The organism is Streptomyces sp. NBC_01775 (assembly GCF_035917675.1).
Taxonomy (GTDB): Bacteria; Actinomycetota; Actinomycetes; order Streptomycetales; family Streptomycetaceae; genus Streptomyces.
Genome location: NZ_CP109104.1, coordinates 7230025 through 7287538 on the forward strand (window position 1 = coordinate 7230025; position 57514 = coordinate 7287538).

Sequence of the window (57514 nt, forward strand, 5' to 3'; positions counted from 1 at the left end):
GGCTGGCCCGGCTCGGCTACCTCACCCGCGACCCCGACCCCGCCGACCGCCGCAAATCCGTGATCCGCGCGACCTCCCGGGTACGCACCGACGCCGACACCCTCTACGGCCCCCTCGCCGCCGACGGTGCCGCGCTGCTGCGCCGCTACTCCCTGGCCGAGCTGGAACTCCTCCTGGACTTCGTCCGCCGCAGCAGTGAGATCCAGCAGCGCCACGCGGAGCGCCTGCACGACGCGGAGGGCATGGACGACGCGGCGGGCATGGACGGGCCCGGGTGAGGGAACGCGGCGGGGACGGCCCCCGTCACCGGCACCCAGCGGCCACGGCAACGAGCCACCATGGCCGCGAGCCGGCCGGGAGCAGCGCCCACCGGAACGAAAGCAGGTGCTCCCCATGCCCGAGGCGATCGCCTTCGCCGCGTACGGCGGCCCCGACGTCCTCAAGCCCACCAGTATCGACATCCCCGAGCCCGACCCCACCCAGGTGCGGGTGGCCGTGCGCGAAGCGGGGGTCAACCCGCTGGACTGGAAGCTGCGCAGCGGGGCGATGGCGGCCTTCATGCCCCTCGAACTCCCCTGGATCCCCGGGTTCGAAGTGGCCGGCACCGTCGAGGAGACCGGTGACGGGGTCTCGGGCCTTCAGGTGGGCGACGAGGTCTTCGGCCGCGCCCCGCACGCCTACGCCACCCATGTGATCGCCGACGCCGGGGCCCTGGTGCACCGGCCCGAGGACCTGGACGCGCGCCGTGCGGCAGCGCTCCCCGTGGCCGCCGAGGCCGCCTACCGCGCCCTGGAGGAGCTGAACGTGGGCCCGGGGGAGACCGTGCTCGTCCACGGTGCCGCGGGGGTCGTCGGGAACCTGGCGGTCCATTTCGCGCTGGAGCGCGGAGCGCGGGTCATCGGCACGGCGGGCGAAGCCGCGCACGACCGCCTCACCGCCCTGGGCGCGGAACCCGTCACCTACGGCGAGGGCTGGGCCGACCGCGTACGGGCCGTGGCGCCGCACGGGGTCGACGCCGTCCTGGACGCCTCGGGCGCCGATGTCCTGGGGGACTCGGTCGCGCTGGCGGAGGACGGCACGCGGGTGCTCACCCTCGCCGATCCCGCAGCCGCGCAGGAGCACGGCGCGCTCTTTTCCGGCGGCGGTCCCGACGCCGACCGGACGGGGCCCGCGCTCGAACTCGCCCTTGCGCTGTACCGGCGCGGGGCCCTCGATGTGCCGTTGCACGCCCCGTACCCCCTCGCGGAGGCGGCGGAGGCCCACCGCAGGGGCGAGGCGGGCGGGCTGGACGGGAAGTTGGTCCTGACCGTGGAGTGACGGCAAGGAGCTGTGCCCCTGCCCCACCCTTCCCTCCCCCAGCCTTCGGCCGGGAGGTGCCTTCGGAGGGGCTGAAATCCAGCCCCTCCGGCACCTGACCGGGCCCCCTACGGGGCCTTGTGCGCGATCACCAGCGTCACATCGTGGCCCAGCGAGCGGTGTTCCACACGGGCGAAGCCCGCGTCCCGCATCCAGGCGGTGCACTGTTCCAGGGTGTAGCCCTTTCCGTGCGGGGTCATCAGCTGAAGGTTGAGGCTGCGCAGCAGATTGCGCAGGTAGCTCTCCTCCTCCCGCACGATCACCGGGTCCCAGACGAGGAAGGCCCCACCGGGGCGCACCCCGGCGAAGGCGTTCTTGACGAGCCGACCGCGCTGTTCGTCGTTCCAGTCCACCAGCGCGTGCCCCAGCATCAGCACGTCCGCCTCCGGCAGCGGCCCGGCGAAGAAGTCACCGCCGTGGAAGCCGAGTTCGCCGGTCATGCCCAGGGACGCGATGTGCGCGTCGAAGTCCCCCTTCAGCTGCGGAAGGTCGAACACCTGGGCGTCCAGGTGCGGATGGGCGCGCACCAGACCGGCCAGCACATTGCCCCGGCAGCCGCCCAGCTCCAGCACGGACTGGTACGACCTCCAGTCGAAGACCTCGGTGAGCGCGGGGATCAGCGGGCGGCTGGCGTCCTCGGCCATGCCGACCAGCCCGTCCTTCTTCTCCTCGCTGTCGTACAGCTCGCCGAACATGTCCTCGCCGGTGTACGTGGCCGCCTGCGGAGCGCCCGTGCGCAGCCCCTCCGCCAGCTTGTCCCACGCCGGGTACATCACCCGGTCGGCCAGCCGCAGAAAGCCGCTGAGCGACGCCGGGTCCCCGGGTACCAGCAGCTGGGCGGAGATCCGCGAGTTGGCCCACGAGCCGTCCGGTGTGCGCTCCAGGAAGCCGAGTTCGGCCAGCGCCGCGAGGAAGTGGTCGCAGCCGCGCGGCTGGAGCCCCAGCCGCTCCCTCAGCCGTTCCTCGGGGAGCGGCCCCTCGGCCAGCGTGCCGAACAGGCCGACCTCGACCCCGGCCAGCACCAGCTTCGCCGGCTGGAAGGCCATCGCCTGGCCGAGCACCCGCCCGGCCTCGGCCGTCACGTTCTCACTCATCGCGCTCCTCTCACAGGCTCGGGGCTCAGGAGGCGGAGTCGCCGGCAGGGGTGATCGCCGCGGGGGAGATCGCCGAGGCGCGGGCCAGCACGCTCTCCAGCAGCGTGTCAGGGTCGGCCGCGCCGCCCTCCGAGCGCCAGGAGACGAACGCGTCGGGCCGCACCAGCACCGCGCCCTGCGGGCCGACCCCGTACACCTCGGCCCAGTCGCGCTCGGTCGGCCGCAGCTCCTCGTCCGGCCCGACGGCGTGGGTGACCAGCGGAACGCCCAGCTTCTCCGCCGCCTTGACAGCCGCCTTCGCCCAGCCGCCGCCCTCGGGGCCGTGCAGCAGCACGAAGTCGTCCCAGAACAGGTCGATCGCCGAGATCGTCTCCTCGGTGTCCCCCCTCTGCCGGGTCAGCCACACGTGCGGGGCGCGGGTGCCCGGCTCGCCGGTCAGCTCCAGGTCGGGGGTGAGGACCTTGCTCTGCGGCGCGCCCACGATGGACGAGGAGCGGTAGCGGTAGCCGAGCGTGATGATCACGTCGTCGACGAAGTCCTGACGGTCCTGCTCGGTGGCGTAGCCGTGGCGGATGCGGTTGCGCACCAGCGCCTGCTCGGACATCGCCGTGCCCAGCGGCCGGCGCTCGGCGTCGTAGGTGTCCAGCAGTTCGTCGGTGCCCCAGCCGTGCAGCACGGCGGCCAGCTTCCACGACAGGTTGTGCGCGTCGTGGATGCCGGTGTTGGCGCCGAACCCGCCGGCCGGGGGGTGCACATGCGCGGCGTCGCCCGCCAGGAAGACCCGGTTGACGCGGAAGGTCTCGGAGACCAGCTGGGCGCCCTGCCACGGCACCTTGTCCATGATCTCGACGTCGATGTCCTTGCCGGCCGCCTGGCGCACGATCTCCACGCATCGGTCGTCGGTGAAGTCCTCGGGCTTCTCGCCCTTCTCCGGGAAGTAGATGGGCGCCGCCAGCCACGGGTCGCAGCCGTGCAGCCGGGACAGGCCCATCAGGGAGCCCCCGGCCGAGGCGTAGCACAGGATGAACTTGCGGTCCTTGAGCAGCGTCTCCAGCTCGGGCGCCCGGAAGTAGATGCTCAGCGCGTTGAAGACGGTGCCGCGGCCCACGCGTTCGACCCCGAGGGCCTGGCGGATGCGGCTGCCCGCTCCGTCCGCGCCCACGAGGTAGTCGGCGCGGATGGTCAGGCGCTTGCCCGTCGAGGCCTCCTCGGCGATGGCGGTCACGCCCTCGTCGTCGGCCTCGAAGGAGAGCAGTCGGGTGTTGAACCGTACGTCGGCGCCGTACTCCCGTGCCTTGGCGACCAGCACCTTCTCGTAGCGGTCCTGGCCGCAGCCCATGACCCGCTCGGGGCTGACGGTCGGGCCGTCCAGCGAGGGCGCCTCCAGCAGCTCGGCGTTGTCGATGTCGGAGAAGGTGTCGACCTTGATGATCCCGCCTTCGAAGTAGGCGTGCGAGTTCCCCTTCTCCAGCGCGCGGATCTCCTTGCCCAGGCCGGCGGCGCGGAACAGTTCCATCGTGCGGGCCTGGAGGCCGGGGGCCCGGGGAAGCATGGAGGTGCTGTCCCGCTTCTCCAGCAGCATCGTGCGGACTCCCCGTCGGCCGCTGAAGAGCGCGGTGGACAGTCCGACGGGACCACCGCCCACGATCAGGACCGGGATCTTCACCTGCTGTTCAGACATTCCTTCCGGGATTTCAGCCTCGGAAGGAATGGCTCCTTCGGAGCGGAGTTGTGCTGAGGCGGAGTTGTCTTCGCTGTGTTTGGACGGCACGTTTATCTCCAATGGTGAGCTAGTGTGTTTTTGTGAAGATCGCCGTGCGGGTGAAGTTGCTGCCTGCGTCCGTGTATGAACCGGACGCGCTGGCGGCGACCCTGCGTTCCTGTAACCGGGCTGCCACCTGGGTTTCCGAGACGGCGCACGCCAAGGGTCTGTTCAGGCGCAACGCGTTGCAGCAGGCGGTGTATTACGAGGTCAAGGACACCTTCGATCTCGCCGCGCAGCCCGCTGTGCGCGTGATCAAGAAGGTGGTCGATGCCTACGCCACCTTGAAGGCGAATATCAAAGCCGGGAACCTCGGCTCGCAGGAGGTGAAGCGTCGGCAGAGGGCGGAGACCAAGCCAATCGTCTTCCGCGAGGATGCCGCGCAGCCGTATGACGACCGGATCCTGACGTGGAACCTGGATCAGCGAACGGTGTCGATCTGGACCGTCACCGGACGGTTGAAGGGCATCCCGTTCGTGGGCTCCGAGCGGGCGCTGGAGCTGCTTGCCTCGCGCAGCGGGGAGTCTGATCTGATGATGCGAGAAGGGATGTTCTTCCTGATCGCCACCATTGACGTCTCCGAGCCGCTCGCTTATGAGCCGGACGGCTTCCTTGGGGTTGACTTGGGAATCGTCAATATCGCCACCACGTCGGACGGCCGGATCATGTCCGGGCGTCGGGTCAGCCGCTACCGTCGCCACCATCGCGACGTGCGCAAGAAGTTGCGGACCAAGCGCACCAAGTCCGCCAAGCGGCGCCTGAAGCGTCTCCGGGGCCGCGAGGCCCGATACACCACCCAGCGCAACCACATCATCGCCAAGAAGCTCGTCCATACCGCTGAACGCACCTCCCGGGGCATCGGACTGGAAGACCTGTCCGGCATCCGGCAGAGGGTCACGGCCAGGAAAGTTCAGCGGTCCCGACTGCACTCGTGGGCCTTCGCCCAACTCGGCGCCTTCGTCGAGTACAAAGCCAGGCGGGTAGGAGTGCCCGTGGTCTTCGTCGACCCGCGCAACACCTCCCGCCAGTGCTCTGAGTGCCGGCACACCCACCGAACCAACCGGGTGTCCCAAGCACGGTTCGCCTGCCGCTCCTGCGGAGCAGTGCTGCACGCGGACCATGGGGGCACCTCCCTGCTCGAACGAAGTTGAGAGCTTGGGGGAGGCTCCCGCAACATCGCCCACCGGGCCGAGGCTGTGTGGAAGCGGGGCGCAGTCAACCGCCCCAGAACCACCGCAAGGTAGTTCCGGACGCAGGGGACCACGTCGCAGCCGGCGGCGCTCCACTTGCAATCAACGCCCTTCCGGCCGAGTCAACAATCTCGGTCCTGCAAGGGCCGGGAAGTCGACGTCATACATGCATGTCCCCTCTGAATGGGCTGGGCGGCTGGTTCCACGCCGCCGGTTTCGGCACCCCAGATGAATAGCCCCGGCCTCTTGAGGGCTGCTGGAGATGTGGCGGGGAACGCTCTCCGCAAGGGCTGAGGACCGGGCCAGGGCGCACTCCCCAGCACCGTTCGAGGGGCGCTCAACTCTCCGGTGTGACCCTCCCGCAAGCGGCACTGGCGCCTGGCCACGGCCGTTTCGGAAGGATGGAGTCCTGCGCATGACGCACACCAGCCTGGATGTCAGCACCCCGGCCGGAATCATCCGGCTGAGCAACGCGTTCTGCGACGCGAAGGCGCTGCTGACCGCAGTCGAACTGGGCCTGTTCACCACCTTGAACGAGAAGGGTCCCGCCACCCAGGAGGAGATCCGCAAGGAGCTGGGGCTGCACGGCCGAGGCCTGAGCGACTGGCTCAACCTGCTGGCCGCGCTCGGCCTGCTCACTCGGGAGGAGGGTGGCAGGTACGGCAACGCGGAGGGCCCCGGCACCTATCTGGTGCGGGGCGCCAAGACCTACGTCGGCGGCTTCCTGGAGCGCTCGAACCGCAACCTCTACCCGGCCTGGGGCAAGCTGTCCGAGGCGCTGCGCACCGGTCAGCAGCAGTCCGGCAGCGACTTCGAAGAGGTCACCAAGAACCCGCACATCCTGCGCCAGTTCGTCGGCATGATGGACGCGCTGACCCACGTGGTGGGCCCCGAGCTGGTGGAGAAGTTCGACTGGAGCGGCTACGAGTCCGTCCTCGACATCGGCGGCGCCCGCGGCAACCTGTGCTCCATCATCGTCAAGGCCCAGCCGCACCTGGCCGGACACGTCTTCGACCTGCCGCCCATGGAGCCGCTGTTCGAGGAGCAAATCGCCTCCTGCGGGCTGACCGGCAAGCTCACCTTCCACGGCGGCAGCTTCTTCACCGACCCGCTGCCCAGCGCCGACGTCGTCACGCTCGGACACGTGCTGCACGACTGGGACGAGCAGCAGCGCGGCGACCTGGTCGCCAAGGCCTTCCACTCCGTCAACCCCGGCGGCGCGCTGCTCATCTACGACCGGATGCTGGACGACGAGCCCGACCACGTCGAGAACCTCGTCATCAGCCTGGACATGCTGCTGGTCACCGACGGCGGCTCCGAATACCCCGTCTCCGAGGTCGTCGCGCACGCCGAGCGTGCCGGCTTCGCCTCCACCGAGACGCTGCCGCTGAGCGACTACGACACGATCGTGATCTGCCGCAAGGCCCCCTGAGCCGCCGCCGGTCCCACACAAGGAGTCCGTACCCCATGAGCAAGACCTCACAGGAGCCGCAGGTCCTCATCGTCGGCGGCGCGGTCACGGGGCTGTCCATGGCCGTGTTCCTCGGCTGGCACGGCATCCGCGCCCTCGTCGTGGAACGCCACCCCGACACCCTCAGCCACCCGCGCTCGCGCGGCGTCAACCCCCGGACGGTGGAGCTCTACCGCCAGGTCGGTCTGGAGGGGCCGATCTGGTCCGAGGCCAGCCTCGCCACCGACTTCAGCAAGCTGCTGATGATCCGCGCCGAAACCCTCGCGGGCCCCGAGATGTTCAGCGGACCCACCGACCAGCCCGACCCCAGCGGCGGGGTCAGCCCGTGCGAGTGGGCGCCGATCGACCAGGACCGGCTGGAGCACCTGCTGCGCGACCGCGCCGCCGAGCTCGGGGCCGAACTCGCCTTCTCCACCGAGCTGGTCTCCTTCGAGCAGTCCGACGAGGGGGAGGGGGCCGGGGTCACCGCCGTGCTCCGGGACATCACCACGGGCGAGGAGCGCACGGTGCGCGCCGAGTACCTGGTGGCCGCCGACGGCAGCCGCAGCCCGATCCGCGAGCGGCTCGGCATCGGGACCGACGGGCCCGGCGAGTTCGCCACCACCCTCTCGGTGCTCTTCGAGGCCGATCTGAGCCAGGCGGCCAGGGGCCGTGACGTCGGCGTCTGCTACTTCGACAAGCCGGCGCCCTCCACCATCTTGTTCGCGCACGACGGCCGGACGCGCTGGATCTTCGCCACCGCCATGCCGGAGGGGGAGACGCTGGAGACCGTCACCGAGGAGCAGGCGATCGGCCTCGTCCGGGCAGCCATCGGCCAGCCCGACCTGGACGTGCGGATCATTCCGCAGCTCCCGGCGGGCGGCGCCAAGTGGCTGAGCTTCATCATCGGCGCCCAGGTCGCCCGTGACTACCGCAGGGGCCGCGCCTTCCTGGTCGGCGACGCGGCCCATCTGGTGCCGCCCACCGGTGGGTTCGGCGCCAGCCTCGGCATCCAGGACGCGGGCAACCTGGCCTGGAAGCTGGCCGCCGTCATCGACGGCGAGTCCGGTCCCGAACTGCTGGACACCTACCAGACCGAGCGCCACCCCGTCGCCTGGATGACCCTCCAGCAGGCCCTCGGCATGATGCAGGAGCGCACCGGGCCCGACGGGGAAGGGGAGGGCGAGGGCCCCGACCCGGCCGAGGCGTACGGCACCACCGTCTTCGGCTACCGCTACGGCGAGGGCCCGCCGGTCCCGCCGCAGCACCTGAGCGGCGAGCCGGGCACGCGTGCCCCGCACATCGAGCTGGACCGGGCGGGGGAGCGGATCTCCTCGCTCGACCTGTACGGGCGGGCGCCGGTCGTGCTCACAGCGGAGGGCGGCCAGGCGTGGATCGACGCGGCCCGCGCGGTCTCGGCGGCCACGGGCGTCCGGGTGGACGCACACCGTGTCGGCGGCCCGGACGCGGAGCTGACGGCACCCGGCAACGGCGTCGCCAAGAAGCACGGCATCGCCGCCGACGGCGCCCTCCTCGTCCGCCCGGACGGCTTCGTCGCCTGGCGCGCGGAGGGGGCCGCCGACGCCCCGGAGGCGGCGCTGACGGAGGCGGTACGCGCGCTGTACACGAGGAGCTGAGCCGGCGCCGCCGGCTCGGACGGAGCAGGGCACAGCGCGAGGGGAGGGGCCGTACGGCGGCCCCTCCCCGCATGTCCGCGGCGGCGGACGCCGGGTCAGATCACGCGGAAGAGGTCGGCGGCGGCGTGGACGTCGCCGAGGTCCTCGATGGAGCGGAGGTTGTCGCACAGGGCGTCCAGGACCGAGCCGGCTTCGGCGGCGGGCGGGGCGCCGATGGCCACGCCGAAGACGCGGAAGCCCAGCAGGCGTTTGGCGCCGTTCCAGCCGCGCATCCATTCCTCGGTGACGCCGCATTCGTCGTCGGTGAGCATCACGATGTCGCCGCGCGCGCGGGCGGTGTCGTTGAACTCCTCCTCCAGCAGTTCGCCGGCCGCTGTCAGGGGCGTCTGGTAGCTGGTGCCGCCGCCGAGGAAGGTCTCCGCGAAGTCGAGCACCTGGGCGACGTCGGCGGGCCGGCCGGCCGGGAAGCGGAAGACCTGGAGCTTGTCGGCGGCGGAGAACAGGATGCCGACGAAGTCACGCCCCGCGTGGCGGGCCTGATCGAGCAGCGCGAGGGCGCACGCCTTGGCCCACGCCTCCCTGGTGACTCCGCCGGGCCCTGCCTCGTACATGGAGTGTGAGGTGTCCACGCACGCGATGACGGCGCCCCGGCCGGTGGTCTGCTCTCCCTGGCCGTCGTAGAGCATCAGCTCCCCGGCGGCGTAGCGCGCGGCGAACACCGCACGCAGCTCGGGCAGGCCGAGGTTGGCCAGCTCGGAGGGGATGACGCGGGAGAGGTCATTGCCGAGCGTGACGCCGATCAGCTCACCGGCGGCGTTCTCCACCCTGCGGGCGCGCTCACCGCCGGCCATCTGCCGGAAACGGCCGATCAGTTCGGCCCACTGTGCGAGACGGCTGGTGCGCAGCCGCTCGGCGAGCCGGGCGCGCTGGTCGAACGGCATCCGCTCCAGCTCGCCGGAATCGACTCCCCACGCCCGCATCAGCGCGGCCTCCTCCCGCGCGGCCCCGGCGGCCTTCGCCGCCGCGTTCCGCGCGGCGGCACCGATGCCGGGCGCCGCCGCCGCGAGGGCCTGCGCGGCGGCCTGGGCGGCCTGCTGCGCGGCGGCCTCGGCCGTCTGAGCGGTCTCGATCGCCTGTTGGACGGCGTCGGCGGCCGGGGCCGGCACGGTGCCGTCCCCATCGGAACCCTCCGCCCCGTCGGCGGCCTGCTGGAGCGCCTCACCCACGGCGGTCGCCGCGCCTTCGGCGGCCTGCTGAGCCTTCTTCGCCTGCTCGGCCTGTTCCTGGGCATCCCGGGAGCGCTCCAGCATCCGGCGCAGCGCGGCGGCCTGGGCGAGCACGGCCATGGCGGCGGCGTAGGGGTCCCCGGCGGTCTCCCGGCGCAGCTCGGCGAACTCCAGCGACTCCACCAGCGCGGTGATGACCTGGTGGTTGACCAGCCGCGAGGGGTCCATCTCCGCGCGCTCGCGCAACCGCGGGCCGGCCTTGTAGGCGGCCAGGAACGTGTCGGCCAGGAGGTCGGTGGTGCAGTCGTAGCGCTCGTTCAGCTCCTCGGCCAGCTCACGCAGTCCGGCCGACTGCCCGTAGGTGTCGCGCCATGCGATCTGTTCGAACCGGTCCGCGACCACGGCCGTGGTGTGCCGCTCTGGCGCCGCGTCGGCCAGGGCCAGCCACTTCCCGGCCCCGCTCGCCAGCTCGCCCAGCTTGCTCGGTGTCCTGCCCATGGTCCTGATCCCCCGGCGTTCAGAACTGGGCCTGCACCATGCTCGCGTCCACGCCGAGGGCCTCGGTGAGAACGCGGGCGCGGACGGCGCGATGGCGGCCGGTGACCCGGTCGATGGCGGCGGTGGAGCGGCCGGCGCCCGCGGCCTCCTCGCGCAGCTTCTCCAGCCGCTTCCCGGCCCTGGCGAGCTTGTTGTGGGCGTTCTTGATGACCCACTCGCTCAGCGCCTCGCGGGACTGCCCGGCCATGGCGTCGAGCTGGGCCTCCAGCTCCTCGACGGCGTCGGCCAGGTCCAGTGCCTCCTTGGCGTCGGGGTTGACCAGTTGCAGCACCTCGCGCTCGACGGTGGGGCGTTCGGCGGGGGAGTCCCACAGCACGTGAGTCAGCACCGACAAGTCGGTCTCGGCGACCGCCGGGCGGCCGTCGAGGTACGCGGATGCCTGGAGCAGGCCCACCGCCTGCCGCCAGCGGCGGTCGGAGGCGATGAGTTCCTTGTGGCGCAGGGCGGCCCGCAGCGTACACACCGCGTCCACGATCACGTCGGGGACGTCCACGGCCGGGACGGCTTCGGTCACGGCGTGCAGTAACGCGGCCAGCTCGATGGTGGTCCGTGCCGGTGCCGCCGGGCGGCCGGCGGCGGAGCGGACCAGCGCGGCGAAGTTCGAGGGGTCCGCCAGGTACCCGACCTCGATCCGCACCAGCAGCCGGTCGTAGATCGCGGCCGAATCCTCCCCGGCGGGCAGTTCGTTGCTCGCCGTGATGGCCCCGATCAGGGGGCAGCGGATCGGCTCGCCGCCGCTCTCGGGGTGGTAGATCCGCTCGTTGAGGTAGCCCAGCGTCTCGTTCAGTGCCGCCGTGGAGCACTTGAAAATCTCGTCGATGAACGCGACGTGCGCGGTCGTGGCGCGGCCGTCGTAGACCTGGCGGTACTCACCCCGGGTCAGCGCGGCGACGTCGATGGGGCCGAACATCCTCGTCGGCGTGGTGAACTTCGACAGGAGGATCTCCCAGTAGGCCGCCCCCTCGACCCTGCCCGTGAGCTCCCGGGCCATCGCGGACTTCGCCGTTCCGGGCGGGCCGAGCACCAACGAGTGCTGCCCGGCCAGCAGCGTCACCACCAGCGTCCGCACCACGTCGGCCCGCTCGTAGAAACGGTCCGACACCTCGTCGCTGATCGCCCGCAGCCTCTTGGCCGTGCCCTGCGCGTCCTGTGCTCCCATACTCAACTCCTTGCCTGCGACGCCCTGTTGGGCTGACGAGACGGCCCATCTCTCCGAAGCTACGACGGACTGACAAGTAGCTGAGGGTGATAACGGTGACGCTGGGCTGTTCTCAGAAAGCGGTCCTTTGTCCGAGCAAGATAGCCCGGCGACCGGGAAGGCCTCCGGGCCGCTGCCCGGCTGCCGGTGCCGTCCGGTGGGCCGGCCGCGCCAAGCGGATACCCCAAGCGAAACGAAACCGTTTCGCTTGGGGTATGGTCGTAAGCGGTACGAAACCGTTTCGTACCGCTGGAGGTGCGAGAATGTGGTGCGTGGCAACGACGCGGCGTAGCAGAATCACCCCGGAGCGCGAGGCGGAGCTCTACGAGACCGTGCTGCGGCTGCTGCGCGAGGTGGGCTACGACGCGCTGACGATGGACGCCGTCGCCGCCAGCACGCACTCCAGCAAGGCCACCCTCTACCGCCAGTGGGGCAGCAAGCCCGAGCTGGTCGCGCGGGCGCTCAAGCACGGCAAGCCCGGGCCCGAGCCCTCCGGTGTCGACACCGGATCCCTGCGCGGCGATCTCATGGGGATCATCATGAGCGGCTTCGACGACTGCCGGATCGAGCAGGACGCCGCCCTCATGCGGGGTGTCGGCCGGGCCGCGCACGACAACCCCGAACTGCTCAAGGCGCTGCGCGAGCTGCTGATCGAACCGGGTCTGGCCGATCTGCGGGTCCTGCTGGACCGGGCCGTGGACAGAGGCGAGATCCGGGCCGGCAACCCCGCGATGGACCTCGTACCGCACATGCTTCTCGGCGCGCTGATCACCGGCGATCTGATCGAGGAGAAGCCGGTGACCCAGGAATTCCTGGTCACCTACTTCGACGCTGTCGTGCTGCCCGCCCTCCGCGCCTGACACCGGCACCCCTCTCCACCTCTTCACCTTCCTCACTTCCCTCCCCTTCCGCGGGTCCCGTGCGCCCAGAGGTGTGTGCCGCGTCCCGTAGGAGGGCCTTCCACCACGACTGGAGTCCGACCTCGTGGCCACGTATCTGTACAAGCTGGGCCGGTTCGCCTTCCGGCGGCGCGGCCTCGTCGCCCTGCTGTGGGTGGTGCTGCTCGGCATAGCCGGGGCGGCGGCTGCCAGCGCGCCGACGGCGACCGCCACCGCGTTCTCGGTCCCCGGCACGGAGGCGCAGAAGGCGTTCGACCTGCTGGAAGACCGCTTCCCCGGCGCCAAGGCCGACGGCGCCACAGCGCGCGTCGTCTTCAAGGCCCCGGGCGGTGAGAAGATCACCGACCCCGGGAACAAGGCCGACATCCACCGCGTCGTCACCGACCTGAAGTCCGGCTCGGAGCAGGTGGCGAGCGTCGCCGACCCGTTCATGGCCAAGGCCATCAGCAAGGACGGCTCGACCGCCTACGTCTCGGTCTCCTACGACGTCAGCTCGATGGAGCTGACCGACGACAGCCGCACGGCGCTGGAGAAGACCGGCGAGAAGGCCCGTGACAGCGGGATGACGGTGGAGGTCGGCGGCGACGCCCTGACCGCCGTCCCGGAGACCGGCTCCGGCGAGATCATCGGCGTGGCCGTCGCCGCCGTCGTGCTGGTCATCACCTTCGGCTCGCTCGTCGCCGCGGGGCTGCCGCTGCTGACCGCGCTGATCGGCGTGGGCATCGGCGTCTCCAGCATCACCGCGCTGGCCACTGTGATGGACCTGGGCAGCACGACCTCCATCCTGGCGATGATGATCGGCCTGGCGGTCGGTATCGACTACGCCCTGTTCGTCCTCTCCCGCTACCGCGCCGAACTCGCCGAGGGACGCGAGCGGGCGGACGCCGCCGGGCGGGCCGTGGGCACGGCGGGCTCCGCCGTGGTCTTCGCCGGGCTGACCGTCGTCATCGCGCTGGTCGGGCTGGCCGTCGTCAACATCCCGATGCTCACCAAGATGGGGATCGCCGCGGCCGGGACCGTCGCGATCGCCGTGCTCGTCGCGCTCACCCTCGTCCCCGCGCTGATGGGCTTCGCGGGCAAGCGGGTGATGGGCCGCAAGGCCCGCAAGGCGGCCGACGCCGAGAAGGAGGGCGCCGAGAAGGGGGGCGGGGGCAAGGAGAACGCCGGGACCCGGTGGGCGCGGTTCGTGCAGCGGCGCCCGGTCGCGGTGCTGCTGATGGGCGTGCTCGGCCTCGGCGTCATCGCCGTTCCCGCGACCTCGCTCGAACTGGGCCTGCCCGACGACGGCTCCCAGCCCACGAGCACCACCCAGCGCAAGGCGTACGACCTGCTGTCGGACGGCTTCGGGCCGGGGTTCAACGGTCCGCTGATGCTCGCCGTCGACGCGCAGGGCAGCGATGACCCGCAGTCCGCCGTGAACCGCACCGTGCGGGAGATCTCCCGGCTGGACGGCATCGCCACCAGCACGCCGCCGAAGTTCAACAAGGCGGGCGACACCGCGATGGTGACCGTCGTCCCGGACTCCAAGCCCTCCTCGGCGCAGACCGAGGAGCTGGTGCACTCCATCCGGGACACCGGCGCCGACCTGCGTGCCGACACGGGAGCCAACGTCCTGGTCACCGGCGCGACGGCGATGAACATCGACGTGTCCCAGAAGCTCAACGACGCGCTGCTGCCCTACCTCGCACTGGTGGTGGGCCTGGCGTTCCTGCTGCTGATGGTCGTCTTCCGCTCGGTGCTGGTGCCGCTGAAGGCCGCGCTCGGCTTCCTGCTGTCCGTCGTGGCCGCACTGGGTGCCGTGGTCGCGGTCTTCCAGTGGGGCTGGCTCGGAGGCCTGTTCGGGGTCGAGCAGACCGGCCCTGTGATGTCGATGATGCCGATCTTCATGGTGGGGGTGGTCTTCGGCCTCGCCATGGACTACGAGGTCTTCCTCGTGACCCGGATGCGCGAGGCGTATGTGCACGGGGAGTCGCCGGGCGAGGCCATCGTCACCGGGTTCCGGCACGGGGCGCGCGTGGTCACCGCCGCCGCCGTCATCATGATCGCGGTCTTCGCCGGGTTCATCGGATCCAGCGAGGCCATGGTCAAGATGATCGGGTTCGGCCTGGCCGTCGCCGTCTTCTTCGACGCCTTCGTGGTGCGCATGGCGCTCGTGCCCGCCGTGCTCAGCCTGCTGGGCAAGCGCGCCTGGTGGCTGCCCGGGTGGCTGGCACGGGCGCTGCCCAACGTCGACATCGAGGGCGACAAGCTGAGCGAGGCGGCCCCGCGTGCCGCACTGCCCGCCCAGCCCGGCGCCGATGAGCGGGAAGGGGAGCACGTCTCCACCCGGAGCTGAACCGGCCCGCGGCCGGTCCTGTCGGGCGGTCTTTCGGTTGCCGTCCTTCCTGGTGCTGGGCACGCCCTGCGACTGGGGCCCCGAAAGCTTTCGGGGCCCCAGTCCTGTGCACGGAAAGCGTCCGCGCCGTGGCGGCGGGGAGAGGCCGTGTGTGCGTCCTCAGCTGTCCTCGACCAGGGCGCCCAACAGCTCGCAGAGCTGCTCGCGTTGAGCGCTCGCCAGTGGCGCGAGGGGGGATCGCTCGCTCATGCGGGCCAGTACCCGCTCCCGGCAGCGCAGGCCCTCGGGGGTCAGCGCGATCTGTTTGGCGCGGCGGTCCGTGGGGTGGGGCCGGCGCTCGATCAGGCCCTGACCCTCCAGCCTGTCGAGCACGAACGTCGCGTTGGAGGGTTCGCAGAGCATGCGGCCCGCGAGGGTCCGCGCGGTGATCGGCTCGGACAGCTCACGCAGCGCGACCACCTGGGATGCGGTGAGGCCGAACTCCTCGGCCACTCGGCGCACATGGGTGTCGAGCCGCTGGGTGAAGCGGTGGGCCAGCCGGCACACCTCGCGCTGGATCCGCTCCTCCTCCCGCTCCGCGTCCTCCGGCTCCCCGCCGGGCTCCCTCGTCATGACGGCCATCCTAGCGCGGCTGTTTCGAATCATGATAGTTATAGCTCGCATTATTCGAGCTATAACTATTCTGTATGCGAGGAGTCGCCATGGGGGCCAGGACAGGCAGCGCGCTTGAGGGCAGGGTCGCGCTGGTGACCGGCGGATCGCGGGGTATCGGCGCGGCCACCGCCCGCGCCCTGGCCGCTGAGGGCGCCGCGGTGGCGGTCAGCTACCTCTCCTCCCCGGACCGGGCCGAAGAGGTGGTGGCGGACATCAGGGCCACCGGCTCCCAGGCCGCCGCATACGAGGCCGACCAGGCCGATTCCCAGCAGGTCACCGGCCTGGTGGACACCGTCGTCGCCGACTTCGGGCGACTCGACATCCTCGTCAACAACGCGGCCCACTACACCACCGGCGTCCTGGTGGACCCGGACCGCGACCAGGCCGCCTTCGACCGGCAGTTGACCGCCAACGTGGCCGGGGTCGGCGCCGCCGTCCGCGCCGCGGCCCGCCACCTCGGTGACGGCGGGCGCGTCGTCACCGTCGGCTCCCACCTCTCCAGCCGCGCGGGCTTCCCCGGCGTCGCCGACTACGCCGCCACCAAGGCCGCGGTCATCGGCTACAGCAAGGGAGCGGCGCGCGACCTGGCACCCCGGGGCATCACCGTCAACGTCGTCCAGCCGGGCTCGGTGGCCACCGACATGAACCCCGACGACGGCCCCTTCGCGGACGTCCAGCGTGCCGCCAACGCGATGGGCCGCTTCGGAAGGCCGGAGGAGATCGCCGCGGGTGTCGTCTTCCTCGCCGGTCCGGCGGCCTCTTTCGTCACCGGCACCGTCCTCACCATCGACGGCGGCTATCTGGCCTGATCCCGGCGCACCGCACGGAAGGGCCCCCGACAGAGGTCGGGGGCCCTTCCGTGTGCGGCCGGTCCCTGGCGCGGGGAGGCGGACGGACCGGCCGTCGGTCAGTGTTCGGCCACGTGGATGGACTTGGTGGGGCAGCCGCGCGCGGCCCGCCGCACCTCCTCGTGCAGCTCGGCGTCGGGCGTCTCGTCCAGGACGACGACCAGCCCGTCGTCGTCCTGGTCGAACACCCCCGGCAGGCGGTACACGCACAGGCTGCTGACCGCGCAGGTGTCCGGGTTCGCCGTCACACGGAGCATGCTCACCACTCCACGGGTATCTCGGTGAAGCCCTCCATGAATCCGCCCAGCGCCCTGGGCAGTTCGTCGGCGGGCACGGCCAGTTTGATGTCGGGGAAGCGGCGCAGCAGCGATTCCGTCGCGACCTGGAGCTCCATGCGGGCCAGCGCGGCGCCCACGCAGTAGTGGATGCCGGCGCCGAACGTCATGTGGTGGTTGTCCTGCCGCTTGATGTCCAGCTCGAAGGGCTTGTCGAAGACCTCCGGGTCCATGTTGGCGCCCTCCTCCGACAGCAGCACGCTCGTACCCGTCTTGATGACGGTGCCGTCCGAGAGGGGGATGTCCTCCACCGCGTAGCGCATGGTGCCCACCGACGAGCCCATGATCTGGGTGCGCAGCAGCTCCTCGACGGTGGAGGGCACCAGCGACCAGTCGGCCTGGATCTCGCGCACCAGCTCCGGGTGGTACAGCAGCACGGCCGTGCCGGTGCCGATCTGGCTGGCCGTCGTCACATACCCGGCGATCAGCAGCCCCTGGCACCAGAAGTGCAGCTCGTGGTCGTTGAGCCGGTTGTCCTCCTCGTCGGTGACCCGGATCAGCTCGCTCACCAGGTCGTCGCCCGGCTTCTCGCGCTTGGCGTCGATCAGGTCGCCCAGGTACTTCCACAGGTTCTGCCGGCACTGGCCGACCTGCTCGGGCGGCATCTTGGTGACCGACAAGAAGCCGTCGACGTACTCGCGGAACTGGTCGCGGTCCTCGGGCGGTACGCCCAGCAGCTTGCAGATCACCATGATCGGCAGCGGGAACGCCAGCGCCTCGTTCAGCTCGACGGGCCGCGGACCGGCGGCCATCTCGTCCAGCAGCCCGTCGGCGACCTCCTGGACGTAGGGGCGCAGCGCCTCGATACGGCGGGCTGTGAACGCCTTGGTGACCAGCGAGCGCACCTGGGTGTGCTTGGGCGGGTCCGGGTCGATCTCCGGGTCCATGAACAGGTCGTTGTCCTTGGAGATCCGCGCGCAGTCCGGCCGCGCGATGTTGCGCGACAGCCGCTTGTCGGCGAACAGGGCGCGCACGTCCTTGTAACGGGTCACCAGCGTCGCCGTGTCCCCGCTCGGCAGCGTCACCTCCATCGCGGAGCTGCCGTGCACATGCTTGAGGGCCTCGGGCACCTGCATGGGCGGGGTCCAGGCGAACGGGTACCTGGGCGGGGTCTGAGTGCTCACGGTTGTCCCTTCCGGTCGGGGTGGTGCGGTCGCGATGTGTGCCGGGGCGTCGTGCGGGCGGTCGTACGAATCGCCGTGCGAGCCGTCATACGGGCCAGCCGGGGCGGGACCAGGCGGCCTCGGCGAAGGCCCACTCGTGGCGGATCCCGGACCCGAAGTGCCCCACCAGCCGGGCGCGTTCGGCCGGTGTGGCCGTCTCGCCGATCTCGTCGGCCAGGCCCATGAAGGCCCGCACCGCGTAGCCGTAGCCCTCGCCGGGGTGGTACGCCTCGATCCACTTCGCGTAGCGGGAGCCGGGGGTGTGCCGCTCCAGCAGGTCGTTCGAGACCTGGAAGTTGAACCACACCATCGGCAGCAGCGCCCCCACCCCGGCCGCGAAGGAGGCGGCGGAGGCGGCGTTGAAGAAGGCGCAGTGCGCGTGGGTGGCGGGCCCCGCCTCCGGCACCGGGTCCGCGGGCCCGGGCAGCCCCAGCCCTTCGGCCAGTTCGGCGTACTTGCCGCGCAGCCGGTCCCGCGCCTCCAGCGTGCCGGTGATCGAACGGCCCAGCAGCGCCGTGTGCGCGTCCTGTTCGGCCGCGGCGGCCGTACGGGCCAGCGCCCGCGCGTAGGCGGGCAGCAGGTGCCCGGTGTCCTGCTCGACGAAGTGGGCCAGCGCCTCACCCGGCAGCGAGCCGTCCCGCAGCCCCGCCCAGAACGGGTGGGCCTTCACCTTCTCCAGCACCGGCTCGGCCAGCGCCTTCAGTTCCTCCTGAAGCATCGCTCGTCCTTCCCTGACGTCTCACGTCTCACAGATCCAGCCGCACCCGGTAGTGCCGCAGCCAGGCGTCGAGCTGGAGGACCATCTCGACGTTGCGGCGCTCGCCCCACCCGTCCACGGCGACCGGCCGGTCCTCGCCCGCCAGCTCCGCGCACGCCGGCCCGTCCAGCAGCGGACGCACCGGAGACGCCGGGTCCGCGACGACCGCGTTGAAGCGCTCGCGCAGCACCTGCCCGTAGCGCGGGTCCTGGGTGATGGGGAAGGGCGACTTGCGGCGCTGGGTCACCGAGGCGGGCAGCAGGTCGGCCACGGCCGAGCGCAGCACGCTCTTCTCCCGGCCGTCCGCCGTCTTCATCGCCCACGGGATGTTGTGCACGTACTCCACCAGCCGGTGGTCGCAGTAGGGCACCCGCAGCTCCAGGCCCACCGCCATGCTCAGCCGGTCGTCGCGCGAGAGCAGCAGCGGCAGCCAGCGCGTCAGATGCGCGTACCCCACCCGCCGCATGACCCGCTCGGTCTCCGCCTCACCCGGCAGGTCCGGGACCTCGCCGACGGTCTCCGACCAGCGCTGCGCCGAGTATCCGGGTACGTCGATCTTCCGCAGCAGGCCCGGGTCCAGCAGACCCGTGCTCATCCCGTGCGGCGCGACCCGCAAACCCATCGTCACCCAGGGGAAGTTCGCGGTGTCCACCAGCGTCGGGTCGCGGAAGGACTGGTAGCCGCCGAAGAGTTCGTCGGCGACCTCGCCCATCAGCGCGACCGTCGAGCGCTGCCGCACGGCGCGCAGCAGCAGATACAGCGAGCGGTCCATGTCGGGGATCGGCCGGGGCAGATCCTGGGAGCGCAGGGCCGCCGCGTCCACCACCGGGTCGGCCAGGTCGGAGGTGCGCAGCACCACCGGTTCGTGGTCGGCGCCCACGTGCCGGGCGACCTCCACGGCGTAGGGCGCGTCCGGGTCCTCGTGCCAGAAGTCCTTGCGGAAGCGCTCGGTGTGCCCCTCGAAGTCCACGGCGAACGTGCGCGGCCGGCTCCCGTCGCCCAGCGAGCGCGCCGCGAACGCGGCGATCGCGCTGGAGTCCACCCCGCCCGACAGCAGCGTGCACAGCGGCACATCGGCCAGCAGATGCCCGGCCACCGACTCCTGGAGCAGTCCGCGCACGGTCGCGACGGTGGTCTCCAGGTCGTCGGGGTGCTCGTGCTGGGGCAGCGCCCAGTACCGCGACTCGCTCAGCGCGGCGCCGCCGGGCCCCGGGCGCAGCACGGCGACGTGCCCGGCGGGCAGCTCCCGCATGCCCCGGTAGACGGCGTGCCCCGGGGTGGCGATGTAGGCCAGCAGCTCGGCCAGGCCCTCGGCGTCCACCACGCACTCCAGCGAGGGGTGCGCCAGCAGCGCCTTGGGCTCGGAGCCGAAGAGCAGACCGTGCGGTGTCCGGGCGTAGTACAGCGGCTTGATGCCCAACCGGTCCCTGACGAGCAGCAGTTCGCGTCGGCGCGGGTCCCACACGGCGAACGCGAACATCCCGTCCAGGTGCTCGGCGCACCGCTCGCCCCACTCCAGATAGGCGCGCAGCACGACCTCGGTGTCCCCTGCCGTACGGAACCGGTGCCCCCGGGAGGTCAGTTCGGCCCGCAGCTCGCGGTAGTTGTAGATCTCGCCGTTGTGCGCCAGCACCGCCAGGGTGCGGCCGTCCTCGACGGCCGTCATCGGCTGGGTGCTGTCGGCGACGTCGATGACCGCCAGCCTGCGGTGGCCGAGCGCGATGTCGCCGTCGGTCCACACCGCCTCGTCGTCGGGGCCCCGGTTGGCGAGGGTGCCGACCATGGTGCGGACGGCCGCGGCGTCCTCGCTCAGGTCCCGGGCGTAGTCGACCCAGCCCGCTATGCCGCACATGCGACCACCCGCTCCTCCAGCTCTCCCACGACCGAGGCCGGAGCGGGCCGCTCCAGCATGCCGTCCCGCAGCGCGCGCGCCGCCTCGCGCGGGGCCGCGCCCTCCTTCGCGTCCAGCAGCCGGGCCGCCTCCTCGCGCAGCCGCGCCGCGCTCGCCTCGTCCCGTGTCAGCACCCCGCCGGCGCCGGTGGCCACCACGCGCGCCGAGTGGCCGGCGTGGTCGGGCAGTTGGGGCACCAGCAGCAGCGGAAGCCCAGCGCGCAGCGAGGTCAGCACCGTCCCGGCGCCGCCGTGCGCCACCACCAGGTCGGCGCCGTCCAGCAGCGAGTGCAGCGGCGCGTCCTCGACGACGCGCACCCCCTCGGGCAGCGTGCCCAGCAGGGGGCGCTGCGCGGAGGTGACCGCCAGCACCGTCTCGGTGCCCGGCAGCGTGGCCAGCGCCCGCGCGGCGTGCCCGGCCAGGAACAGCTCCGGGTCCAGCCGCGCCATCGTGTGCCCCCAGGTGACGACGATCCGCCGGCGCCCGCGGCCGGGCGGCGGCAGCGGCGGATCGGGCGGTCCGCCGGGCCCGTTGAACGGGACGTAGCGCATCGGCAGCACCGGATGCTCCGAGGGCACCTGGAAGCCGGGCGGACACGGGTCGATCGTCACCGCGCCGAACGGGTCGTAGCCCGCCGGGTCCACCCCCACCCGCTCGGCCAGCGGCGCCAGGGCCTCCGGCAGCAGGCCCCGGGCCCGCGCCATCAGGTCGGTGCCGTACAGCAGCCGTACGGCCGGCACTCCGGCCGCGGCAGCCGCGAGCGGGCCCGCCAGCGCCGTCGGCTCGTACACCACCAGATCGGCGCCCCAGCGGCGGGCCGTCCCGGTGACGCCGTCCACCATGGAGTCGGCGTGCGCCGTGAACATCCGCAGCGCGCGCGGGCCTTTGCCGCCGCGCGGCGCCCGCTTGTCGCCGGTCGGGTCGTCGGCGCTGGGCAGCACATAGCCGCGCACCATGCCCACGCCGTCCACGTCCTTGCCGACGGCGGCCCCCGGCAGCCCCGTCGACCCGATCTGCCCCAGCAGCTCCGGCTGGCTGACGACCAGCACCTCGTGGCCCGCGCTCCGGCAGGCCCAGGCGAGCGGAACGAGCGCGTACAGGTGAGAGGGCCAGGCCCAGGTGGTGAACAGTACGCGCATCGCGGCCCCAGCCCCTTCGTCAGCCCAGCCCCCGCCCGCAGTCCGGAGCGGGCGGGGTGTCCTTGCCGCCCAGACGGTGACCCAGCGGGCTAGGGGAAGAGTCGGAGCGCGGTGGAGCCGCCCTGGTCGGCGCCGGCCGCCGCGTACCGGAGGTCGCGTACGCCGGGCGAGGACTCGCGGTCGGCCCGCCACATGAGCCGCAGGCTGAGGTCCGGCAGCGGCAGGGCCGGCCGGGCCGGGGCGCCGGAGCGGAGATTGTCGGCGACCGCGAACCCGGGCAGCAGCGTGATGCCGAGCCCGTGCTCGGCCCAGGCACGCATCACCGGGACACCCCCGGCCCGCACCCGCTGCGGGCGGCCTGCTCAACGCCGTACGCCAGGTCGGGGCCACCCTCGGTGTGGCCCTCATGGGCGCGGCCTTCGCCGCCGGCGCCGGAGGGGCGCTGCCGCTGTCGGCGGCGGTCTGCGCCCTCGCCTGCGCGGTGTTCGCGCTCACCCACCGTGGGGGAGCGGCCGACCGACACCGGGCCGCCCCCGGGGAGTGAGCAGGAACGGCGGGTCGGGCAGGGCTTGGAACCCGTGCGTGGGGGAGGGCCCGGAGCGTGCCTCGATCGGATGTCGAGCGCGGGTGGTGACCGTGGAGCGGATTCCCACGCATTGGAGGCGGACACCATGGAAGCTCCCTCCCGGCCCCCCTTCCGCGTCATGTTGCGGATGGAGATCGATCCGGACAGGCGGCGGGAGTTCGAACGCACCTGGCGGGACGTCGGCACGGGCATCGCCCGCGAGCCCGCCAACAGAGGCCAGACGCTGGTGCGTTCGGTCGAGGACGAGAGCGTGTACTACGTCATCACCGACTGGGCCGACGAGCCGTCGTTCCGCTCCTTCGAGCTGAGCGAGGCGCACGTGGAGAACCGGCGCAGGCTCGCGCCATACCGCAGGGGCGGCGAGATGATCCTCACCCAGACGGTGTACGAACTGCCGCCCACGCCGAGTTCGTCCCCTTCCCCGACGCCGGGGCCGCAGCCCACGTCCGCCCAGTTGCTGGAGGGCGACGGCGACAGCGACGACGGCCACCTCGCCTTCATCGGCCTGGGCAACATGGGCGGCGGCATGGCACACCGCCTCCTGGACGCCGGGCGCACCCTCACCGTCCACAACCGCACCCCGTCCAGGGCCGAACCCCTCGCCGAGGCGGGCGCGACCGTGGCCGCGAGCGCGGCGGAGGCCGCCAAGGGCCGCTCCGTCGTCCTGCTGAGCCTCGCCGACGAGGCGGCCGTCGAGGACGTGCTGTTCGGACAGGTGGCCGAGGTCCTGGCGCCCGGGGCCGTCGTCATCGACACCTCCACCGTCTCGCCCGCCTACGCCCGCGAGTGCGCCGAGCGCCTCGCCCGCACCGGCCTGCGACGGGTCGAGGCATGCGTCGTCGGCAACCCCTTCCAGGCCCGCGAGGGCAAGCTCCGCGTCTACACCAGCGGCGAGGAGGACGACATCGCCGGTGTGGCCGACGTCCTCGACACCCTTGGCGCGCAGGTCGTCCACCTCGGCGCGCCGGGTACGGCGGCCACCCTCAAGCTCATCTTCAACCTGCTGCTGGGCGCCCAGGTCGCCTCCCTCGCCGAGGCCGTCGCCTACGGTGTCGCGGCCGGGCTCGACCGCGACAAGCTGCTGTCCTCCATCGCGGAGAGCGGGTTCAGCTCGATCGTGATGCGCTTCCGCGCCGAACTGATGCGCAAGGGTGCCTACGAGCCCGCGTTCTTCCGCTCCACGCTCATGGAGAAGGACCTGCGCCTCGCCCTGGGCGACGCGGTGGCGGCCGGCGTCCCACTGCCCGTCCTCGACTCCGTACGTGAGTGCTTCGCGCGCGTCAACGAGGCGGGCGACGGCGGCAAGGACGCGTCCGTGGTGATCGAGCACACCACGAAGCCGGTTACGGCGCCGGTCACGAAGGGCGCCTCGTCGTGACGGCCAGGGAAGCGATGCTCCTGCGCCTGCGCACGCTCGCCCGCTCCCGCGCCGCCGAGGCTCCGGAGGGCGACGGCAGCGACAGCGGTGACGGCAGCGACAACGGTGGCAGCAGCGGCAGCAGCGAGGGCGCCGACAACTGGGAGGGCGACGAGGGCCACGAGGGCACCGAGGGCAGCGACGGTGTCGAAGAGGGCAGGGACGGCACCGAAGCCCTGCTCGACCTGGTCTTCGAGTGGTTCCGCGCCTGCTTCAGCGCCGGGCGCGCGCGGGGCGGCGCGGGGGTCTTCCACTACGAGATCAACACCCCGCTGGGGGTGCGGCACCGCTACGTCAGCGTCGAGGCGGGCACCTGCACCACCTCGGCGTCGCTGGAGCGCACGCCGAACGCCACCATCGGCCTCGCCCTGCACGACCTGGTGGCGCTGGCGGTCGGCGAACTGAAGGGCACGGACGCCTTCGTCAGCGGCCGGCTGAAGATCTCCGGCGATGTGTTCTTCGCGATGAACTGGATCGAGTGGTTCGGCGCCCGCAGCGCCGCACCGCCCGGGACCGGTGACGACACCGCCTGACCGCACGGCCGGTACGCCGCTGCGGCGTACGCACGCCGGGTACGCCGCAGCGGCGTACGCACGAGGACCGCCCCGAGGAGAGCACCGTGAGCCCCACGAATCCTGAAACCCCGACAGCCCCCGAGAGCACAGAGCGTTCCGCGAGCAACGTGCGTATCGCGGTGACCGGTTCGATCGCCACGGACCACCTGATGACCTTCCCCGGCCGCTTCGCCGATCAACTCCTCGCCGACAGCCTGGACAAGGTGTCGCTCTCCTTCCTCGTGGAGGAGCTGGAGATACGGCGCGGCGGTGTCGCGGCCAACATCGCCTTCGGGCTGGGCGGGTTCGGCCTGTCCCCGGTGCTGGTCGGCGCCGCGGGCACCGACTGGGCCGACTACCAGCTCTGGCTCAAGGAGCACGGCGTCGACACCGACTCCGTGCACGTCAGCGCCGACCGCCACACCGCGCGCTTCGTGTGCACCACCGACGCCGACCACAACCAGATCGGCTCCTTCTACCCCGGAGCCATGAGCGAGGCCCGCGAGATCTCCCTGCGCGAGGTCGCCGCGCGTACCGGCGGGTTCGACCTCGTCGTCATCTCGCCCGACGACCCCGAGGCGATGCTCCGGCACACCCGCGAATGCGTCGGTCTCGGAATCCCGTTCGCCGCCGACATCTCCCAGCAGCTCGCCGTCCTGGACCGGGAGGGCGTCCGCGCGCTGCTGGCAGGGCCCGCGTACCTGTTCACCAACGCGTACGAATCCGTGCTCCTCCAGGAGCGCACCGGCTGGACGGAGCAGCAGATCCTCGGCCGGGTCGGCACCTGGGTCACCACGCGCGGCGCGGACGGCGTGCACATCGAACAGGCAGGCGTGCGCCCGCTCGACGTACCGGCCGTTCCGCCCTCCGGCACCCTCGAACCCACCGGAGCGGGCGACGCCTTCCGCGCCGGTTTCCTCGCCGGCCTCGCCTGGGACCTGGGCCACGAGCAGTCGGCGCGGCTGGGCGCGGCGCTGGCCACCACCGTCTTGGAGACCACCGGCACGCAGACCTACGACCTGCGCCGCGACACCTTCCTCGGCCGCCTGCGCGACGCCTATGGCGCCCCCGCCGCCGACGCGCTCGCCCCGCACCTGAAGGCCCTGCGGTGACCGCCCGGAAACTGTCCCGGGCTGATGCCTTGCGGGAGGCTTTTGCCTCGCGTGTGGTGGTGGCTGACGGGGCGATGGGGACGATGATTCAGGCGCAGGATCCGTCGTTGGATGATTTTCAGCAGCTTGAGGGCTGTAACGAGATTTTGAATGTGACGCGTCCGGACATTATTCGTGCGGTGCATCGGGAGTATTTCGCCGCGGGTGTGGACTGTGTGGAGACGAATACCTTTGGTGCGAATCATGCGGCGCTGGGGGAGTACGACATCGCTGGGCGGATCTTCGAGCTTTCGGAGACGGGGGTGGCGATCGCGCGGGAGGTGGCGGAGGAGTTCGAGTCCGGTGACGGGCGGGTGCGGTGGGTGCTGGGGTCGATGGGGCCGGGGACGAAGCTGCCGACGTTGGGGCATGCGCCGTACGGGGTGTTGCGGGACGCGTATCAGGAGAATGCGGAGGGGATGATCGCGGGGGGTGCGGATGCGCTGCTGGTGGAGACGACGCAGGATCTGTTGCAGACGAAGGCGTCGGTGATCGGTGCGCGGCGGGCGTTGGATGCGGTGGGGGTGGGTTTGCCGTTGCTGGTGTCGGTGACGGTGGAGACGACCGGGACGATGCTGCTGGGTTCGGAGATCGGTGCGGCGTTGACGGCGTTGGAGCCGTTGGGTATCGACATGATCGGGCTGAATTGCGCGACGGGTCCGGCGGAGATGAGTGAGCATCTGCGTTATCTGGCGCGGCATTCGCGTATTCCGGTGTCGTGCATGCCGAATGCGGGGCTGCCGGTGCTGGGGAAGGACGGTGCGCATTATCCGTTGACTCCGGGGGAGCTGGCGGATGCGCATGAGGGTTTTGTGCGGGATTACGGGCTCTCGCTGGTGGGCGGCTGCTGCGGCACCACGCCCGAGCACCTGCGGCAGCTGGTCGAGCGGGTGCGCGGGGCCCAGCCGACCGAGCGCACACCGCAGCCCGAGCCGGGTGCCGCCTCGCTCTACCAGGCGGTGCCGTTCCGGCAGGACAACTCGCACATGGCGATCGGTGAGCGGACGAACGCGAACGGGTCGAAGAAGTTCCGGGAAGCCATGCTGGAGGGCCGCTGGGACGACTGCGTGGAGATGGCCCGCAACCAGATCCGTGAAGGCGCCCACATGCTCGACCTGTGCGTCGACTACGTCGGCCGCGACGGTGTGGCCGACATGAAGGAGCTGGCCGGGCGCTTCGCCACCGCTGCGACCCTCCCCATCGTGCTGGACTCGACCGAGGTCGACGTGATCCAGGCGGGGCTGGAATGCCTCGGTGGCCGTGCCGTCATCAACTCCGTCAACTACGAGGACGGCGACGGCCCCGCCTCCCGGTTCGCCAAGGTCACCGAACTGGCCGGCGAACACGGTGCGGCACTGATCGCCCTGACGATCGACGAGGAGGGCCAGGCGCGCACGGTCGAGCACAAGGTCGCCGTCGCAGAGCGGCTGATCGCGGATTTGACCGGCGATTACGGTATCCGTGAGTGCGACATCCTCATCGACACGCTGACCTTCACGATCTGTACCGGTCAGGAGGAGTCGCGCAAGGACGGTCTCCACACCATCGAGGCGATCCGCGAGCTGAAGCGCCGTCACCCGGAGGTACAGACGACCCTGGGCCTGTCGAACATCTCCTTCGGGCTGAATCCGGCCGCGCGCCTCGTGTTGAATTCGGTGTTCCTGGACGAGTGTGTGAAGGCGGGCCTGGATTCGGCGATCGTGCACGCCAGCAAGATCCTCCCGATCGCCCGTCTGGAGGAGGAACAGGTCAGCACCGCGCTCGACCTCATCTACGACCGGCGAGCCGAGGGCTACGATCCGCTCCAGAAACTCATGGAGTTGTTCGAGGGCGCGACGGCGAAAACGATGAAGGAGGGCAAGGCCGAGGAACTGGCGGCCCTCCCGTTGGACGAGCGGTTGCAGCGGCGCGTGATCGACGGGGAGAAGAACGGCCTGGAGGCCGACCTGGATGAGGCGCTGGAGTCGCGGCCGGCGCTGGCGATCGTCAACGACACGCTGCTGGCCGGGATGAAGGTCGTGGGCGAGCTGTTCGGCTCCGGGCAGATGCAGCTTCCGTTCGTGCTCCAGTCCGCCGAGATCATGAAGACGGCGGTGGCCTATCTGGAGCCGCACATGGAGAAGACCGACGATGACGGCAAGGGCACGATCGTGCTGGCCACCGTGCGCGGTGACGTCCATGACATCGGTAAGAATCTCGTGGACATCATTTTGTCCAACAACGGCTACACCGTTGTCAATCTCGGTATCAAGCAGCCTGTTTCGGCGATTTTGGAGGCCGCTGAGGAGAACAAGGCGGATGTGATCGGGATGTCGGGGCTGTTGGTGAAGTCCACGGTGATCATGAAGGAGAACCTGGAGGAGCTGAACCAGCGCAAGATGGCGGCTGATTTCCCCGTCATTCTCGGTGGCGCTGCCCTGACCCGTGCCTATGTCGAGCAGGATCTGCACGAGGTCTACGAGGGCGAGGTCCGCTACGCCAAGGACGCCTTCGAAGGGCTGAGCCTCATGGACGCCCTCATGGGAGTGAAGCGCGGCGTCCCCGGAGCGGCGCTTCCCCAGCTGAAGCAGCGCCGCGTGGCCAAGCGCGACCTCCCTCTCCCGGAGCCGGAGCCCGGCGAGGGCTCGATCCGCTCGGACGTTGCCACCGACAACGCCGTCCCGGCGCCCCCGTTCTGGGGCACGCGGGTGGTCAAAGGGATCGGCCTCAAGGAGTACGCCTCGTGGGTCGATGAAGGTGCCCTGTTCAAGGGGCAGTGGGGGCTGAAGGAGTCCCGCAAGGGTGACGGGCCCTCCTACGAGGAACTGGTGGAGACGGAGGGACGGCCGCGCCTTCGCGGGTGGCTGGATCAGCTCCAGTCGCAAAACCTGCTGGAGTCGGCCGTGGTCTACGGCTACTTCCCCTGCCACTCCAAGGGCGATGACCTCATCCTGCTCAACGAGGACGGCTCCGAGCGCACCCGCTTCACCTTCCCCCGCCAGCGCCGGGGACGCCGCCTGTGCCTGGCCGACTTCTTCCGCTCCGAGGAATCCGGCGAAACCGACGTCGTCGGGCTTCAAGTGGTCACCGTCGGCTCGAAGATCGGCGGCAGGACGGCCGAGCTGTTCGCCGCCGACGCCTACCGGGACTATCTGGAGCTGCACGGCCTGTCCGTCCAGCTCGCGGAGGCCCTCGCGGAGTACTGGCACGCCAGAGTCCGCTCCGAGCTGGGTTACGCCGGTGAGGATCCCGACGCGATGGCGGACATGTTCGCCCTCCAGTACCGGGGTGCCCGCTTCTCGCTGGGCTACGGCGCCTGCCCGAACCTGGAGGACCGCGCCAAGATCGCCGACCTGCTCCAGCCCGGACGCATCGGGGTCGAACTGTCCGAGGAGTTCCAGCTCCACCCCGAACAGTCCACCGACGCGATCGTCATCCACCACCCCGAAGCGAAGTACTTCAACGCCCGCTGACGGCGATGCGCGCCGGCGCCGGGAACACCCGGCGCCGGTCGCGGAAGCCCCGGAAGGGCGGCGAGAAGCCAGAGGAGCCCGAGAAGCCAGAGAAGCCCGAGTAAGGCGAAGAAGGCGAGGAGCGCCGCGGAAACAGTCGCGGCAACAGACGCGACAACAGGCGAAGAAACAGGCGAAGAAACAGGAGCCTGCCCGTCACCGGCCGACGGGGCCGCCGCAAGGGGGAGCGACTCCCACGCACACCATCCCCGTTGCGGCGCTCACCCCCGGTCGGCTCGCCAGGTGGGGGCAGGCTCATGTTCTGCTCCGGACTATGCCGGGAGAAGCTCGGAGCGCGGTGGTGAGGTCATGGAGTGCCGTATGAATCCCTGTGGGTGAACCCCGGTGGGCCCCGGACCCGCGAGGGCTACGGTGCGAGCCGTGCCGGGAAGCCGCCCGTGGCGATCGGGCCCCAGCGGCGCGGGGCCACCCGGATCAGCGACTTGCCCTGTTTGACCATGGCCTGCCGGTACTCGTCCCAGTCGGGGTGCTCGCCCGAGATCGAGCGGAAGTACTCGACCAGCGGCTCCACGGACTCGGGCACGTCCAGCACCTCGGCCTCGCCGTCGATCTGCACCCATGGCCCGTTCCACTCGTCGGACAGCACGAGCACGCTCACCTGAGAGCTGCGGCGCGCGTTGTGCGTCTTGGCGCGTTCGGGATAGGTCGAGATGACGATGTTGCCCGCGCTGTCCACGCCGCAGGTGAGCGGCGAAGCCTGCGGGGCCCCGTCCTCGCGCTGGGTCAGCAGGATGGCGCGGTGCCGGGGCCGTACGAAATCGAGCAGCTCGGCGAGGCCGACGCGCGTGTTGGTGGCGATCGAAGGACTCATAGAGCGAACGTACGCCATCGTGCGCGGGAAGGAAGACGTTGAAGCGAGACGCGGGGGGAAACAGGGGACGTCAGGAGCGCATGCCCGGCCGTCGCACCCTTCCGCGCCGCTCCGGGGGTGTCATTCCGTACGGTCCCAGGGGCGTCCGGTCTCGGCCGTGTGCGCGGCGAGGACGCAGCTGATGCCGCTGTTCAGCGTCTCCCGCTCCCGCTGGCCCAGCTCCTGGCCCAGCGCTTCGAGCCGGGCGCACATGGCGGCGTGCGAGTCGTCGGCCAGCTCGGCGCCTGGCGCGGTCAGAGCGATCCGGAAGGCGCGGCGGTCGTTGTCGGCGCGGACCCGCTCGACCAGACCGCGCCGCTCCACCCGGTCCACCAGGCCGGTCAGGCTCGACTTCTCCACGTGCAGCAGACGGCTCAGCTCGGTCATGCCCACGGGGCCGTCGATCAGCATGCACAGCAGCTGTGCCTGCTGCTGAGTGAGGTCGAAGTCCCGGCAGACGTCGGCGAAGACGTGGTCCACGAGGTGGGAGAGCCGTACGAGCGAGGTGGCGATCTCCGGCGCGGGCACCGCCTTGCGCCGGGCCGCACGCGAGCCCCTTCCCGTTGCCCGCGCCGTCCCGGCCGTCTCCGCCGCCCCGGCCCTGTCCGCCGCCCTCGTTGTCTCCGTCATGCCGGGCTCCCTTCCCGTCCCTGCTCCGGAGTCTAGTTGACGGTTGTTTGGAGTGCGAACTACTCTCCTTCGTATAGCAAACAGTGCGTACTACGAACTAAATGGGAGCGACCCATGTCCCCGCACAACGGCTCTTCGCACAACGGCTCTTCGCACCCCGGCCCCTCCGCCCGTCCCACCGTGGCCGTCATCGGTGGCGGCTACGGCGGCACCGCCGTGGCCAAGGCGCTCGACGAGATCGCCGACGTGGTCCTGGTCGAGGCCAAGGACTCCTTTGTGCACAACGTCGCCGCGCTGCGCGGCCTGGTCGACCCCGACTGGGCCGACCGCCTCTTCCTCCCGTACGACCGGCTGCTCCCCCGGGGCACCGTCCGGCGCGGCCGGGCCGTGCACGTGGACGCCACCGCCGTCACCCTCGCCGACGGCGAGCGGATCACCGCCGACTACACCGTGCTGGCGACCGGTTCGGGATACCCGTTCCCCGCGAAGTTCGACACCGACGACAGCGCGGCGGCCAAGGCCCGCCTCCACACCGTCCGCGAGGCGCTCGCCGCCAGCGCGCATGTGCTGCTGCTCGGCGCGGGCCCGGTGGGGCTGGAGCTGGCCGGGGAGATCAGGGCGGCGTGGCCCGGCAAGCGCGTCACGGTGACCGACCCCGCCGCCGAGCTGCTGCCCGGCTTCCCCGACGCCTTCCGCGCACGGGTACGCGACGAGCTCGCCGGCCTCGGTATCGAGGTGCTGCTCGGCACCGCGCTGAGCGGACCGCCGCCCACCGAGCCGGGCACCTTTCAGCCCTTCACCGTGCGCACCGAGGGCGGTCACTCGCTCGGCGCCGACCTGTGGCTCCGCTGCCACGGAGTCGTCCCCGCCACCGGCTACCTCGACGAGGCACTCGCCGCCACCGCCCGCCGGGCCGACGGGCACCTCCTGGTCACCCCGGAGCTGCGCCTGGCCGGTCAGGAACGGCTGTTCGCCCTCGGCGACATCACCGCCGTCCCCGAGGCCAAGACCGCCAAGGCCGCGAACGAACACGCCGGGGTGGTGGCCGCCAACCTCCGCGCCCTGATCACGGGCGAGGGCGAACTGGCCACTCACACGCCCGGCGCCCCCGCGATGGCGCTTCCGCTCGGCCCCGAGCGCGGGGCCACCTACTCCCCGGAGATGGGCGTACTGGACGCCGCCGCCACCGCCGAGATGAAGGGCGCCGACCTGATGCTGTCCGTGTTCGCCGAGATCTTCGGCATCCCCGAGCGCGCCGTCACCGTGGATTCGTAGGCCGGACAGCGACAGCACCGAAGCGGCGACGGCTCGGGCGTCAGGAACCAGGCGTCAAAAGTCAGGAGTCAGGCACCCGGCATCAGGAATCAGGCGTCAGGTGTCGCACTCCAGCACCGTGCCGCACAGCCCGCAGCGCGCGCGGACCCGACCGCGCACCGGGACGCGGATGCGCTGCCGGCAGGTCGGACAGGAGAAGGAGACCCGCAGCGGGGAGCGGTGCTCGAAGGCGTAGATGTCGTTGCCCAGCGGCGGGGAGCCGGGGGAGAGGTGGACCTGGGCGTAGCGGCGGTCCTTGGCGTAGCGGCGGCGGCCCGCCCCGTGCGAACCGGCCAGCGGCGGGCGCTCCTCGTCACGGCCCGCCAGCTCGCTGCCCCGTACGTACGCCTCGTACGCCTGCGGACTGGTGAACCAGATCGCCGGGTCCTCACCGAAGACGCGGGCCCGCTTGGCCAGGACGTAGCCGAACTCCTCCGGGGTGAGGTAGCCCAGCTTCTGCGAGGACAGCGAGTCCTGCCGGAAGGCGTCCAGCAGCAGCCAGCCGGCGCCCAGATAGGCGGTGGCCGTGTCGGTGAGGATCTCGTTGTCCCGCGTGCCGGCGAAGGCCAGGCCGAGGCGGTGCAGATAGACGTGCATCACCTCGTGCGCGAGTGCGGCGCCGATGTCACGGCGGTGCGTCTTGAAGCGGGAGTTCAGCTCCACGAAGTACTCGGGCCCCGCCGCCAGCTCCACGTTGGCGGCGTGGGTCATCTCGCGGAAGGTGACGATCACCCGCGCCTCGGGCAGCCGCAGGTGCCGCACCATCACGCCGGCCACGCGCTGGACGCCCAGATGCAGGTCGTCGGCGTCGGCGAACGCCACATCGCCGGGAGCCACGCTGGTGTCGAAGGTGCGGATCGTCTCCGTCGACATCCGCCGGTACAGCGCCGTGATCGCCTCACGCACCGTCTCCAGATGCGGAAACCCCCGCTCCACGGGATCCGTCCCGGAGTCGCCCATGCACCCACCCCCACCCACGCGGTTACCGTCACGATAACTCCGCGCTCCTCGACCCTCACGCCGCCGCCCCCGACCGGAAGAACGGGGAGGTCCGCCTGGGAAAACCGGGGGAGCCCGTGCGGGCCGCGCTGTTATCGTCGCCGTGCCGGCCGCGGGACTCCGGCGCGACTTCCGGACCCTGCCTGTACAGCAATGATTCGCAGTTCGTGCCCCCACACCCCGGCCGGCACCCCCACCACGGGGGGCGATGGGGACAGCAGCGGGGGACAAGCACCGGGGGCGGAGTTGGAGACGTACGGCGACCTCATCGCCACCGACGACGTACTGCGGTTCGTCAACGCCGCGATCACCTCCACCGGCCAGCGCGAATTCCGTACCGAGGCACACGAGCAGCGCCTGTCCCTGGACTTCCTGCACGCCTACATGCTCGGCAACTACCGGGACCTGTACGCGGCCGTCCTCGCACTGGAGATCAACGATCACAACGCCGTCCTGATCATCCGCCATCTCCTCCAGAGCGCCGCCGAGGCCACCCCCGAGCAGCGCCGCACCGAGGGGCGGCTGATCGCCCGCCGCCTGGCGGCGCTCCCGCCCCAGCGCGCGTACGGGCTCTTCCGCGCCCTGCGCCGTGCCAAGGTCAACAACCGCCGCACCCGCGCCCTCGTCCGCGACTGGCTCGCCGCCCGCCCCGACCTGGCCCTCGACGCCGTCAAATACCGCGCAGGGCTCCAGTGCGCGCTGCGCCACGCGCGGCTGTCCCCCGCCGGCATCGGCGCCGGGCGCCCCCTCGGCGACGAGCTGGGCGACTTCCTCTTCGCCTGGCGCGAGCGCCCCCACTACGCGACGCCGCTTCTGGAGACCTGGCGCAGGGCGCACTACGAGCGATCGGCGCTGTACGAGCTGCCCTACACCGTGGCCGAGGGGTTCGCCGCCCGGCAGGAGATACCCCGTGCCGCGTTCCTGGAGCGGATCGCCCCGCGCATGACCCGGCTGGAGACCCTGCGCCTCCAGGAGTCCGCACGTGGCCACGGCGCCGAGGCCGTACGCGCCGACGCGGCCCGGCTGGCCCGGATGCCGCTCACCCGCCTCGCCTCCTACGTGCTCTCGCTGCCGGGGGAGGAGCGCACCGCCCGCCGCGCCGAACTGACGCAGATCCTGCGGAGCGCGGCCGACCGCGTCGCGGGCGCCGAGCGCGGACGCTGGGGCACGGTCGCCGCCGTCCTGGACGACAGCTTTTCCGCCGCCGGCTCCGGCCACAAGCCGCGCCGCCCCCTCGCGGTCGCGCTCGCCTGCCACCACCTGCTGGCGTCCCTGGCCACCTCCTACACCCCGCTGTGGACCTCCGGCCGAACGGACGCGCTGCTGGCGCGCCCCTACGGGCCGACCCCGCTGGGCACCCGGATCCTGGACGCGCTGGAGACCGCGCCCGCCCGCCTGGTGATCGTCTCCGACGGCTGGGACAACGCGCCGCCGGGGCTCGCCTCGGAGGTGCTGCGCGTATGGCGCACCCGCCTCGACCCGGCACGCGCCACCCGCGTCGTGCACCTCAACCCCGTCTACGACGCCGACGACTTCGACGTACGACGGCTGGCGCCCACCGTGCCCACGGCCGGGATCAGGGACGCCGAGGACCTGCCCGCGCTCGTGGAGCTGGCGCAGTTCGCGGAGGGCGGATCGGGCCTGGCCGAGCTCCGGGCCCACCTGCACACGCGCGCCGCCCGGCTGCTGGGGGAGGGGCAGCCGCCGACGGAGGGGCGGATGCTCATGGAGGGGCGGATGCTCATGGAGGGAGAGCGGACGTGAGGAGCGCACCCGATCTGACGGGCCTGGAGACCCGCCCCTCGCAGGTATGGGGCGGCGTGCGGCTCGTCCCGCTGGTACGGCGCGAGCCGATCGAGGACCTGCGCCTGCACGCTCGCGCGTACGGGCCCGGCGAAGGGGACGTGCCGGGCCCCGGGACCGTGGACCTGGGGCGCGGACACACCTACACCTCCTACATCCCGCACGGCTTCGTCGCCCACTGGACCCATGACGGCACCCCCGCCCCCGGCCGGCCGGACGCCCCGGCAGCCGCCTACGGCACCCAGCTCGCCGCCGGCCCCGAGACGCCTCCGCCCGCCGCCATGGGCGTACGCGTCCACCGGCGGCTTGCCCGGCGCGAGGCGAAGGACCGGCTGCGCTTCCTCCCGCTGCATCTCGCCCTGGAGGGCTATCTGGCCCTGCACTTCGGCGGCCCCTCGATCGTGTGGGAAGAGTGGTCGCAGCGTGCCGTGCGCCGGGGACTGTCGCCCCGCGAGGAGGAGGCGTACACGGGAGCGCAGGTGCGCGGACTGGCCGACGCGCTGCGGGTGTTCGAGATCCACCCCGGGCAGTGCGGCGTCATGGTCTACGTCGCCGACGCGCTCGCCGCCGCCTTCGTCGTCCCCCACCCGGGCGACTACCGCGCGCTGCACCCCACGCTGCTGCTCGACCTGTACGGCGAACTCATCCACCACTACGCGACGCTGAGCGCCCCCGTGCCGGAGTTCCGGGCCCGGATCGACGGCGCGGGCATCCGCACGCTCGCCCAGCTGCGCGCGGCGGCGGCCGGGCAGGAGTCCGCGTGGGCGCGGTTCCACGACGGCACGATGGCCGCCGGACTGCTGGAGGAAGCGGCCACCTGGCAGCGGGTACAGGGGCTGGGCCGCTTCACCCTCTCCCGCTTCCTGCCGTCCTTCCGCCCCAAGCGGGAGAACCACATCGGCGAGACCATCACCGACCGGGCCGGGCGCCTGGCCTACCTCAAGACGTTCCGGCTCTCCGAGAATCAGGTCAGACGCGGCCACCTCCTCGACCAACTGGCAGCCCATGACTGGCACTTGGCCCGCACCGCCGCCGCACTCGGCACCGGCGAGGCCCAGCTCGGCATGCGACTGGAGTCGGCGGGCTTCGGCTACCTGCTCCGCCAGGACGTCCTGGACGGCTACCGCAAGCGCACCCGCGCTCCCCGCGACTGACCGCCCGGCCCGGATCTCGTCCCGGCCCTCGTCCCGGTCAGAGGCGGTGACCCCGGCCAGGTGATCACCGTACGCTGCTCCCCTCGACGCTTCAGGGCCGAAGCCGGCTGAACCGAGGGGAGCACGCGCGGTGGGCGAGCAGAAGTACCGGACCTGGATGCGGTATTTCACTCCCGGCCCCGTCCACCACCGCCTCGGCCTGGTCTGCCTGGGTGTCGGGATGCAGCACGGCGCGCTTCCCGCCGTGGGCCCGCGCACCCTCGACCACCACGTCGCCGTCGTCATCAGCGGAGGACGCGGCTGGTACATCCACCCCGACGACCCCACCGGGCGGCGGCACGAGGTGGTGGCCCCCGCGCTGCTGTGGATCACCCCCGGCGTCCCGCACCACTTCGGCGCCGACCCCGACGAGGGCTGGGACGAGAGCTTCGTCGACTTCACCGGCTCCGCCGTGACCGCCTACACCGAACTGGGCTGCGTCGAGCCCGGCCGCCCCCTCGTCCCGCTCACCGACGCGGGCCCGGCCCGTGCCGCCGTCGCCCGCATCACCCGCGCGGCGCGGCCCGGCAACCCGCTGCTGGAGGTCGAGGCGGCAGCCGCCGTCCACGAACTCCTCGTCGCGCTGCGCCGTACGCGGGCCGACACGACGGCCGACGGCGCACCCGTCCTGGAGGCGCTGGCCCGCGACTCCTTCTTGCCGCTGTCGGTCGCCGAACACGCGGCCCGGCACGGGATGACCGCCGCCGAACTGCGCACCGCCGTACGCCGTAGCGCCGGATGCAGCCCCAAGGACTACCTGCTCGGGATACGCCTCGGCCGCGCCAAGGAACTGCTCGCCGCGACCGACCTGCCCGTCTCCACCGTCGCCCGACGCGTCGGCTACGACGACCCGGCCTACTTCTCCCGTCTGTTCACCCGCCGGGTGGGCACCCCGCCGATCCACTTCCGCGCCCAGCAGTCCCGCACCGTCCCCGGCGGCTACGCCCACCGCGTCCCCCACCCCGACCACCCGCCGACGATCAGCCGCCCACGATCAGCCGTCACTGACCGGGACTGACGTCCGCGCGCGGGCGAGCCCCGGCGGAAGACGGGCGAGGACGCGCGCGACATCGGCGCGCTCGGCGGCCGGCAGCGGGGCACCCACCGAGCGGCGCGCCCCGTCGGCCTCGGCCAGCAGCCGCGCCGCCTCCTGAAGGGCGCCCAGCGCCGAGTGCGCGGCGGCAAGGCCTTCCAGCGCCAGCGCGATCCCGCGCGGGTCGCCCACCCGGCGGGCCACCTCCAGCCCCTCGGTGTGGAGGGCCAGCGCCCGCCGGCCGTCGCCGCGCAGCTCGGCCACGAAGCCCAGCTCGGCCAGCAGCAGCGCCGTGCCCGGGTCGAAGTCGGCACGCCGGTGCCACTCCAGCATCCGCAGCAGATACGGCTCGGCCGTATCCAGGTCACCCGCCCGCCGCGCCGTCAGACCCAGCCCGATCTCCGCGTGCACCTGCCCGGTGGTGTGCCCCTGCCGTACGGCCAGTGTCCGGGCCCGCTCGTGGAGTTCGGCCGCCCGCGCGTGCTCGCCGGCCAGCATTTCCATCCGCCCCAGACCCGTCAGCCACTCCGTGACCTCGGGCCACAGCTGAAGCTCCTCGGCAGCCCGGAGCCCCTCCTGGATGAGCCCGCGCGCCCGCGCGTAGTCACCCTCGATCTCGGCGAGCGAGGACAGCGATTCGAGCGCCTGGAGCTCTCCCCACCGGTCTCCGAGCGAACGGAAGCGCTCCTGGCACCGTCGCCCCTCCCGCCCCGCGGTCGCCAAATCGCCCCGCAGCAGCGCCTGCCGGGCCCGCATGCCGAGGGCGACCCCCTCGCCCCACGGGCCCGGCGGGTCCGCCAGCACCAGCGCCGTCAGCTCCTCGCTCAGCGGCAGGTCCCCCGCGCACCACGCGGACACGGCCAGGAACAACAGCGCCTCCGCCCGCGCCCCTTCGTCGGCGAACGGTCCGGCGAGCGCCTCGCGTACGGCGTCGGAGGACCCCGAACCCTCCAGGACACCCGTCAGGAACTCGATACCCGTGCACAGCGCCCGCGCGGTGGCCCGCAGCCCCTCGGAGCCGGTCCCGGGGCCAGGGCCGGTCCCGGGGTCGGAGCCGGGGCCCTTCCCCGCGGCCGGCAGCGCCAGCGCCCCGCGCAGGGAGCACCGGGCCTCGCTCGTGCGCCCGCGCAGGAACCAGTACCACGTCAGTGCCGTCACCAGCCGCAGAGCCTGCTCCTTGGCGCCCGCCGCCGACGCCGTCTCCAGCGCGGCCCGCAGGTTCGCCGCCTCGGCGTCCAGCGTGCCCAGACAGCGCCGCTGACCGGCGCCGCGCAACCCCGCCGCCGCACGCTCGGCGAACACGGTGAAGTGCCGCAGCTGCCGCTCCCGTACGCGCTCTTCCTCCCCGGCCGCCGCCAGCCGCTCGCGCGCGTAGGCCCCGACGGATTCCAGCAGGCGGTAGCGCCGCCCGTACGCCGTCTCGACCGGGACCACGAGCGAGCGGTCGACCAGCCGGGCCAGCACGTCCAGCACTTCGCCCTCGCCCACCCCGCCGCCGTCGGCCCCCACTCCGCCCTCGTCGGCCCCCGTGTCGGCCCCGTCGGCGCACACGGCCTCCGCCGAGGCCAGCGTGCAGCCGTCGGCGTGCACGGCCAGGCGTCGCAGGACGGTGCGCTCGGCGCCGTCCAGCAGCTCCCAGCTCCAGTCGAGCGCCGCGCGCAGGGTGCGCTGGCGCGCCGGGATGCCGCGCCGGGCGCCGCCCAGTATCCGGAAGCGGTCATCGAGCCGGGCGGCCAACTCCGCCACGCCCAGGGCACGCACCCGTGTCGCCGCCAGCTCCAGCGCCAGCGGGAGCCCGTCCAGCCGCCGGCACACCGCCAGCGCCGCTTCCGCCACGCGGTCCTTGTCCGAGCCGTCCGAGTCCCACAGGCCACCCGGCGCACCCACGCCTCCCGGCGCACCCACGCCTCCCAGCGCACCCACGCCTCCCAGCGCACCCACGCCTCCCGGCGCACCGGGCACTCCTGGATCACCCATATCACCCGTATCACCCGAGTGTGCCGGGTAATACGGATCGCTTACGGAGTACGGGCCCGCCAGATGTGCCAGCCCCCCGCCGCCCGCCGCCGTCGCGCGGGCGGCGAACAGCCGTAGCGCGTCCCGCTCGTGCAGCGGGCCGACCGGCAGGACCGCCTCGCCGGGCAGGGCGAGCGGCTCCTGGCTGGTGACCAGCAGCCGCAGCCCGGGTGCCGTACGCAACAGCCCGGCAACCAGCGCCGCGACCTCGCCGACCACCCGCTCGCAGTTGTCCAGCACCAGCAGCGTGCGCCGCTCCCGCAGCACCTGGGCCAGCCGCTCCTCCGGCGGCGAGCCCGTCTCGTCGCGCACGCCCAGGACCCCGAGCACGGCCTCGGCCACCCGGCTGTCGTACGCGGCCAGCTCCACCAGCCACACGCCGTCGGCGAACCCCCCGCGCCGGGCTCCCTCCCGGGCCTCGCCCCCGGCGTCGTCCAGCCCCGCGGCGCGCCGTGCCACCGCCAGCGCCAGCCGGGTCTTGCCCACGCCGCCGGGTCCGGTGAGGGTCACCAGCCGCCCGTCGCCCAGCAGTTCCGCCACGGCGGCGGCCTCCCGCTCACGGCCGACCAACTCGTCCGGCGGCTCCGGCAGGTTCGTCAGCGGGCGGGCGGCCGGGACGACCGCGTCCAGTGCGGGGGCCTGCTTGAGCACCGACAGGTGCAGCGCGGCCAGTTCAGGCCCCGGGTCCACCCCCAGCTCATCCGCGAGCAGGGTGCGGATCTCCTCGTACGCGGCCAGCGCCTCGCTCTGGCGCCCCGCGCGGTACAGAGCCAGGATCCACGCGCCGCGCAGCCGCTCCCGCAGCGGATACCGGGCCACGAGCGCGGCCAGCTCCCCGGCCAGCTGCGTGTGCTCGCCCAGCGCCAGCCTGGCGTGCGCCCACTCCTCCAGCGCCGCCAGCCGCTCCTCCTCCAGCCGGGCGGCGGCGCCGCGCGCGAACGCCTCCGCCGCGAAGTCCGCGAACGCCTCCCCGCGCCACAGCTCCAGAGCCCGGCCGAACAGCTCGGCCCTGAGCCCCGGCTCTCCAGCGGCGCGGGCGCGCCGCGCCAGCTCCCGGAAGCGCCCGGTGTCCACGGCGTCGGGGGCGACCCGCAGCAGATAGCCGGGCGCCCGGCGGACGACGAGCGTGCGGGCCTCGCCCCGCGTACGCTCCAGGGCGCGCCGGAGCTGGGAGACCTTCGTCTGGAGCGAGTTGGCGGGGTCGGCGGGGAGCCGTTCGCCCCACAGCGCGTCGACAAGCGCGTCGTCGGGCACCACTCGCCCCTCGGCCACCAGCAGCCGCGCGAGCAGCGTGCGCACCTTCACCTCCGGCACGGACACCGGCACCCATGCCGGCCCCGGCCCCGGCACCCACATCTGCCCCGGACCCGGCGCCGCGTCCGGCTCCTCCGGCGCTGCCACCTCCGCCGCCGTTCTGGCCGCTGCCGCATCCCCGTCGGCCCGCCACACCTCCAGCGGACCGAGCACCCCGAATCGCATGCCGTCAACGGTAGCCGTGCCCACCGACAGCCCACCGTGCGCGGACCGTCAGCGTTCCGTGCGGCCCGCCCGGCACCGTACGGGCATGAACACACCGAAGAACCCGACCGGCCCCGCACCGAAGAACCCGACCGGCCCCGCACCGAAGAACCCGACCGGATCCGCGCCGAAGAACCCGACCACCACCCCCGTCACCGTCCTCGGCGCGGGGCCCATGGGGCAGGCGCTCGCCGGGGCGTTCCTGGCCGCCGGACACCCCACCACCGTGTGGAACCGCACGCCCGCCAAGGCCAGGCCCCTGGTCGAGAAGGGCGCGACACTCGCCGCCACCCCGGCCGAAGCCGTCGCCGCAGGCGAGCTGGTGCTCATCTGTGTGCTCAACTACGACGCCGTGCGGGCCGTTCTCGAACCCGCTGCGGCGAGCCTCGCCGGCCGCACCCTGATCAATGTGACCGCCGACGCGCCCGCCCGCGCCCGCGAGATGGCCGACTGGGCCGCGCGACACGACGTGGCCTACCTGGACGGCGCCATCATGACCCCGACGACCACCATCGGCACCCCCGACGCCGTCTACCTCTACAGCGGCCCGCGCCCGGTGTACGAGGCGCACCGCGCGACCCTGGAAGCGCTGGCGGGCACCGCCACCCACCTCGGCGAGGATCCAGGCCGTGCGGCGGCCTACGACGTGGCGCTGCTCGACTTCTTCTGGACCTCCCTCAGCGGCTACGCCCACGCGCTCGCGCTCGCCGGGTCCGAGCAGATCGAGGCCCGCGACCTGGCGCCCTTCGCCCATGGCATCGTCGCGATCCTGCCCTGGATGATCGACGACTTCGCCGAACGCCTCGACAAGGGCGACTACACCCAGCCCTTCTCGGCCGTCTCCTCCGCGGCCTCGGCCATGGGCCACATCGCCCACACCGCACAAGCCGCGGGGCTGGACACCGGAGTGCTCCGCGCGGCCCAGGCCCTGGCCGACGGCGCCGTAGCCGCCGGACACGGCGACAAGGACCTCGCGTATCTCGCGACGGCCCAGCGCCGGGCCGGAGGCGATGCCGGATAGGGTCGTACGCCCCACGACGAACAGCTCACGAACGAACAGGCACCGGGCGATGAAGCGCAGCGAGACCGACCAGACGCAGCAGCCGGACCAGAGGCACCAGCCGGACCAGGCCGACCAGGTCGACGAGGCCGTACGCGCGGAGCTGGCCGGGCTGCGCGACAGCATCGACAACATCGACGCGGCCGTGGTGCACATGCTCGCCGAGCGCTTCAAGTGCACCCAGCGCGTGGGCCGGCTCAAGGCCGACCACGAACTGCCCCCGGCGGACCCGGCGCGCGAGGCCCGCCAGATCGCCCGGCTGCGCGAGCTGGCCCAGGACGCCAAGCTGGATCCGGCGTTCGCGGAGAAACTCCTCACCTTCATCATCGCTGAAGTGATCCGCCACCACGAGCAGCTGGCGCAGAGCGGTTCTACCAGCAGTGATGTGACGGGAGGGGCCTGCTGAGCATCCTTCGGCAGCCGACCAGCACCGCTGGACTTGGACGCAACAATGATGCGTTTGATGCAACTGCGGGCATGGTCGCTGAGGCACCCGGTTCGGTGCGTCTTGCCCTGGCTCCGAACGTTGTCCTTCTGGACCCGGAGCCGGCGGTTTCCTCTGCGATGAAGGAGGGATGGGCTCGGCAGCAGTCCGCGCGGTTTCTCCAGGCGTCGACGATCCAGCCCCGGCTGCGTCTTCTTCAACGGTTCGAGGAGTTCACGGGGTTGTACCCGTGGCAGTGGACTCCCGCCGATGGCGAGACGTTCATCGTCCACCTTCGCAGCGGGGCCAAGCCGATCCAGTTGTCTACGGCTCGGTCTTACGAGGTGGTGATCGAGCTGTTCTTGGAGTACTTGCTGGACCGCCGGTACGGGTGGGTGGAGACCTGTCAGGAACGGTTCGGCCTGTCACCGCAGGTGATCTTCCACGAAGGCAGCTCTGTCTTGACTCGGTGGAGTACGAGGGCGATCCCCGGCGTCGGCCTCTGACCTACGACGAGGTCCAGGCGCTGTTCGACGCTGCCGATGCCCGACCTCGCCGCATTCACGGGCAGGGCCGCAAGAGCACCCTCACCGCACTGCGTGATGCTGCCGCACTCAAGACGATCTATGCCTACGGCACCCGGCGGACCGAGTCCTCGAAGGTCGACCTGGTGGATCTGCGACGTCATAGGAAGGCGCCACAGTTCGGGCAGGCCGGCAGCATGGCCGTCCGGTACGGGAAGTCCTCCAAGGGCACACCGCCGAAGCGACGGACCGTGCTTCTGGTCCCCGAGATGAACTGGGTAGTCGACGTCCTCGACGAGTGGGTGCACGAGATTCGCCCGCGGCTCTCGCCGGACCGGCACCCGGCCTTGTGGGTGACCGAGCGGGTCGGCCACATGTCTCCGCGCTCGATCAACCAGGCGTTCGTGACGGCACGCCAGGACGCCGGCCTGGATGAGGACCTCGACCTGCACTGTCTGCGCCACAGCTACATCACGCATCTGACCGAGTTCGGCTACCCTGCCCGCTTCGTTCAAGAGCGGGTGGGACATACCCACGCCTCTACGACGGCCATCTGCATGGGCGTCTCTGACGAGTACCGGAACCAGCTCCTGGAGACTTCGCTGAAGCGCCGGCTGGGTGACGACCGGGACCTTAAATGATACCGGCGCCTGCCCGACGGCACCAGCCTCTGCCAGACCTGTGCGCCCAAGAACACTCAGACCTGCTGCCGTTGCGGACGCGTACGCCGGGTCAACGCCCTGACCTCTGACGGGCCGGTCTGCGGCGGCTGCCGCGCGGGATTGCCGCTGCCAGGAGGGGGCCGTACGGCGCGGTGGCAGAGGGCGAAGGCCCGCACCGGAGCGCGGGCGGCCGGCGCGGGTTCACCGCAAGAGGCCGGTCTTCTTCTTGATCCGGCGTCTTCGCGCAGACAGCGCCCGTTCGGCAAGAGCCTTTACACCTTTCACCACTGACGTGACCGAGCCGGGTACGGAACTGCTCGCTCTACGGCGAATAGTGCAACCCTCGAATACCGACAGTCCACCAGTGAGCGGCTACTGCGCCCGCACACCCGAGCAGGCGACCGACCGGTGACGGCCGCCGCGGACGAGCCGCACGATCGCGATGGCGGCAGGATCCGCGCATCTGCCGTCTGTACGCCGACCACGAGCAGATGATCCGCTCCGCCAAGAGCCGCGACGAGCCCGACCTCGCGCAGATCCACGAGTGCGTTCTCGCTCTCCACCAGAAGGCCAAGCACCCGTGAGCCGCCGCGCCCAGGCCCTGTACATGCTCGTCGTCGCCGTCCTGGCGGCGGCGCTCACCTACGGCATAGCAGGAAGGAGGTGAACGACACCCAGCGCAACCGGGGACACCACCGGGTGGCGAACCTGCGCGCCGACGCCCCGCACAAGCTCTCCACCACTGTGACGGCCGAGTACGGCACGGTCGTGGTCGAAGACCTCAACGTCGCCGGGATGCTCCGCAACCGGGGCCTCGCACGCAGGATCGCTGACGCCGGATTCGGCGAGGTCCGCCGCCCTCGCGGCAGCCGTAACCACTGGTACCGGAGTGGCTGGAGACCAGGGCGCGCAAGCGCCGAAACCTCGTGGAGCCGACCGGAAGACCCGCACCACCCGCCCCAGCCGCAAGGCCGGGACGGGCGGGCAGGTGGCGCAACCCTGCCGCACCAGCGGCAGACAGAAGGGAGAGACCGTACTCAAGCCGAAGCCCTCACGCTTTGGTGATGTGACGGACCATCCGGGCCGAAAGGCCCGGATGGCTGAAATCCACTGAGGATCAAAGCAACGGTCAGCCCCAGAAGCCGAGGCTGAACTCCGCGATCAGGGTGGAGAGGAGGAACGACGCCGTGATCGCGACCAGGCCGACCGGGATGATCTTCCAGCCGATGCGTCGCAGCAGCGGGATGTCCTTGCCCAGAGAGAGACCTGCCAGGGTCAGCATGATCGTGGCGATGGAGAGGAAGTCCACTGAGCTCACCAGCGAGTTCAGCGTTCTGGCCCCGAAGAACCAAGGGCTGGAAACAAAAGCGCCTATGGTCGTGATCCAGACGATGGACGAGATCTTCCGGGTAACTCTGGCCAGGAAGAGCCCGAGCAGCACAAGGGCCAGCAGCACCCCGTAACCGCCGATGATCTGCCAGCTGAGGGTCTTGGCGGTCACCGAGGCGGTGCCGATACCCAGCACGGTGAGTACCCCGAGAGAGAGCCAGAGCGGCAGCCTCACCTCGGACGAGACCTGTGCTACCTGCTCTCTGAACGCACGGTTGACCGCGATGTCGTCCTGCTGGGAAGGGGCGGGCGGTCCGGCAGCGGCGGCGTCCTCCGCTCCTGTACCCGGCTCAGCCGCGGCGACGGGGGGTTCGCGGCGGGTGAGAAGGCGATAGAACCTGTCGGCCAGCGGCAGCGCGATGTAGATCCCGACGTAGACGCCCAGGACAGTGGTGATGAGGTTGGACACCGCGGCCATCCCGAGGATGGCCTCCTGGTCGGAGGGATGTGCGGCCACGATGCTCGCCGAGGACGCCGCCATCATGGAGCCCGAGCCGACACCCGAGCCCATGGCCATGGCGAGCGGATCGAAAATGCGCCAGTTCGCCACGAGGGAGGTCAGGAGCGTGATGAACATGGCGCCGAAAAGAGTGCCGAAGACGTACATCGCCAGCACGCCGCGGTACTGATCCGAGTCCGCCCCGTACTTCTCCGAGACCATCGCGAAGGAGGGCTCACGGTCGAGGGAGAAGGTCGCGCCTACCGTGGCCTTGCCCATGCGCAGCAGCACGGCCAGTGGCAGGGCCAGGACTATCGTCCCCATGAGGTGTCCGGTCTCCTGAAGCAACAGAGCCGGGCCGGCCTTGCCCAGGGTGGGCAGGCTCGGTCCGATGTTGAACGCCAGCCGGGCCACGAGCAGCAGTACGGAGACGCCGACCAGGGCCGCGGCTGCCTTCTGGAGGTCGAGGCCCAGGGGCTTGAACTTCTGGAGGGATACCAGCAGGCCCAGGATGAGGCCCCACACCATCGGAAAGATGATGATGGATCCGATACCCACGTTGATGTCGTGCTGGCCGATGAACTGGACAATCAGTGTGATCACCAGTGCCAGGGCGGCGATGGGCAGTGTCTGCCGGGGATACTTGGTTCTGGGCTCGGCCGGGGCGGTGTGGTTGCTCATGTCACTGCTGCTTCCTGTGCGAGATTCCGGCGGTAGGCCCCGCGATGAACCGTTTCCGCTGCTCGGGGGCGGTGGCCGCGTCGATGACGGTCCAGGCCAGTGCGAGAGCTGCCTCGAAGAGGGAGCGGGAGAGCGCGAGCACGCGGCCCCTGCCGCGCTCTACGCCGGTGGCGAGGTCTGTCTTCAGCCGGCCGGGGCCGGCTGCGAGGATCGTCGGGTTCATCGCGCCTGCCTCAGTAGCTCAGCGACGGGAAGGGCGCGCCGGCGGCCCTGGTGGGCACCCAGACGGCCTTGGTCTGCGTGTACTCGTCCAGCACGCCCGGGCCGGAGGACCGGCCGTGACCGGAGTCGCCGAAGCCTCCGAAGGGGACGGCGACGTGGATCGTCTTGTAGGCGTTGACCCAGAAGGTGCCGGCCTTCACGGAGCGCGCCACGTGATGGGCGCGGGAGACGTCACCGGTCCAGACCGCGCCGGCAAGGCCGAAAGCTGTCCCGTTGGCCCGCTCGATCGCCTCCGCTTCGGTGTCGAAGGCGTCGGCCCCGACCACGGGGCCGAAGACCTCCGTCGTCTCCAGCCGGTTGGCGGGGGTGACTCCGTCCAGCAGGGTCGGCATGACCCAGTGACCGCCGGCCAGCGCGGAGCTGGTCAGGTCAGCGGGCAGCTGTGCGTCGGTGACCAGGCGACCGCCGTCCTTTATTCCTGCCTCGATGAGGGAGGCCACGGTGGCGAACTGCGGTGCTGTGATGATCGGGCCGACCTCAGTGGCGGGGTCGAGGGGGTCGCCGAGGCGCAACCGTGCCGCCCGCTCTGCCACGCGCTCCACGAATTCGGCGTGGATACCGCGCTCGATCAGCAGACGTGAGCCGGCCACGCAGGACTGTCCCGCACCGGAGAAGACGGCGGCTATGGCGCCGTCGGCGGCCCTGTCCAGATCCGCGTCGGCGAAAACGATGTTGGCGCTCTTACCCCCGAGTTCGAGGACGGTGGGGATCCCGGCCTCCGCCGCCGCGACCGCCACCAGGCGGCCCGTGGCCACCGAACCGATGAAGGAGACCTTTCCGACGCGCGGATCGCTGGTCAGCGCGGCACCGACGGTGGCGCCGAGCCCGGCGGCCACGTTGAACGCGCCGTCCGGCAGTCCGGCCTGGTGCGCCAACTCGGCCAGCCGGAGCGTGGAGACGGGGGTGAACTCGCTGGGTTTGACGACGACGGCGTTACCGGCCGCCAGGGGGGCCGCCGCGTTCCAACCCGCCGTGAACAAGGGTGCGTTCCACGGGGTGATGGCAACCACCACCCCCCAGGGGACACGCTCGGTGTAGGTGTGCCAGTCGCCCGGGACAGGAATGGTCTGGCCCGTGAGCTTGTCCGCCCAGCCGGCGTAGTAGCCGAACATCTCGGCGACTTTGGCCGCCTCGGCCCGGGTGTCCCGTAGGGGCTTTCCGGTGGTGGTGGACTCCAGGAGGGCAAGTTCCTCGGCGTGCTCGGCGATGCTGCGCGAGACGTTGCGAAGGATCACCGCCCGCTCGAAGGCGTCCGTCGCCCCCCAAGCCGTGGCTCCGCGGACGGCGCTGGCCAGGACGGCCCTGGCCCCCTCGGATGCGGGATCGCTGAAGCTGGCGAACGCCTCGCCGGTGGCGGCGGCGGTGAGGGTGATGTCCTCGCCACTGCCGGTGACGATGTGACCGTCGAGGAAGGTTCCGAGACCCTGGGGGAAAACAGCGTCCACAGCTGCGCGAGCGGAGAACGCGGTGGTTGCGGTGCTCATGCTGCGGGTGCTCATGCTGCGGGGGTTCCTTCGCGGGAGAGAGAGGGGGCGACGGTGCGGGCTATCTCGGTGAAGTCGGCTGCAGGGCCGAGGGCGGTCAGGGCCTCCTGCCAGCGCTGGTTCGCCGCGGCCAGGAGTCCTGGCCGCTCGCCCCGCTGGGCGGCGATTTCGAGGGCCAGGGCGGTGTCACGGGCCATGAGCCCGAGGGAGAAGCCGGAGTCGTAAGTGCCGGTCAGTACCCAGTCCGGGTACATGGCAGCCGAGACCTTGCTGCCTCCGGAGGCGCCGCTGATGCCGGTGGCCGCCACGATGGGATCCACGCCGTGGGCCTTGGCGATGCCGAGGGCCTCCCCCACGGAGACCAGGTTGGCAGCGGCCAGGACGTTGTTGAGCAGTTTGACCACGTTGCCGGAGCCGGGGGCGCCGAGGTGCTGATACTGGCCGCCGGTCAAGGCATCGAGCACGGGCCGGGCCACATCGAGGTCCTCCTCCGTGGCGCCGACGAAGGCGGTGAGCCGGCCCGCCATGGCCCCGTCGCGCCCGCCGGAGACGGGTGCGTCGACGAAGGCTGCGCCGTGGTCCGCGGCCAGGGAGGCGAGGGAGGCGCTCGTGGCGGGCTCTGATGTCGTGGTGTCGACGATGGCGGTGGTGCCCGGTCGCGAGAGCAGCACGGGCACCGTCGCTTCGACCACGCGGGCAGAGGGCAGCGAGAGGACGACGTAAGACGTGCCGGCCAGGTCCGCGACGTCGTCCACGATGTGGATGCCGGCTGTTCGGGCGGCGGAGCGCGCAGCGGGCGAGGGGTCGAAGCCGGAAACCTGCCAGCCTGCCCGGTGCAGGGTGGAGGCCATGGCGCCGCCCATCGAGCCGAGGCCGACGACGGCGATGTGCTTGTCCATCAGAGCTCCTGTCGAGGAGTGAGGAGACGGGGGGGGGGACGGGAGTCAAGGGTGTTCTGGTGTGCGGGGAGGCGACGCCCGTGCGGTGGGGCGGTGTCGTGTCCCGGCCAGGCGGGATTTCCGCGGTCGGGAGGGACGGATGGCCTTGGGCGCAGGTGGGTCTTCGTCAGCCTGCGCCGGGCACATCAGCCTTGTTGTGCCGCGCCGGCTGGGCAGCGCCGGGCGAGGGAACGTGCGGGGCCTGGCCCCCGGGACTGAAGTACGGGAGCGGCCATGGGGGTTTGGGCGTGGGGGAAGGCGTGGGGGATGGGGGCTTGGCGGAGCAGCGCATAAGCCGGTGCCTGGTGGCGCGGGGCTCAGCGGTTCCGCCTCACCGGCGGGCCGCGGGCGGCTACGGGTGGCTCTACTCCAGGTAGATGTCCAGGTCCTTCCACAGTTGTTGGGTGCGGCGGATGGCAGCCCGGCTGCGTTCTGGCCGGGCCGCCTGCATTCCTGCCAGCAGGCCGTAGACCACCGAGGTGGCCGCGGTGACGGACTGGAAGAAGGAGATGCCTTCCGAGGGAACGATCAGCAGGTGGTCGGCCACGCTGGTGGCCAGTCGGCCTCGGCGCATGTCCGTGATGGCCACCACCGCCGCACCTGCTGTGTGGGCGGCTTCTGCGGCGGCGATGACCTGTTTCATCGACCTCCACATGTTGACGACTATGAGGGCGTCGCCTGGGCCAAGGCTGTTGACGGCGCTGGCCAAGTGCACCCCGCTCCGGTTCTCCAGCGAGATCGGGTAGCCCATGGTGGAACCGAGATGGGCCATGACGCTGGCCGGACCCGCGAAGGATCCGACGCCGATCACGAGGATCGACTTGGCCGAGGCCAGGGTGGCGATGCTCGCCTCCGCATCGGCGGCGGTGTTGTGATCCAGCGTCTGGCGCAGATTGTCGATGTCGTGCGTGAGGGCGTCGTGCAGCGGGCTGCGGTGCTCACCGTGCTCGGCAAGGGTGTCCTCGGTGGAGATCAGCACCAGGTAGCGGGCCCGCAGCTCGCGCTGGAGGTCCGGCCAGCCCCGGTACCCCAGGGTCTGGGCGGCCCGCACAACGGTGGAGCTGTTGACGTCGGCCCGTTGAGCGATCTCGCCGATCTCCGCGTAGGAGGCCACATGAGGGTTCCGGGTGATCACGTCCACCACGCGTGCCTGTGCCTTGGACAGGCGCACGCGGGGCAAGGCATCGCCCAGCCACTGAGCGTCAGCGCCATCGGGACCCTCGTCGTTGTGTGCCACGCCCCTGCTCCCAGATCGAGTCGCACTCTGCAAGTGCAATTGCTTTTCGGCATTCTGCAATCCTGGTTGCGAAATGGGAACCCCTACCGGGATGTAAATCCCGCGTCGCGCGGCCGGGGCCTCCGCCGGGGCGGCCACGGGCCCGCACTCCTGCGGATCCAGTGCACGTTGTGGATGTACTGACGGGTGCTCGTGCACGGTGTGGCCGTGCGCTCGGCCTTCGGGTGGCACCCGGGGAGACTCCGGGTGCCACCCGAAGGCCGACCGCACAAGGGAGTGTCACGCCAGTCGCCAGTCGCCAGTCGCCAGTCGCCAGTCGCCAGTCGCCAGTCGCCAGTTGTCCGTTTCCGGCCCGTGGGCCGATGGACTGCTTGGGGGGCGGGGGCGGATCATGCACGCCCGGTGCCGGGCGCCCCGAAGGGGTGCGGGGAACTGCGCGCCCAGCCCAAAACACCCGCACTCTGCACAGCACAGCCAGGGGCAGCCCCTGCTCAGCACCAGGAAAGAGGGCAACTGAAAGATCCGCCGGACACGTGCGCCGACCTGCTCGACGAGTTCGAGAGCGCGGTGGAATCCCGCGCCGACTGGGTGACCGCACACCGCGACACGATCGACAAGGCCCTCAAGCGAGGGATCGCCGACGTCGATCTGGACCGCCTGATCCAGGAGACGGCCGACACCACCACCCAACTGGACACCGCCCGGGAGAACCTCAAGCGCCTGATCCAAGAGCGCTACCCCATGGGCAGCGCCGATGGGGGCAGCGGTTGAGCGCGCGGACTGCGGGCGTCGCTACGGCGGCATCGACGGCTGAGGATCAAAGAGGCCGGCCATGGCTACGTCATCGCGGGGCCCGATGACCATGGCAACGCGGTGTGCGGCTGGGCCCGAGGGCGGGGCCTCGCCCGCGTCACCGTGGAGCGCTCGCCCCGCAACGCCGAGGGCCGCCGCGGGCGGCCTCCAGCGCGGCGTCGAAGTCGCGCTGGGTGTCCTCGCACCAGTGCATCAGGTCGCCGAGGAGCTGCCGCAGGGTCTCGCCCGGGGGACGGCGCCAGCCGTCGGGGGAGAAGGCGTAGGTCTCCAGCGCCGCGTTGGCGCGCTGTACGGCGGCCTCGTGAGTGGTGTCCGGTGTGACCATGCCGCAGCTCCTCGTCGTCGGCGAACGCCCATCGCCGAAAAACTGTAACCCATTGCAGAATTGCAGCGGAGTGCAATGGGGTTGCGGCAAATACGCGAAGTCCCGAGACCGCTGTCGATCGTCCGCTACCCGTCCTCCTCGCCCAGGTGGTGCACCCGCACCAGGTTGGTCGAGCCGGGGACGCCGGGCGGGGACCCCGCCGTGATGATCACGAGGTCTCCCTTGTCGCACCGCCCCAGCTTCAGCAGCAGCTCATCGACCTGGTCCACCATCTCGTCGGTGCTCTGCACCATGGGACCGAGGAAAGACTCCACACCCCAGGTCAGATTGAGCTGGGAGCGGGTCGCCGCGTCGGGCGTGAAGGCCAGGACGGGGATGGGGGAGCGGTAGCGCGAGAGCCGCCGCACCGTGTCCCCGGACTGGGTGAAGGCGACGAGGTACTTCGCACCGAGGAAGTCCCCCATCTCCGCCGCGGCCCTCGCCACGGCCCCGCCCTGGGTCCGCGGCTTGCTGCTCTGCGTCAGCGGCGGCAGACCCTTGGCGAGCATCTCCTCCTCGGCCGCCGAGACGATCCTGCTCATCGTCCGCACCGTCTCCGTGGGGTACTTGCCCACGCTGGTCTCGCCCGAGAGCATCACCGCGTCCGTGCCGTCCATGACCGCGTTGGCCACGTCCGAGGCTTCGGCGCGGGTGGGGCGCGAGGCGTCGATCATCGACTCCAGCATCTGCGTCGCCACGATCACCGGCTTGGCATTGCGCCTGCACAACTTGATGGCACGCTTCTGCACCAGCGGCACCTGCTCCAGCGGCATCTCTACGCCCAGGTCGCCGCGCGCGACCATTATCCCGTCGAAGGCGTCCACGATGGACTCCAGGTTCTCCACCGCCTGCGGCTTCTCCAGCTTGGCGATGACGGGCAGCTTCCTGCCCTCCTCCGCCATGATGCGGTGGACCTCCTTGACGTCGTGCCCGCTGCGCACGAACGACAGGGCGATGACGTCGGCACCCGTGCGCAGCGCCCAGCGCAGGTCCTCCACGTCCTTCTCCGACAGCGCGGGCACCGAGACGGCCACGCCGGGCAGGTTGAGGCCCTTGTTGTCGGAGACCATGCCGCCCTCGATGACCATCGTGCGGACGACGGAGCCCTCGACGCCGGTCACCTCCAGGGTGACCCGGCCGTCGTCCACCAGGATCCGCTCACCCTTGGTGACATCCGCCGCCAGACCCTCGTAAGTGGTGCCGCAGACCGAGCGGTCGCCCTCGCACTCCTCGACGGTGATGGAGAACTCGTCGCCCCGTTCAAGCAATACAGGGCCTTCCCGGAAACGGCCGAGCCGGATCTTCGGGCCTTGAAGGTCCGCGAGCACGCCGACGCTGCGCTTCGTCTCCTCCGAGGCGGCGCGCACCCGGTGGTAACGCTCTTCGTGATCCGCGTGCGTGCCGTGACTCATGTTGAGGCGGGCGACGTCCATTCCGGCTTCTACAAGCACCTTGATCTGCTCGTACGAGTCGGTGGACGGTCCCAAAGTGCTGACGATCTTTGCTCGGCGCATGGTCCGAGCCTACGACGTACCCGTGCGTAGAGCGCCCTCGCCCGCCAATTGGCCAACCCCCTTTCACCGAAAGGACATTGGCCAACTAATAAACTGCGCACCCAGTCGCTCTGATGAGCGCAGAACGTGCTTCCGGGCGGCCCGGGGACGGCCCCCGCGCCGCCGCCCGGAAACGGCCCCCGCGCTCAGGGGAACGGCCCCCGCGCTCAGCCCAGCGCCGGACGGCTCATCACGAATCGGGCGTTCACATGCGCGCGCACCGTCTGCCGCTGCGGCTCCAGCGCGAGCGGAGTCGCCTCCGGCGAACCGCCCCCGTACCCGGCTCGCCCCAGCCCGCCCGGCGCCGCCGGCATCGGCGGCCCCCCGCTGTTCTCCGCGCCCAGATCCGCCAGCTCCACCAGCGCCACCAGCGAGGCACCCAGCGCCTCGGCGTACTCCCGCGCCCTGGTCACCGCCTCCCGCACCGCCTGCTGCCGCGCCGTACGGTGCGCGACCGAACCCGGCCGCAGCGCCCACCACGGGCCCTCCACCTTCGTCAGCTCCAGATCAGCCAGCCGCGTCGTCAGCTCACCCAGCACCGTGAAGTCCTGAACCACCGCCGTCAGCCGCACCCGCCCGTGATACGCGTGCACCCGCTCCCGGCGGCCCTTGTCCGTCAGCTCGGGCTGCACACTGAAGCTGCCGGTCTCCAGCTTCTCCACGGCTTCGCCATAGCCCTTCAGCAGCTCCAGCGCCCGCGCGTTGCGGCTCGTCAGATCCTCCAGCGCCGCCCGCCGGTCCGTACCACGCGCACTGACCGTCACCCACACCCGCGCGATCTCCGGGTCGAATTCCAGCACCGCCTCACCCCGCACCGCCACCCGGGGAGCGTCCGGCGTCCCGTAGGGAACCGCGCCGTGCGCGGGGGCGGACCCGGACTCGGAAGCGGACTCGAATTCGGGCTCCCCGGAGGTCACGAACGGAGGAGGCGGCGGAGGCAGCGGCGGTGTCGTCATACGCCCACTTTCGCAGACCTCTCTGACACCCCGGCACCCGAACGGGCCTCCCGCAGCCCGAAGCTGGTGAACGCCGTACGACGAGGCAGCGGATACACCTCCTCGCCCCGCAGCGCGTTCAGGATCACCGCACTGCGGTGCGCCGCCAGCCCCAGATCGGGAGCGCCCACCCCGTGCGTGTGCCGCTCCGCGTTCTGCACGAACACCGACCCCGTCACCGAGCTGTCCAGCGCCAGCTTGAAGTCCTCGTCCACACACAGCCGTTGAGAGGCGTCCCGGCGCAGATACGGATCCAGCGCCGCCAGCATCCCGTCCGCCGACCGCTCCCGGTACCCCGTCGCCAGCACCACCGCGTCCGTCGCCAGCCTGTCGCGCTCCTCCTGGTCCGCGTGCTCCAGGTGCAGCTCCAGCCGCGTCGTGCCCAGCCGCCCCGCCGTCCGCACCCGCACCCCCGGCATCAACACCGCGTCCGGCCAGCCCCCGTCCAGCGTCCTGCGGTACAGCTCCTCGTGCACCGAAGCCAGCGTCTCGTGGTCCACCGCCTTGTGCAGCTGCCACTGCTGAGGCAGCAACCGGTCGCGCACCCGCTCCGGCAACCCGTGGAAATAGCGCGTGTAATCCGGGGTGAAATGCTCCAGCCCCAGCTTGCTGTACTCCATCGGCGCGAACGCGCCGCTCCGCGTCAGCCAGTGCAGCCCCTCACTCCCGTGCGGACGCCGCCGCAGCAGATCCAAGAACACCTCGGCACCCGACTGACCCGAACCCACCACCGTCACATGCCCGGCCTCCAACAGCCGTTCCCGGTGCGCCAGATAGTCCCCGGAGTGGATCACCGGCACCGACGGCGACTCCGCCAGCGGACGCAGCGGCTCGGGCACATACGGCGCCGTACCGATGCCCAGCACCAGATTCCGCGCATACGACCTGCCCAGCGCCTCCGCCTCGCCCCGCGCCCCGAGCTGCGTGAAGTCCACCTCGAACAGCCGTCGCTCCGGATTCCAGCGCACCGCGTCCACCTGATGCCCGAAACACAGCCCCTCCAGCCCCTCGCTCACCCACCGGCAGTACGCGTCGTACTCCGCACGCTCCATGTGGAACCGCTCCGCGAAATAGAACGGGAACAGCCGCCCGCGCTCCCGCAGGAACCGCAGGAACGACCACGGATTCGCCGGATCGGCCAGCGTCACCAGGTCCGCCAGGAACGGCACCTGAAGCGTCGCACCCTCGATCATCAGCCCCGGGTGCCAGCGGAAGTCCGGCCGCTGCTCGTAGAAGGCGGCACGCAGCCCCGGCACGCCCTGCCCCAGCGCGGCCAGCGAGAGGTTGAACGGGCCGATGCCCACCCCCGCCAGATCCAGCGGCTCCGCCTCACCCCCGGCCGCACCCGGCCCCACCGTCGCCGTCGCTGCCGTCGGCCCGGGCGCCGTGCCCGGATTCGCTTCCGCCGCTTCCGTGTCCCTCACGCGCCTGCTCCCTCCGCTACCGCTTCATCCGCCAGTTCGGCCACGAGCTTCAGCAGCGCGGCCAGCTCCGCCTCCCGCACCCAGGGGTTCAACAGCGTGGCCTTCAGCCACAATCCACCCTGCGTCGACGCCCGCCCCAACACCGCCAGCCCCCGCTCCAGCAGCCGCCGCCGCACCTGCGCCACCACCACGTCCCCGGCCCCCGCCGGACGGAACAGCACCGTCGAGAGCGCGGGCCGGGCGAACAGCTCGAACCGCCCGTCCCGCACCACCAGATCCGCCAGCAGACCCGCCACCTCACACGTACGCTCCACCAGCTCCGCCACCCCCGCACGGCCCAGCGCCCGCAGCGTCACCGCCACCTTCAGCACATCCGGCCGCCGCGTCGTCCGCAGCGAACGCCCCAGCAGATCCGGCAGGCCCGCCTCGATGTCGTCATCCGCGTTGAGATAGTCCGCGCGGTGATCCAGCGGACGCAGCGCTTCGCCGTCCGGCACCGCCAAGAACCCCGCCGCCACCGGCTGCCAGCCCAGCTTGTGCAGATCGAACGTCACACTGTCCGCGCGCTCCACCCCCGCCAGCCGCCCCCGCAGCCGCTCGCTGAACAGCAGCGGACCCCCATAGGCCGCGTCCACATGCCAGCGCGCACCGTGCCGGGCCGCCACCCCGCCGACCTCCGGCAGCGGATCCACCTCACCCGTGTCCGTCGTCCCCGCCGTCGCCACCACCAGCGAAGGCACCCCGCCCAGACCGGCCAGCGCCTCCTCCAGCGCCACCGGATCCAGCACCCCGCGCGGCGCCCGCACCACCAACGGCGGCTCCAGCCCCAGCAGCCACGCCGCACGGTGCACACTGTGATGCGCGTTGGCACCGCACACCACCCGCACCGCGCGCTCAGCCCCGTCCGGCCGCGCGCGCTCCCTCGCCAGCAGCACCGCCAGCTGATTCGCCTCCGTGCCGCCCGTCGTCACCAACGCGTCCGGGCCCTGACCCGCCCCCGCACCCGGTGCCCCGGCACCGGACACCCCGGACCGGGGCGGCGGCACCGGGTACACCAGCCGCCCCAACGCCCCGCACACCAGCGCCTCCAGCTCGGAAGCGGCCGGCGCCTGGTCCCACGAGTCCATCGACGGATTCAGCGCACTGGCCGCCACATCGGCGGCAGCCGCCACCGCCAGCGGCGGGCAGTGCAGATGCGCGGCACACAGCGGCTCCGCAGGATCCGCCGCACCCCGCGCCATCGCGCCGACCAACGTGTCCAGCGCCTCGTGCGCACCAACACCGCGCTCCGGCAGCACGGCACCGACCGCGGCCCGCACCTCCTCGGCGACCACGCCCGGACCACCCGTGGGCAGCGGGCCCCCACGCCGGGCGGCACCCGACGCGAGCGCGTCCAGCACCGTCTCCAGCAGCGGGCGCAAGACAGCGGGACCCGCGGCCCCGCCCGCCGGCGAACCGGCATCCTCGGATTCATCGACGGCGAACGCAGACATGGGCGGGCTCTCTCCTACACGGTGACCGGAACAGCCGAAAACGACCGGAACGGCACGACCACGGGCGGTTAGGCGGCCCTAACCTAATCGCCGCCCGCACACCCCCAGACGATCTCCGCGCTTGTTCGCCCAAAGGTGGTACTGCCGTACGGAAGCACCCCGGCAGATCTGATAGGGAGACAAGAGCCCCACCCGCCACCGGAACAGCAGCCCTCCATCCTGAAGGGACAGGAGGCCCCCTCCATCCGCCACCTCACCGGCACCCCGCCCGGCCTCACCCCGCAGCGGCCTCCCGCACCCGCAACGCCCGCCGCAGATCATCCAGATGGTCCGCCACGCGACGCCGCAGCGCCGGCACCGGGGACTTCGAAGCCAGACACGCCTCACCCCGCGCCAGCATCCCCCCGTCCACCCACGTCACAGGGAACGCGTGACGCCCCACCACCTCCGCCATCGAAGGACCACGACGCGCCGCCACCCGAACCGCGTCCTCGAAAAACCGCGCCGCGTACTCCTCCAGCAACGCCGCCTGCTCCGGCTGCCAGAACCCCTGAGCCGTCGCCGTGAACAGATAGTTCGACAGCGCGTCCCCAGGACCGAACATCGCCTCCCAGGCCACCGCCTTCCCCGACGCACTCGGCAAGGCCGCCAGACAGCGAGCCGCACCCTCCTCACCCGTCGCACTCCGATCGGCGGCCCGCGCCTCCTCGATCTCCTCAAGCCCCACGGCCCCCAGCACCGACAACCGCAACAACAGCCGCCAGCCCAACTCCGCGTCCAGCACCGGCCCACCCGGCACCTCACCGGCCGCACGCCACGCCGCCAGCTCCCCGGCCTCCGTCGCACCGTCGATGAAGTACCGCACCGCCGTCAGCCGCAGCCCCGCGTCCGAACCCCCCGAACCCGAACCCCCCGAACCCGAACCCCCCGAACCCGAACCCCCCGAACCCGCGCCCCCCGAAGCCGACTCCCGCGTACGCTCCAGCAACTCCCCGCACACCTGCGAGATCAGCCCCAGCGCCTCCGCACGCGCGTCCGGCTCCAGAAAACGATCCGCCACCTGACCACGCGCGAACGCCAGCACACCCTGCACCACCGCGTTGTCCGTCTCCAGCGGCAGATGCTCCCGCGCCACCCGCACGTACTCCAGCGGCGACAGCTCCCCGTCACGCACCATGTCCCGAGCCGCGTTCCACACCACCGAACGCGACAACTGCCCCGGCAGCCCCGACAACGACGCACACACCGTCTCCCACGAGACCCGGTCCAGCCGGACCTTCGCATATGTCAGATCCAGGTCGTTGACCAGCACCAGATCCGGCCGCGGGCCCTCCAGCGTCACCGTCAGCCGGCCACCCCCGGCCGGTACGTCCCGCTCCAGACGCTCCCGAAGCACCAGCCGCCGCTCATCCGCCGGCGCCTTGTCGTACAGCCCCAACGCCAGCCGATGCGGCCTGCTGCCCCGATGCTCAAGATCCACATACCACCGCCGCTCCGCCGACTCCCCGACCCGCGGCACCAGCGTGTCCACACCCGTCGTCCGCAGCCAGCTCTCCGCCCACGCCCGCACATCCCGGTCCGAGGCCCGCGCCAGCGAGTCCACGAAATCGGCCAGCGTCGCATTGCCGAAACGGTGCCGCGCGAAATGGCCGTTGATCCCCGCCAGGAAGCTCTTCTCACCCAG

At 71.6% G+C, this 57514-nt stretch carries 49 protein-coding genes (2 of these 49 running past the window's edge); 23 read left to right on the forward strand and 26 right to left on the reverse strand.

Annotation, left to right across the window (positions count from 1 at the left end; translation table 11 throughout):
- Together OHB04_RS32145 and OHB04_RS32150 are read left to right on the forward strand one after the other, a co-directional pair.
- A protein-coding gene (locus OHB04_RS32145) for a MarR family winged helix-turn-helix transcriptional regulator (RefSeq protein ID WP_326691154.1) crosses the window boundary here: on the forward strand, window positions 1-278 show its 3' portion. 226 nt of this gene lie to the left of the window's left edge; the window shows 278 of its 504 coding nt (coding positions 227-504); its start codon lies off the left edge, out of view; the stop codon is at window positions 276-278.
- Between the two features lie 115 nt (window positions 279-393).
- Window positions 394-1317 (forward strand): NADP-dependent oxidoreductase, encoded by a 924-nt coding sequence (locus tag OHB04_RS32150; protein ID WP_326808831.1) that lies wholly within the window; start codon window positions 394-396, stop codon window positions 1315-1317.
- Between the two features lie 107 nt (window positions 1318-1424).
- Here OHB04_RS32150 and OHB04_RS32155 read toward each other — a convergent pair whose 3' ends face one another.
- On the reverse strand, window positions 1425-2450 hold the full coding sequence (locus OHB04_RS32155; RefSeq protein WP_326808832.1) for a methyltransferase: 1026 nt from the start codon (window positions 2448-2450) through the stop codon (window positions 1425-1427).
- Window positions 2451-2475: 25 nt separating this feature from the next.
- Window positions 2476-4131, reverse strand: coding sequence for an FAD-dependent monooxygenase (locus tag OHB04_RS32160; protein ID WP_326691157.1), 1656 nt, complete (start codon window positions 4129-4131; stop codon window positions 2476-2478).
- 122 nt (window positions 4132-4253) lie between these two features.
- On the opposite strand from OHB04_RS32160, the gene OHB04_RS32165 reads away from it, so the two are divergent.
- The 3 genes from OHB04_RS32165 (at window position 4254) to OHB04_RS32175 (ending at window position 8489) form a co-directional block, all read left to right on the forward strand.
- Window positions 4254-5363: an RNA-guided endonuclease InsQ/TnpB family protein gene (locus OHB04_RS32165; RefSeq protein WP_326691158.1), complete on the forward strand. Its 1110-nt coding sequence runs from the start codon at window positions 4254-4256 to the stop codon at window positions 5361-5363.
- A gap of 454 nt (window positions 5364-5817) precedes the next feature.
- Window positions 5818-6834: a methyltransferase gene (locus OHB04_RS32170; protein ID WP_326691159.1), complete on the forward strand. Its 1017-nt coding sequence runs from the start codon at window positions 5818-5820 to the stop codon at window positions 6832-6834.
- Window positions 6835-6869: 35 nt separating this feature from the next.
- The gene (locus OHB04_RS32175; RefSeq protein WP_326808833.1) at window positions 6870-8489 is read left to right on the forward strand and encodes an FAD-dependent monooxygenase; all 1620 of its coding nucleotides are present in this window, start codon (window positions 6870-6872) and stop codon (window positions 8487-8489) included.
- A gap of 95 nt (window positions 8490-8584) precedes the next feature.
- Here the strand turns inward: OHB04_RS32175 and OHB04_RS32180 are convergent, their stop codons facing one another.
- Window positions 8585-10213, reverse strand: a complete 1629-nt coding sequence (locus tag OHB04_RS32180; protein ID WP_326808834.1) for a VWA domain-containing protein — start codon at window positions 10211-10213, stop codon at window positions 8585-8587.
- Between the two features lie 19 nt (window positions 10214-10232).
- The gene (locus OHB04_RS32185) at window positions 10233-11432 is read right to left on the reverse strand and encodes an AAA family ATPase (RefSeq protein WP_326808835.1); all 1200 of its coding nucleotides are present in this window, start codon (window positions 11430-11432) and stop codon (window positions 10233-10235) included.
- A 302-nt stretch (window positions 11433-11734) separates the two neighbouring features.
- Between OHB04_RS32185 and OHB04_RS32190 the strand changes: the two genes are divergently transcribed.
- Both OHB04_RS32190 and OHB04_RS32195 read left to right on the forward strand, forming a co-directional pair.
- Window positions 11735-12331: a TetR/AcrR family transcriptional regulator gene (locus OHB04_RS32190; protein ID WP_326691163.1), complete on the forward strand. Its 597-nt coding sequence runs from the start codon at window positions 11735-11737 to the stop codon at window positions 12329-12331.
- Between the two features lie 124 nt (window positions 12332-12455).
- The gene (locus OHB04_RS32195) at window positions 12456-14705 is read left to right on the forward strand and encodes an MMPL family transporter (protein ID WP_326691164.1); all 2250 of its coding nucleotides are present in this window, start codon (window positions 12456-12458) and stop codon (window positions 14703-14705) included.
- A gap of 159 nt (window positions 14706-14864) precedes the next feature.
- Here OHB04_RS32195 and OHB04_RS32200 read toward each other — a convergent pair whose 3' ends face one another.
- Window positions 14865-15317 (reverse strand): MarR family winged helix-turn-helix transcriptional regulator, encoded by a 453-nt coding sequence (locus OHB04_RS32200; protein ID WP_326691165.1) that lies wholly within the window; start codon window positions 15315-15317, stop codon window positions 14865-14867.
- Window positions 15318-15406: 89 nt separating this feature from the next.
- Between OHB04_RS32200 and OHB04_RS32205 the strand changes: the two genes are divergently transcribed.
- On the forward strand, window positions 15407-16168 hold the full coding sequence (locus tag OHB04_RS32205; protein WP_326808836.1) for an SDR family oxidoreductase: 762 nt from the start codon (window positions 15407-15409) through the stop codon (window positions 16166-16168).
- 98 nt (window positions 16169-16266) lie between these two features.
- Here the strand turns inward: OHB04_RS32205 and OHB04_RS32210 are convergent, their stop codons facing one another.
- The 6 genes from OHB04_RS32210 to OHB04_RS32235 form a co-directional block, all read right to left on the reverse strand.
- Window positions 16267-16464, reverse strand: coding sequence for a ferredoxin (locus tag OHB04_RS32210; RefSeq protein ID WP_326691167.1), 198 nt, complete (start codon window positions 16462-16464; stop codon window positions 16267-16269).
- 2 nt (window positions 16465-16466) lie between these two features.
- Window positions 16467-17666 (reverse strand): cytochrome P450, encoded by a 1200-nt coding sequence (locus OHB04_RS32215; RefSeq protein ID WP_326691168.1) that lies wholly within the window; start codon window positions 17664-17666, stop codon window positions 16467-16469.
- A gap of 85 nt (window positions 17667-17751) precedes the next feature.
- Window positions 17752-18423 (reverse strand): TenA family protein, encoded by a 672-nt coding sequence (locus OHB04_RS32220; protein WP_326808837.1) that lies wholly within the window; start codon window positions 18421-18423, stop codon window positions 17752-17754.
- A gap of 28 nt (window positions 18424-18451) precedes the next feature.
- Window positions 18452-20314 (reverse strand): asparagine synthase (glutamine-hydrolyzing), encoded by a 1863-nt coding sequence (gene asnB / locus OHB04_RS32225; protein WP_326691171.1) that lies wholly within the window; start codon window positions 20312-20314, stop codon window positions 18452-18454.
- Complete coding sequence (locus tag OHB04_RS32230; protein ID WP_326691172.1) at window positions 20302-21492, reverse strand: nucleotide disphospho-sugar-binding domain-containing protein; 1191 nt, start codon at window positions 21490-21492, stop codon at window positions 20302-20304. Before OHB04_RS32230 ends, asnB begins: the two co-directional genes overlap by 13 nt.
- 89 nt (window positions 21493-21581) lie before the next feature.
- Window positions 21582-21812, reverse strand: a complete 231-nt coding sequence (locus OHB04_RS32235) for a LysR substrate-binding domain-containing protein (RefSeq protein WP_326691173.1) — start codon at window positions 21810-21812, stop codon at window positions 21582-21584.
- Window positions 21813-21898: 86 nt separating this feature from the next.
- Here OHB04_RS32235 and OHB04_RS32240 point away from each other — a divergent pair, with 86 nt between their 5' ends.
- The 5 genes from OHB04_RS32240 (at window position 21899) to metH (ending at window position 28652) form a co-directional block, all read left to right on the forward strand.
- The gene (locus OHB04_RS32240) at window positions 21899-22036 is read left to right on the forward strand and encodes a hypothetical protein (RefSeq protein WP_326808838.1); all 138 of its coding nucleotides are present in this window, start codon (window positions 21899-21901) and stop codon (window positions 22034-22036) included.
- A gap of 127 nt (window positions 22037-22163) precedes the next feature.
- Window positions 22164-23456 (forward strand): NAD(P)-binding domain-containing protein, encoded by a 1293-nt coding sequence (locus OHB04_RS32245; RefSeq protein WP_326691175.1) that lies wholly within the window; start codon window positions 22164-22166, stop codon window positions 23454-23456.
- On the forward strand, window positions 23453-24028 hold the full coding sequence (locus OHB04_RS32250) for an SCP2 sterol-binding domain-containing protein (RefSeq protein ID WP_326808839.1): 576 nt from the start codon (window positions 23453-23455) through the stop codon (window positions 24026-24028). Before OHB04_RS32245 ends, OHB04_RS32250 begins: the two co-directional genes overlap by 4 nt.
- A 149-nt stretch (window positions 24029-24177) precedes the next feature.
- Window positions 24178-25161: a carbohydrate kinase family protein gene (locus OHB04_RS32255; RefSeq protein ID WP_326809562.1), complete on the forward strand. Its 984-nt coding sequence runs from the start codon at window positions 24178-24180 to the stop codon at window positions 25159-25161.
- On the forward strand, window positions 25158-28652 hold the full coding sequence (gene metH / locus OHB04_RS32260) for a methionine synthase (RefSeq protein ID WP_326808840.1): 3495 nt from the start codon (window positions 25158-25160) through the stop codon (window positions 28650-28652). The genes OHB04_RS32255 and metH overlap by 4 nt, the downstream gene beginning before the upstream one ends.
- A gap of 406 nt (window positions 28653-29058) precedes the next feature.
- On the opposite strand, the gene OHB04_RS32265 is transcribed toward metH, so the two are convergent.
- Both OHB04_RS32265 and OHB04_RS32270 read right to left on the reverse strand, forming a co-directional pair.
- Entirely contained in the window at window positions 29059-29523 is a 465-nt protein-coding gene (locus tag OHB04_RS32265) for a PPOX class F420-dependent oxidoreductase (RefSeq protein ID WP_326808841.1), read from the reverse strand.
- 120 nt (window positions 29524-29643) lie between these two features.
- Complete coding sequence (locus tag OHB04_RS32270) at window positions 29644-30192, reverse strand: MarR family winged helix-turn-helix transcriptional regulator (RefSeq protein WP_326808842.1); 549 nt, start codon at window positions 30190-30192, stop codon at window positions 29644-29646.
- Window positions 30193-30306: 114 nt separating this feature from the next.
- Between OHB04_RS32270 and OHB04_RS32275 the strand changes: the two genes are divergently transcribed.
- Window positions 30307-31467: an NAD(P)/FAD-dependent oxidoreductase gene (locus tag OHB04_RS32275; RefSeq protein WP_326808843.1), complete on the forward strand. Its 1161-nt coding sequence runs from the start codon at window positions 30307-30309 to the stop codon at window positions 31465-31467.
- A gap of 96 nt (window positions 31468-31563) precedes the next feature.
- Here OHB04_RS32275 and OHB04_RS32280 read toward each other — a convergent pair whose 3' ends face one another.
- The gene (locus OHB04_RS32280) at window positions 31564-32466 is read right to left on the reverse strand and encodes a hypothetical protein (protein ID WP_326691181.1); all 903 of its coding nucleotides are present in this window, start codon (window positions 32464-32466) and stop codon (window positions 31564-31566) included.
- Between the two features lie 285 nt (window positions 32467-32751).
- On the opposite strand from OHB04_RS32280, the gene OHB04_RS32285 reads away from it, so the two are divergent.
- The 3 genes from OHB04_RS32285 to OHB04_RS32295 all read left to right on the forward strand — a co-directional run bounded on the left by OHB04_RS32285 (window position 32752) and on the right by OHB04_RS32295 (window position 36519).
- A complete protein-coding gene (locus OHB04_RS32285; RefSeq protein WP_326809563.1) occupies window positions 32752-34269 on the forward strand; it encodes a hypothetical protein in 1518 nt (505 codons plus the stop codon).
- Complete coding sequence (locus OHB04_RS32290) at window positions 34266-35462, forward strand: ARPP-2 domain-containing protein (protein ID WP_326691182.1); 1197 nt, start codon at window positions 34266-34268, stop codon at window positions 35460-35462. The genes OHB04_RS32285 and OHB04_RS32290 overlap by 4 nt, the downstream gene beginning before the upstream one ends.
- A gap of 157 nt (window positions 35463-35619) precedes the next feature.
- A complete protein-coding gene (locus tag OHB04_RS32295; protein ID WP_326693015.1) occupies window positions 35620-36519 on the forward strand; it encodes a helix-turn-helix domain-containing protein in 900 nt (299 codons plus the stop codon).
- Here the strand turns inward: OHB04_RS32295 and OHB04_RS32300 are convergent.
- Window positions 36496-40029, reverse strand: a complete 3534-nt coding sequence (locus OHB04_RS32300) for a BTAD domain-containing putative transcriptional regulator (protein WP_326808844.1) — start codon at window positions 40027-40029, stop codon at window positions 36496-36498. The two genes, OHB04_RS32295 and OHB04_RS32300, sit on opposite strands and share 24 nt — an antisense overlap.
- 85 nt (window positions 40030-40114) lie before the next feature.
- Between OHB04_RS32300 and OHB04_RS32305 the strand changes: the two genes are divergently transcribed.
- From OHB04_RS32305 to OHB04_RS32325, 5 genes are all read left to right on the forward strand, one after another.
- Window positions 40115-41089, forward strand: coding sequence for an NAD(P)-dependent oxidoreductase (locus OHB04_RS32305; RefSeq protein ID WP_326808845.1), 975 nt, complete (start codon window positions 40115-40117; stop codon window positions 41087-41089).
- Between the two features lie 49 nt (window positions 41090-41138).
- Entirely contained in the window at window positions 41139-41534 is a 396-nt protein-coding gene (locus tag OHB04_RS32310) for a chorismate mutase (protein ID WP_326691185.1), read from the forward strand.
- Window positions 41535-41605: 71 nt separating this feature from the next.
- Window positions 41606-42058 (forward strand): hypothetical protein, encoded by a 453-nt coding sequence (locus OHB04_RS32315; protein ID WP_326808846.1) that lies wholly within the window; start codon window positions 41606-41608, stop codon window positions 42056-42058.
- Window positions 42022-42717 carry a tyrosine-type recombinase/integrase gene (locus tag OHB04_RS32320; protein ID WP_326691187.1) on the forward strand — a complete coding sequence of 232 codons (696 nt, stop codon included), beginning with the start codon at window positions 42022-42024 and terminating at the stop codon, window positions 42715-42717. The genes OHB04_RS32315 and OHB04_RS32320 overlap by 37 nt, the downstream gene beginning before the upstream one ends.
- Window positions 42718-43401: 684 nt before the next feature.
- Window positions 43402-43803 carry a transposase gene (locus OHB04_RS32325; protein WP_326691188.1) on the forward strand — a complete coding sequence of 134 codons (402 nt, stop codon included), beginning with the start codon at window positions 43402-43404 and terminating at the stop codon, window positions 43801-43803.
- 64 nt (window positions 43804-43867) lie between these two features.
- Here OHB04_RS32325 and OHB04_RS32330 read toward each other — a convergent pair whose 3' ends face one another.
- The 5 genes from OHB04_RS32330 to OHB04_RS32350 form a co-directional block, all read right to left on the reverse strand.
- Window positions 43868-45247, reverse strand: a complete 1380-nt coding sequence (locus tag OHB04_RS32330; RefSeq protein ID WP_326808847.1) for a DUF3100 domain-containing protein — start codon at window positions 45245-45247, stop codon at window positions 43868-43870.
- A 1-nt stretch (window position 45248) separates the two neighbouring features.
- Window positions 45249-45470 (reverse strand): hypothetical protein, encoded by a 222-nt coding sequence (locus OHB04_RS32335; protein WP_326691190.1) that lies wholly within the window; start codon window positions 45468-45470, stop codon window positions 45249-45251.
- Window positions 45471-45480: 10 nt separating this feature from the next.
- A complete protein-coding gene (locus OHB04_RS32340) occupies window positions 45481-47028 on the reverse strand; it encodes an aldehyde dehydrogenase family protein (protein ID WP_326808848.1) in 1548 nt (515 codons plus the stop codon).
- Window positions 47025-47912: an NAD(P)-dependent oxidoreductase gene (locus tag OHB04_RS32345; RefSeq protein WP_326691192.1), complete on the reverse strand. Its 888-nt coding sequence runs from the start codon at window positions 47910-47912 to the stop codon at window positions 47025-47027. Before OHB04_RS32345 ends, OHB04_RS32340 begins: the two co-directional genes overlap by 4 nt.
- A 403-nt stretch (window positions 47913-48315) precedes the next feature.
- The gene (locus tag OHB04_RS32350; RefSeq protein WP_326691193.1) at window positions 48316-49188 is read right to left on the reverse strand and encodes a MurR/RpiR family transcriptional regulator; all 873 of its coding nucleotides are present in this window, start codon (window positions 49186-49188) and stop codon (window positions 48316-48318) included.
- Window positions 49189-49590: 402 nt separating this feature from the next.
- On the opposite strand from OHB04_RS32350, the gene OHB04_RS32355 reads away from it, so the two are divergent.
- Window positions 49591-49959, forward strand: coding sequence for a hypothetical protein (locus tag OHB04_RS32355; protein ID WP_326808849.1), 369 nt, complete (start codon window positions 49591-49593; stop codon window positions 49957-49959).
- A gap of 139 nt (window positions 49960-50098) precedes the next feature.
- Here OHB04_RS32355 and OHB04_RS32360 read toward each other — a convergent pair whose 3' ends face one another.
- The 6 genes from OHB04_RS32360 to pepN form a co-directional block, all read right to left on the reverse strand.
- Window positions 50099-50326, reverse strand: a complete 228-nt coding sequence (locus tag OHB04_RS32360; RefSeq protein ID WP_326691195.1) for a hypothetical protein — start codon at window positions 50324-50326, stop codon at window positions 50099-50101.
- 125 nt (window positions 50327-50451) lie between these two features.
- On the reverse strand, window positions 50452-51879 hold the full coding sequence (gene pyk / locus OHB04_RS32365) for a pyruvate kinase (RefSeq protein ID WP_326691196.1): 1428 nt from the start codon (window positions 51877-51879) through the stop codon (window positions 50452-50454).
- Between the two features lie 206 nt (window positions 51880-52085).
- Window positions 52086-52874 carry an SIMPL domain-containing protein gene (locus OHB04_RS32370; protein WP_326691197.1) on the reverse strand — a complete coding sequence of 263 codons (789 nt, stop codon included), beginning with the start codon at window positions 52872-52874 and terminating at the stop codon, window positions 52086-52088.
- Entirely contained in the window at window positions 52871-54268 is a 1398-nt protein-coding gene (locus OHB04_RS32375) for a lysine N(6)-hydroxylase/L-ornithine N(5)-oxygenase family protein (protein WP_326693016.1), read from the reverse strand. Before OHB04_RS32375 ends, OHB04_RS32370 begins: the two co-directional genes overlap by 4 nt.
- A gap of 65 nt (window positions 54269-54333) precedes the next feature.
- Window positions 54334-55830 (reverse strand): pyridoxal phosphate-dependent decarboxylase family protein, encoded by a 1497-nt coding sequence (locus OHB04_RS32380; protein ID WP_326691198.1) that lies wholly within the window; start codon window positions 55828-55830, stop codon window positions 54334-54336.
- Between the two features lie 274 nt (window positions 55831-56104).
- Window positions 56105-57514, reverse strand: the 3' portion of a protein-coding gene (pepN, locus tag OHB04_RS32385; protein ID WP_326808850.1) for an aminopeptidase N. The gene runs 1179 nt beyond the window's last position; 1410 of the gene's 2589 nt are visible here — the last part of the coding sequence; the start codon falls outside the window, past its right edge — the gene reads right to left on this strand; its stop codon occupies window positions 56105-56107.

Bases quoted from the DNA above. Each gene is read 5' to 3' on its own strand.
- OHB04_RS32150 (WP_326808831.1), top strand. From the start codon at position 394: ATGCCCGAGGCGATCGCCTTCGCCGCGTACGGCGGCCCCGACGTCCTC.
- OHB04_RS32155 (WP_326808832.1), bottom strand. From the start codon at position 2,450: ATGAGTGAGAACGTGACGGCCGAGGCCGGGCGGGTGCTCGGCCAGGCG.
- OHB04_RS32160 (WP_326691157.1), bottom strand. From the start codon at position 4,131: ATGTCTGAACAGCAGGTGAAGATCCCGGTCCTGATCGTGGGCGGTGGT.
- OHB04_RS32170 (WP_326691159.1), top strand. From the start codon at position 5,818: ATGACGCACACCAGCCTGGATGTCAGCACCCCGGCCGGAATCATCCGG.
- OHB04_RS32175 (WP_326808833.1), top strand. From the start codon at position 6,870: ATGAGCAAGACCTCACAGGAGCCGCAGGTCCTCATCGTCGGCGGCGCG.
- OHB04_RS32180 (WP_326808834.1), bottom strand. From the start codon at position 10,213: ATGGGCAGGACACCGAGCAAGCTGGGCGAGCTGGCGAGCGGGGCCGGG.
- OHB04_RS32185 (WP_326808835.1), bottom strand. From the start codon at position 11,432: ATGGGAGCACAGGACGCGCAGGGCACGGCCAAGAGGCTGCGGGCGATC.
- OHB04_RS32190 (WP_326691163.1), top strand. From the start codon at position 11,735: ATGTGGTGCGTGGCAACGACGCGGCGTAGCAGAATCACCCCGGAGCGC.
- OHB04_RS32200 (WP_326691165.1), bottom strand. From the start codon at position 15,317: ATGACGAGGGAGCCCGGCGGGGAGCCGGAGGACGCGGAGCGGGAGGAG.
- OHB04_RS32205 (WP_326808836.1), top strand. From the start codon at position 15,407: ATGGGGGCCAGGACAGGCAGCGCGCTTGAGGGCAGGGTCGCGCTGGTG.
- OHB04_RS32210 (WP_326691167.1), bottom strand. From the start codon at position 16,464: ATGCTCCGTGTGACGGCGAACCCGGACACCTGCGCGGTCAGCAGCCTG.
- OHB04_RS32220 (WP_326808837.1), bottom strand. From the start codon at position 18,423: ATGCTTCAGGAGGAACTGAAGGCGCTGGCCGAGCCGGTGCTGGAGAAG.
- asnB (WP_326691171.1), bottom strand. From the start codon at position 20,314: ATGTGCGGCATAGCGGGCTGGGTCGACTACGCCCGGGACCTGAGCGAG.
- OHB04_RS32230 (WP_326691172.1), bottom strand. From the start codon at position 21,492: ATGCGCGTACTGTTCACCACCTGGGCCTGGCCCTCTCACCTGTACGCG.
- OHB04_RS32235 (WP_326691173.1), bottom strand. From the start codon at position 21,812: ATGCGTGCCTGGGCCGAGCACGGGCTCGGCATCACGCTGCTGCCCGGG.
- OHB04_RS32240 (WP_326808838.1), top strand. From the start codon at position 21,899: ATGGGCGCGGCCTTCGCCGCCGGCGCCGGAGGGGCGCTGCCGCTGTCG.
- OHB04_RS32245 (WP_326691175.1), top strand. From the start codon at position 22,164: ATGGAAGCTCCCTCCCGGCCCCCCTTCCGCGTCATGTTGCGGATGGAG.
- OHB04_RS32265 (WP_326808841.1), bottom strand. From the start codon at position 29,523: ATGAGTCCTTCGATCGCCACCAACACGCGCGTCGGCCTCGCCGAGCTG.
- OHB04_RS32270 (WP_326808842.1), bottom strand. From the start codon at position 30,192: ATGACGGAGACAACGAGGGCGGCGGACAGGGCCGGGGCGGCGGAGACG.
- OHB04_RS32275 (WP_326808843.1), top strand. From the start codon at position 30,307: ATGTCCCCGCACAACGGCTCTTCGCACAACGGCTCTTCGCACCCCGGC.
- OHB04_RS32280 (WP_326691181.1), bottom strand. From the start codon at position 32,466: ATGGGCGACTCCGGGACGGATCCCGTGGAGCGGGGGTTTCCGCATCTG.
- OHB04_RS32295 (WP_326693015.1), top strand. From the start codon at position 35,620: ATGCGGTATTTCACTCCCGGCCCCGTCCACCACCGCCTCGGCCTGGTC.
- OHB04_RS32300 (WP_326808844.1), bottom strand. From the start codon at position 40,029: ATGCGATTCGGGGTGCTCGGTCCGCTGGAGGTGTGGCGGGCCGACGGG.
- OHB04_RS32305 (WP_326808845.1), top strand. From the start codon at position 40,115: ATGAACACACCGAAGAACCCGACCGGCCCCGCACCGAAGAACCCGACC.
- OHB04_RS32310 (WP_326691185.1), top strand. From the start codon at position 41,139: ATGAAGCGCAGCGAGACCGACCAGACGCAGCAGCCGGACCAGAGGCAC.
- OHB04_RS32315 (WP_326808846.1), top strand. From the start codon at position 41,606: ATGGTCGCTGAGGCACCCGGTTCGGTGCGTCTTGCCCTGGCTCCGAAC.
- OHB04_RS32330 (WP_326808847.1), bottom strand. From the start codon at position 45,247: ATGAGCAACCACACCGCCCCGGCCGAGCCCAGAACCAAGTATCCCCGG.
- OHB04_RS32335 (WP_326691190.1), bottom strand. From the start codon at position 45,470: ATGAACCCGACGATCCTCGCAGCCGGCCCCGGCCGGCTGAAGACAGAC.
- OHB04_RS32340 (WP_326808848.1), bottom strand. From the start codon at position 47,028: ATGAGCACCCGCAGCATGAGCACCGCAACCACCGCGTTCTCCGCTCGC.
- OHB04_RS32345 (WP_326691192.1), bottom strand. From the start codon at position 47,912: ATGGACAAGCACATCGCCGTCGTCGGCCTCGGCTCGATGGGCGGCGCC.
- OHB04_RS32360 (WP_326691195.1), bottom strand. From the start codon at position 50,326: ATGGTCACACCGGACACCACTCACGAGGCCGCCGTACAGCGCGCCAAC.
- pyk (WP_326691196.1), bottom strand. From the start codon at position 51,879: ATGCGCCGAGCAAAGATCGTCAGCACTTTGGGACCGTCCACCGACTCG.
- OHB04_RS32370 (WP_326691197.1), bottom strand. From the start codon at position 52,874: ATGACGACACCGCCGCTGCCTCCGCCGCCTCCTCCGTTCGTGACCTCC.
- OHB04_RS32380 (WP_326691198.1), bottom strand. From the start codon at position 55,830: ATGTCTGCGTTCGCCGTCGATGAATCCGAGGATGCCGGTTCGCCGGCG.